General features: G+C 66.8%; 52 protein-coding genes and 1 pseudogene (1 of these 53 running past the window's edge). 30 read left to right on the top strand and 23 right to left on the bottom strand.

What is annotated here, in order from left to right; genetic code table 11:
* Positions 1 to 944 carry the 3' portion of a fatty acid desaturase family protein gene (locus QOH60_RS25665; protein ID WP_526424694.1) on the top strand. It extends 319 nt beyond the left edge of the window, so the window shows 944 of its 1,263 coding nt (coding positions 320–1,263); the start codon falls outside the window, past its left edge; its stop codon occupies positions 942 to 944.
* A gap of 3 nt (positions 945 to 947) precedes the next feature.
* On the opposite strand, the gene QOH60_RS25660 is transcribed toward QOH60_RS25665, so the two are convergent.
* The 4 genes from QOH60_RS25660 to aroA are packed head-to-tail and all read right to left on the bottom strand — an operon-like array spanning position 948 to position 5,301.
* Complete coding sequence (locus tag QOH60_RS25660) at positions 948 to 2,225, bottom strand: wax ester/triacylglycerol synthase domain-containing protein (protein ID WP_526424693.1); 1,278 nt, start codon at positions 2,223 to 2,225, stop codon at positions 948 to 950.
* Between the two features lie 41 nt (positions 2,226 to 2,266).
* Positions 2,267 to 2,983 (bottom strand): alpha/beta fold hydrolase, encoded by a 717-nt coding sequence (locus QOH60_RS25655; protein ID WP_526424692.1) that lies wholly within the window; start codon positions 2,981 to 2,983, stop codon positions 2,267 to 2,269.
* 39 nt (positions 2,984 to 3,022) lie between these two features.
* Positions 3,023 to 4,003: a ribosome small subunit-dependent GTPase A gene (gene rsgA / locus QOH60_RS25650; RefSeq protein ID WP_526424691.1), complete on the bottom strand. Its 981-nt coding sequence runs from the start codon at positions 4,001 to 4,003 to the stop codon at positions 3,023 to 3,025.
* Positions 4,000 to 5,301: a 3-phosphoshikimate 1-carboxyvinyltransferase gene (aroA, locus tag QOH60_RS25645; protein ID WP_526424721.1), complete on the bottom strand. Its 1,302-nt coding sequence runs from the start codon at positions 5,299 to 5,301 to the stop codon at positions 4,000 to 4,002. The genes rsgA and aroA overlap by 4 nt, the downstream gene beginning before the upstream one ends.
* A 49-nt stretch (positions 5,302 to 5,350) precedes the next feature.
* On the opposite strand from aroA, the gene QOH60_RS25640 reads away from it, so the two are divergent.
* The 4 genes from QOH60_RS25640 to QOH60_RS25625 all read left to right on the top strand — a co-directional run bounded on the left by QOH60_RS25640 (position 5,351) and on the right by QOH60_RS25625 (position 7,582).
* Positions 5,351 to 6,157 (top strand): SOS response-associated peptidase, encoded by an 807-nt coding sequence (locus QOH60_RS25640; protein ID WP_526424690.1) that lies wholly within the window; start codon positions 5,351 to 5,353, stop codon positions 6,155 to 6,157.
* A 99-nt stretch (positions 6,158 to 6,256) separates the two neighbouring features.
* Positions 6,257 to 6,469, top strand: coding sequence for a hypothetical protein (locus QOH60_RS25635; protein WP_526424689.1), 213 nt, complete (start codon positions 6,257 to 6,259; stop codon positions 6,467 to 6,469).
* On the top strand, positions 6,469 to 7,332 hold the full coding sequence (locus QOH60_RS25630) for an oxygenase MpaB family protein (protein ID WP_526424720.1): 864 nt from the start codon (positions 6,469 to 6,471) through the stop codon (positions 7,330 to 7,332). Before QOH60_RS25635 ends, QOH60_RS25630 begins: the two co-directional genes overlap by 1 nt.
* Positions 7,333 to 7,342: 10 nt before the next feature.
* Positions 7,343 to 7,582, top strand: coding sequence for a hypothetical protein (locus QOH60_RS25625; RefSeq protein WP_526424688.1), 240 nt, complete (start codon positions 7,343 to 7,345; stop codon positions 7,580 to 7,582).
* On the opposite strand, the gene QOH60_RS25620 is transcribed toward QOH60_RS25625, so the two are convergent.
* Positions 7,567 to 8,415, bottom strand: coding sequence for an SDR family oxidoreductase (locus tag QOH60_RS25620; RefSeq protein WP_526424687.1), 849 nt, complete (start codon positions 8,413 to 8,415; stop codon positions 7,567 to 7,569). The genes QOH60_RS25625 and QOH60_RS25620 overlap by 16 nt on opposite strands.
* A gap of 179 nt (positions 8,416 to 8,594) precedes the next feature.
* On the opposite strand from QOH60_RS25620, the gene QOH60_RS25615 reads away from it, so the two are divergent.
* Positions 8,595 to 9,263, top strand: a complete 669-nt coding sequence (locus tag QOH60_RS25615; RefSeq protein WP_526424719.1) for a sigma-70 family RNA polymerase sigma factor — start codon at positions 8,595 to 8,597, stop codon at positions 9,261 to 9,263.
* Positions 9,260 to 9,580 carry a mycothiol system anti-sigma-R factor gene (gene rsrA / locus QOH60_RS25610; protein ID WP_526424686.1) on the top strand — a complete coding sequence of 107 codons (321 nt, stop codon included), beginning with the start codon at positions 9,260 to 9,262 and terminating at the stop codon, positions 9,578 to 9,580. The genes QOH60_RS25615 and rsrA overlap by 4 nt, the downstream gene beginning before the upstream one ends.
* Positions 9,581 to 9,586: 6 nt before the next feature.
* Here rsrA and QOH60_RS25605 read toward each other — a convergent pair whose 3' ends face one another.
* The gene (locus QOH60_RS25605; protein ID WP_526424718.1) at positions 9,587 to 9,673 is read right to left on the bottom strand and encodes a 50S ribosomal protein bL37; all 87 of its coding nucleotides are present in this window, start codon (positions 9,671 to 9,673) and stop codon (positions 9,587 to 9,589) included.
* Positions 9,674 to 9,755: 82 nt separating this feature from the next.
* Here QOH60_RS25605 and QOH60_RS25600 point away from each other — a divergent pair, with 82 nt between their 5' ends.
* A complete protein-coding gene (locus QOH60_RS25600) occupies positions 9,756 to 9,971 on the top strand; it encodes a biotin/lipoyl-binding carrier protein (RefSeq protein ID WP_526424685.1) in 216 nt (71 codons plus the stop codon).
* 12 nt (positions 9,972 to 9,983) lie between these two features.
* The gene (gene pdtaS / locus QOH60_RS25595; protein ID WP_526424684.1) at positions 9,984 to 11,450 is read left to right on the top strand and encodes a two-component system sensor histidine kinase PdtaS; all 1,467 of its coding nucleotides are present in this window, start codon (positions 9,984 to 9,986) and stop codon (positions 11,448 to 11,450) included.
* Between the two features lie 52 nt (positions 11,451 to 11,502).
* On the opposite strand, the gene QOH60_RS25590 is transcribed toward pdtaS, so the two are convergent.
* Entirely contained in the window at positions 11,503 to 11,757 is a 255-nt protein-coding gene (locus QOH60_RS25590; RefSeq protein WP_526424683.1) for a WhiB family transcriptional regulator, read from the bottom strand.
* Positions 11,758 to 11,998: 241 nt separating this feature from the next.
* On the bottom strand, positions 11,999 to 12,958 hold the full coding sequence (locus QOH60_RS25585; RefSeq protein ID WP_526424682.1) for a diacylglycerol/lipid kinase family protein: 960 nt from the start codon (positions 12,956 to 12,958) through the stop codon (positions 11,999 to 12,001).
* Positions 12,959 to 12,990: 32 nt separating this feature from the next.
* On the opposite strand from QOH60_RS25585, the gene QOH60_RS25580 reads away from it, so the two are divergent.
* Complete coding sequence (locus QOH60_RS25580; protein ID WP_526424681.1) at positions 12,991 to 13,431, top strand: hypothetical protein; 441 nt, start codon at positions 12,991 to 12,993, stop codon at positions 13,429 to 13,431.
* Here the strand turns inward: QOH60_RS25580 and QOH60_RS25575 are convergent.
* From QOH60_RS25575 to QOH60_RS25565, 3 genes are read right to left on the bottom strand one after another with little or no spacing between them, the layout of a single operon-like run.
* Positions 13,383 to 13,862, bottom strand: coding sequence for a GNAT family N-acetyltransferase (locus QOH60_RS25575; protein ID WP_526424680.1), 480 nt, complete (start codon positions 13,860 to 13,862; stop codon positions 13,383 to 13,385). The two genes, QOH60_RS25580 and QOH60_RS25575, sit on opposite strands and share 49 nt — an antisense overlap.
* Positions 13,859 to 14,956, bottom strand: a complete 1,098-nt coding sequence (locus QOH60_RS25570) for an isochorismate synthase (RefSeq protein ID WP_526424679.1) — start codon at positions 14,954 to 14,956, stop codon at positions 13,859 to 13,861. Before QOH60_RS25570 ends, QOH60_RS25575 begins: the two co-directional genes overlap by 4 nt.
* Positions 14,953 to 15,555, bottom strand: coding sequence for an acid phosphatase (locus QOH60_RS25565; protein WP_526424678.1), 603 nt, complete (start codon positions 15,553 to 15,555; stop codon positions 14,953 to 14,955). Before QOH60_RS25565 ends, QOH60_RS25570 begins: the two co-directional genes overlap by 4 nt.
* A gap of 59 nt (positions 15,556 to 15,614) precedes the next feature.
* Here QOH60_RS25565 and QOH60_RS25560 point away from each other — a divergent pair, with 59 nt between their 5' ends.
* Entirely contained in the window at positions 15,615 to 16,409 is a 795-nt protein-coding gene (locus tag QOH60_RS25560; protein ID WP_526424677.1) for a ParA family protein, read from the top strand.
* On the opposite strand, the gene QOH60_RS25555 is transcribed toward QOH60_RS25560, so the two are convergent.
* Complete coding sequence (locus QOH60_RS25555; protein WP_526424676.1) at positions 16,406 to 17,623, bottom strand: Rv3212 family protein; 1,218 nt, start codon at positions 17,621 to 17,623, stop codon at positions 16,406 to 16,408. The two genes, QOH60_RS25560 and QOH60_RS25555, sit on opposite strands and share 4 nt — an antisense overlap.
* 9 nt (positions 17,624 to 17,632) lie before the next feature.
* The gene (locus QOH60_RS25550; RefSeq protein ID WP_526424675.1) at positions 17,633 to 19,120 is read right to left on the bottom strand and encodes a DEAD/DEAH box helicase; all 1,488 of its coding nucleotides are present in this window, start codon (positions 19,118 to 19,120) and stop codon (positions 17,633 to 17,635) included.
* Between the two features lie 402 nt (positions 19,121 to 19,522).
* Here QOH60_RS25550 and QOH60_RS25545 point away from each other — a divergent pair, with 402 nt between their 5' ends.
* Both QOH60_RS25545 and QOH60_RS25540 read left to right on the top strand, forming a co-directional pair.
* On the top strand, positions 19,523 to 20,167 hold the full coding sequence (locus QOH60_RS25545) for a ferritin-like fold-containing protein (RefSeq protein WP_526424717.1): 645 nt from the start codon (positions 19,523 to 19,525) through the stop codon (positions 20,165 to 20,167).
* Positions 20,168 to 20,251: 84 nt separating this feature from the next.
* Entirely contained in the window at positions 20,252 to 20,479 is a 228-nt protein-coding gene (locus tag QOH60_RS25540) for a DUF3107 family protein (RefSeq protein ID WP_526424674.1), read from the top strand.
* Between the two features lie 92 nt (positions 20,480 to 20,571).
* Here the strand turns inward: QOH60_RS25540 and fasR are convergent, their stop codons facing one another.
* Entirely contained in the window at positions 20,572 to 21,258 is a 687-nt protein-coding gene (fasR, locus tag QOH60_RS25535) for an HTH-type transcriptional activator FasR (protein WP_526424673.1), read from the bottom strand.
* A gap of 102 nt (positions 21,259 to 21,360) precedes the next feature.
* Here fasR and QOH60_RS25530 point away from each other — a divergent pair, with 102 nt between their 5' ends.
* From QOH60_RS25530 to QOH60_RS25495, 8 genes are all read left to right on the top strand, one after another.
* Entirely contained in the window at positions 21,361 to 22,407 is a 1,047-nt protein-coding gene (locus QOH60_RS25530; RefSeq protein ID WP_526424672.1) for a DUF3152 domain-containing protein, read from the top strand.
* A 188-nt stretch (positions 22,408 to 22,595) separates the two neighbouring features.
* The gene (gene moeZ, locus QOH60_RS25525) at positions 22,596 to 23,771 is read left to right on the top strand and encodes an adenylyltransferase/sulfurtransferase MoeZ (protein WP_526424671.1); all 1,176 of its coding nucleotides are present in this window, start codon (positions 22,596 to 22,598) and stop codon (positions 23,769 to 23,771) included.
* Between the two features lie 79 nt (positions 23,772 to 23,850).
* Positions 23,851 to 24,705 (top strand): TIGR02569 family protein, encoded by an 855-nt coding sequence (locus QOH60_RS25520; RefSeq protein WP_526424670.1) that lies wholly within the window; start codon positions 23,851 to 23,853, stop codon positions 24,703 to 24,705.
* Positions 24,706 to 24,799: 94 nt separating this feature from the next.
* Complete coding sequence (locus tag QOH60_RS25515) at positions 24,800 to 26,242, top strand: nitrate/nitrite transporter (RefSeq protein ID WP_526424669.1); 1,443 nt, start codon at positions 24,800 to 24,802, stop codon at positions 26,240 to 26,242.
* Positions 26,239 to 28,785 carry a nitrite reductase large subunit NirB gene (gene nirB / locus QOH60_RS25510; protein WP_526424668.1) on the top strand — a complete coding sequence of 849 codons (2,547 nt, stop codon included), beginning with the start codon at positions 26,239 to 26,241 and terminating at the stop codon, positions 28,783 to 28,785. The genes QOH60_RS25515 and nirB overlap by 4 nt, the downstream gene beginning before the upstream one ends.
* Before the next feature lie 52 nt (positions 28,786 to 28,837).
* A complete protein-coding gene (nirD, locus tag QOH60_RS25505; RefSeq protein ID WP_526424667.1) occupies positions 28,838 to 29,200 on the top strand; it encodes a nitrite reductase small subunit NirD in 363 nt (120 codons plus the stop codon).
* Positions 29,172 to 30,317 carry a uroporphyrinogen-III synthase gene (locus tag QOH60_RS25500; RefSeq protein ID WP_526424666.1) on the top strand — a complete coding sequence of 382 codons (1,146 nt, stop codon included), beginning with the start codon at positions 29,172 to 29,174 and terminating at the stop codon, positions 30,315 to 30,317. Before nirD ends, QOH60_RS25500 begins: the two co-directional genes overlap by 29 nt.
* Positions 30,311 to 31,000 carry a sirohydrochlorin chelatase gene (locus tag QOH60_RS25495; RefSeq protein WP_526424665.1) on the top strand — a complete coding sequence of 230 codons (690 nt, stop codon included), beginning with the start codon at positions 30,311 to 30,313 and terminating at the stop codon, positions 30,998 to 31,000. Before QOH60_RS25500 ends, QOH60_RS25495 begins: the two co-directional genes overlap by 7 nt.
* Here QOH60_RS25495 and QOH60_RS25490 read toward each other — a convergent pair.
* Complete coding sequence (locus tag QOH60_RS25490; protein ID WP_526424664.1) at positions 30,974 to 31,270, bottom strand: MGMT family protein; 297 nt, start codon at positions 31,268 to 31,270, stop codon at positions 30,974 to 30,976. The genes QOH60_RS25495 and QOH60_RS25490 overlap by 27 nt on opposite strands.
* Complete coding sequence (locus QOH60_RS25485) at positions 31,267 to 32,049, bottom strand: alpha/beta fold hydrolase (protein ID WP_526424663.1); 783 nt, start codon at positions 32,047 to 32,049, stop codon at positions 31,267 to 31,269. Before QOH60_RS25485 ends, QOH60_RS25490 begins: the two co-directional genes overlap by 4 nt.
* A 39-nt stretch (positions 32,050 to 32,088) precedes the next feature.
* On the opposite strand from QOH60_RS25485, the gene QOH60_RS25480 reads away from it, so the two are divergent.
* Both QOH60_RS25480 and QOH60_RS25475 read left to right on the top strand, forming a co-directional pair.
* Positions 32,089 to 35,220 carry an ATP-dependent helicase gene (locus tag QOH60_RS25480; protein ID WP_526424662.1) on the top strand — a complete coding sequence of 1,044 codons (3,132 nt, stop codon included), beginning with the start codon at positions 32,089 to 32,091 and terminating at the stop codon, positions 35,218 to 35,220.
* On the top strand, positions 35,166 to 38,546 hold the full coding sequence (locus QOH60_RS25475; RefSeq protein WP_526424716.1) for an ATP-dependent helicase: 3,381 nt from the start codon (positions 35,166 to 35,168) through the stop codon (positions 38,544 to 38,546). Before QOH60_RS25480 ends, QOH60_RS25475 begins: the two co-directional genes overlap by 55 nt.
* Here the strand turns inward: QOH60_RS25475 and QOH60_RS25470 are convergent.
* The gene (locus QOH60_RS25470; RefSeq protein ID WP_526424661.1) at positions 38,519 to 38,902 is read right to left on the bottom strand and encodes a DoxX-related protein; all 384 of its coding nucleotides are present in this window, start codon (positions 38,900 to 38,902) and stop codon (positions 38,519 to 38,521) included. The two genes, QOH60_RS25475 and QOH60_RS25470, sit on opposite strands and share 28 nt — an antisense overlap.
* Positions 38,903 to 39,031: 129 nt before the next feature.
* Between QOH60_RS25470 and QOH60_RS25465 the strand changes: the two genes are divergently transcribed.
* The gene (locus QOH60_RS25465; protein WP_526424715.1) at positions 39,032 to 40,051 is read left to right on the top strand and encodes a potassium channel family protein; all 1,020 of its coding nucleotides are present in this window, start codon (positions 39,032 to 39,034) and stop codon (positions 40,049 to 40,051) included.
* Entirely contained in the window at positions 40,051 to 40,965 is a 915-nt protein-coding gene (gene nudC, locus QOH60_RS25460) for an NAD(+) diphosphatase (RefSeq protein ID WP_526424660.1), read from the top strand. Before QOH60_RS25465 ends, nudC begins: the two co-directional genes overlap by 1 nt.
* A gap of 105 nt (positions 40,966 to 41,070) precedes the next feature.
* Here nudC and QOH60_RS25455 read toward each other — a convergent pair whose 3' ends face one another.
* The gene (locus QOH60_RS25455) at positions 41,071 to 41,322 is read right to left on the bottom strand and encodes a mycoredoxin (protein WP_526424659.1); all 252 of its coding nucleotides are present in this window, start codon (positions 41,320 to 41,322) and stop codon (positions 41,071 to 41,073) included.
* A gap of 75 nt (positions 41,323 to 41,397) precedes the next feature.
* Between QOH60_RS25455 and QOH60_RS25450 the strand changes: the two genes are divergently transcribed.
* A complete protein-coding gene (locus tag QOH60_RS25450) occupies positions 41,398 to 43,488 on the top strand; it encodes a UvrD-helicase domain-containing protein (protein WP_526424658.1) in 2,091 nt (696 codons plus the stop codon).
* A 424-nt stretch (positions 43,489 to 43,912) separates the two neighbouring features.
* On the top strand, positions 43,913 to 44,182 hold the full coding sequence (locus QOH60_RS25445; RefSeq protein WP_526424657.1) for a WhiB family transcriptional regulator: 270 nt from the start codon (positions 43,913 to 43,915) through the stop codon (positions 44,180 to 44,182).
* A gap of 70 nt (positions 44,183 to 44,252) precedes the next feature.
* Here the strand turns inward: QOH60_RS25445 and QOH60_RS25440 are convergent, their stop codons facing one another.
* The 4 genes from QOH60_RS25440 to QOH60_RS25425 all read right to left on the bottom strand — a co-directional run bounded on the left by QOH60_RS25440 (position 44,253) and on the right by QOH60_RS25425 (position 48,445).
* The gene (locus tag QOH60_RS25440) at positions 44,253 to 44,825 is read right to left on the bottom strand and encodes a maleylpyruvate isomerase family mycothiol-dependent enzyme (RefSeq protein WP_526424656.1); all 573 of its coding nucleotides are present in this window, start codon (positions 44,823 to 44,825) and stop codon (positions 44,253 to 44,255) included.
* Positions 44,822 to 46,159 carry a macrolide-binding ATPase MABP-1 gene (locus QOH60_RS25435; protein ID WP_526424714.1) on the bottom strand — a complete coding sequence of 446 codons (1,338 nt, stop codon included), beginning with the start codon at positions 46,157 to 46,159 and terminating at the stop codon, positions 44,822 to 44,824. Before QOH60_RS25435 ends, QOH60_RS25440 begins: the two co-directional genes overlap by 4 nt.
* A gap of 24 nt (positions 46,160 to 46,183) precedes the next feature.
* The gene (locus QOH60_RS25430) at positions 46,184 to 46,990 is read right to left on the bottom strand and encodes a cyclodehydratase (protein ID WP_526424713.1); all 807 of its coding nucleotides are present in this window, start codon (positions 46,988 to 46,990) and stop codon (positions 46,184 to 46,186) included.
* Positions 46,991 to 47,071: 81 nt separating this feature from the next.
* The gene (locus QOH60_RS25425) at positions 47,072 to 48,445 is read right to left on the bottom strand and encodes a zinc-dependent metalloprotease (protein ID WP_526424655.1); all 1,374 of its coding nucleotides are present in this window, start codon (positions 48,443 to 48,445) and stop codon (positions 47,072 to 47,074) included.
* Positions 48,446 to 48,539: 94 nt separating this feature from the next.
* On the opposite strand from QOH60_RS25425, the gene QOH60_RS25420 reads away from it, so the two are divergent.
* From QOH60_RS25420 to QOH60_RS25410, 3 genes are all read left to right on the top strand, one after another.
* Entirely contained in the window at positions 48,540 to 49,565 is a 1,026-nt protein-coding gene (locus QOH60_RS25420) for a YlbL family protein (RefSeq protein ID WP_526424654.1), read from the top strand.
* A gap of 79 nt (positions 49,566 to 49,644) precedes the next feature.
* Positions 49,645 to 52,638, top strand: coding sequence for a UPF0182 family membrane protein (locus QOH60_RS25415; protein WP_526424653.1), 2,994 nt, complete (start codon positions 49,645 to 49,647; stop codon positions 52,636 to 52,638).
* Between the two features lie 176 nt (positions 52,639 to 52,814).
* Positions 52,815 to 56,726 (top strand): diguanylate cyclase domain-containing protein, encoded by a 3,912-nt coding sequence (locus tag QOH60_RS25410; RefSeq protein WP_526424652.1) that lies wholly within the window; start codon positions 52,815 to 52,817, stop codon positions 56,724 to 56,726.
* Positions 56,727 to 56,741: 15 nt separating this feature from the next.
* On the opposite strand, the pseudogene QOH60_RS25405 reads toward QOH60_RS25410, so the two are convergent.
* Positions 56,742 to 57,041: pseudogene (locus tag QOH60_RS25405) on the bottom strand (hypothetical protein); the annotation flags it as partial.

The following is a 57,041-nucleotide window of genomic DNA, read 5'->3' as shown; positions in this document are numbered from 1 at the left end:
CCTCGTCATGGGAATGGGACATGGGCGGTCCGTCCAAGCACTGGCGGTTCACTCACAACTTCCAGCACCACAAGTACACAAACATCCTCGGGATGGACGACGACGTCGGCTACGGCATGCTGCGCGTCACCCGCGATCAGCGCTGGAAGAAGTTCAACTTCTTCAATCTGCTGTGGAACACGATCCTGGCGATCGGGTTCGAGTGGGGAGTTGCGCTGCAGCACTTGGAGATCGGCAAGCTGTTCAAAGGCAAGGCGAAGCGCGACGCAACCAAGATCCGGCTGCGCGAGGCCGGTGTAAAGGTCGGTAGCCAGCTGTTCAAGGACTACGCCGCCTTTCCCGCGATCACGTCGGTGTCGCCGGGCGCGACGTTCAAATCCACCGCGACCGCGAACGCGTTCGCCAATGTCATCCGCAACGTATGGGCCAACGCCGTGATCTTCTGCGGCCACTTCCCGGACGGCGCTGAAAAATTCACCAAGACCGACATGGCGGGTGAAACCAAGGGCGAGTGGTACCTGCGGCAGATGCTCGGCAGCGCCAACTTCGATTCCGGGCCTGCACTGGGGTTCATGAGTGGCAACCTGTCGTATCAGATTGAGCATCACCTATACCCCGACCTGCCGAGCAATCGGCTCGCGGAGATCTCCGTGCGGGTGCGCCAGGTGTGCGACAAGTACGACCTGCCTTACACCACAGGGCCTTTCCTGGTTCAGTACGGCAAGACGTGGCGCACCATCGCTAAGTTGTCGCTGCCGGACAAGTACCTGAGCGCGACCAAAGACGACGCGCCGGAAACCTGCAGTGAGCAGATGTTCGCGGAGCTCGAACCGGGCTTCGCGGGCACCGACCCGGCGACGGGCCGCCGGCGCGGCCTCAAGTCGGCAATCGCAGCAGTGCGCGACTGGCGGCAGAACCGCCACGAGATCCGCCGCGCCGCCTGACGCCTATCCCAGTGCGGCGGAATGCAACTCCGCATACGAGCGCTCGATGGCCGCGGCCAGTTCCGCGACGTCGGGTAGCGCCAACGGGTCGACGCATAGGCCGATGCCGACATCGGACGCGCAGGAGATCGCCGAGATACGCAAAGCGTGATGCATTGCCGGCTCTGACGACGAGAACAGATGCGTCACACCGCGTTGCGCGACGGCGATCGGCGCCGCCGGTCCCGGCACGTTGGAGATCGCCACGCTGAATTCCTGTGCGCTCGAGGCGAATCGCCGTGCGGCATCGCCGATGGCGCGCACTCGACCCAGCGCATGGAACAGGTCGTAGAGCTCCTTCGCGTCGCCACGGGACTTAGACGCCCTCGTCTGGTCGCTGATGGCGTCGAGTCGCGCGAGCGGATCATCCACGGCCAGCGGCAGATCGACGTTGATGAACGAATCCCGGTTGCCGAGGTTGCTGGCCTTCTCGTCGCGGTGATGGAGACTTACCGGGATCTGTGCGCGCAGCCGTCGGGTGCTCGCCCCACCCGTCGCCCGCCACGTCCGCAACCCGCCGGTGATCACAGCCAGCAGGACGTCGTTCACGGTGGCGTGACGCGGGCGCGAACCACCGATCGCCTTCATCTCGGCCAACGGCGCAACGGTGAACGCCAGCTCGCGCGCAGCGGTGACGGGCAGGTCGAACGGTGATCGCGCGCGGTGCCCCAGTTCCCGCGCAACAACTTCGGGCATCCGCCACATCTCGGTCAGCGTGCCGGTGCGGACCGTCGGCCCCGCGCCCGCACGCGCGGGTGCAACCGGGTGGGCATCCCACAACACCGCGTCGAGGAAACGAACCGCCGCGATCCCGTCGCACATCGCGTGGTGGATGCGGGCCGCGATCGCCTCCCTGCCGTCGGCGAACGGACCGATGACGTCGAACGTCCACAGCGGCCGGGCCCGGTCGAGATGGTTTGACATCAGGCCCCCGACGACTCGCCACATGTCTTCGCGCGTAACGCATTCCGTAGTCGGCACCCGCCTGACATGACTGCGGATGTCGAAGTTGGCTGCCTCTACCCAGCGCGGTTGTGAGGTGGACGTGTCGACGAGTTGCGTCGCGCGTGGCTGGCTCGGCAATCGTTGTGCCACTTCTGCGCGCAGCGCATCGACGTCGAGGGCCTGATCTGACGGCTCCAGGATCATCAACTTGAGGGTGTGACCGAATATCGCCGCTGATTCGACGGCGAGCAGATGGGCGTCGTCGCCGGAAAGCCGGTCAGAATCCCCCGCTGTCACGACGATCAGTCTAGGGCGGGGCACGCTCGCGGAGAGACTCGCTACAACGAGCGCAGTACCTCCGCCACCGCCTCGGGCGTCTCCCATGCAGGCGTGTGGCCAGCGTCAGCGACAGTGACGACGTCCGCTTGCGTGGAGGCGTACCCGCCGAGGGAAGCGAACTCGATCCGCTGGTCCAGCGCGCCGAACACGACCGTCGTCGGCAGGCCGAGCGACCGAACGCGATCGTAGAGAGACTTCTCACCCACAAACGCGTCGACCGCACCGGTGCCGTCGACGAACGTGCGCCACTTCAGCAGGCGCATGTCGTCGACGAAGAACTCGGGAATCTTGTACCCGGGCGCGAATGCCGAACGCAACCCATCGCGGGCGGCGCTGCGCGGCATCGTATGCCAGACGATCGACCCTAAAACCGGTGTGCGAAGGACCTTTTCGCCGCCACGGGATGCGACGCGGCGCGCCTCGACAGACGGTGGTGAGTTGACGAGAACCAGGTGAGTCACGAGGTCGGGGCGGCGCTCGGCGATCGCGGTGGCGGTGCTCCCGCCGAGCGAGTGGCCGACGAGAATCGCCGGCCGCGGTATCTCGGGGATGACGGCGGCCGCGATCTCGTCGACGGTGCGCTTGCCGGGCTGCCCGGCGCGGCTTCCGTGGCCGGGCAGGTCGATTGTGCTGACGTCGAGTCCGTCAAGCAGCGGAACGAGCCGGTCGAATGCGCGTGACGAGTTGGTCAGGCCGTGCAGCAGGACGACGCGCATGGGTCGAAATCTAGTCGCCTCGCGCCAAGAGGGGAGCCGCTACGTTTCGGTCAGCACACGCAACAGCCGGCGTGCCGCCGCGACCCGACGGGCCGCCGGCCCGTCAAGTGTGTCGAGCGCGCATTCGGGATCAGCGGGCGGCCCGAGGTGGCCGCAGCCCCGCGGGCAGGCCTGGATCACCTCGGCGAGGTCGGAGAATGACTGCAGCACATCGTCGGGCTCGATGTGCGCCAGCCCGAACGAGCGGATCCCGGGTGTGTCGATCACCCACCCCGATTCGCCGAACGGAAACGCCACCGACTGCGAGGACGTATGCCGCCCTCTGCCCATCCCCGTGACCGCGCCAGTGGTCCGATCCGCTTCCGGCACAAGCCGATTCACCAACGTCGATTTGCCTACGCCCGAATGACCCAGCAGCACGGTCACTTTGCCCTTCAGCAGCGGTGCGACTGCGTCGAGGGGATCGTCGCGGCCCGCGATCGTCACCGTCAGGTCCAGGTCGGCGAACTCCGCCGCGAACGGCTCGGGCGGTGCGAGGTCCGTCTTGGTCAGGCACAGGATCGGCGTGAGCCCGCCGGTGTAGGCAGCGATCAGTGCGCGGTCGACCAGCCCAGTCCGCGGAGGGGGGTCGGCCAGCGCGATGACCATCAGCAGCTGATCTGCGTTCGCCACCACTACGCGTTCGGTCGGGTCGGTGTCATCTGCGGTGCGCCGCAACACCGTTCGCCGCTCACCGCGCCGCACGATTCGCGCCAACGCGTCCGTGCGCCCTGAGAGGTCGCCGACGATATCGACGTCGTCTCCGACCACGATCGGGGTGCGCCCCAGCTCCCGGGCCCGCATCGCGGTGACCGGTTGTGCGGGGTCACGGTCCAAAACGCATCCCCAGCGGCCGCGGTCGACGGTCACCACCATGGCCGCGCGGGCGTCGGCGTGCTCCGGCCGAGTCTTCGTTCGCGCCCGGGAACCGCGCCCTGCGCGGACCCGGACGTCGGACTCGTCGTAATCGCCGGGCCTCAAGACCCGGGATCCTTGGTCAGCATCTCGGTCCACATCTGCGGGAAGTCCGGCAGCGTCTTGGCGGTGGTCTCGATGTCCTCGACGGCCACATCGGGCACGCGCAGCCCGACGATGGCTCCGGCCGTCGCCATCCGGTGATCGGCATACGAGTGCCATGTGCCGCCGTGCATCGCCGTGGCGGTGATCACGAGCCCGTCGTCGGTCTCGTCGCATGAGCCACCCAGCTCGTTGATCTCGGTGCTCAGCGCCGCCAACCTGTCCGTCTCGTGGCCCCGCAGATGCGCGACGCCTGTCAACCGCGACACCGATCCATGGTCGGCCAGGGCCGCCAGCGCCGCGACCGCCGGGGTCAGTTCGCCGACGTCACGCAGATCGGCGTCAATGCCCCCGTACCCGGCGGGCCCCTGCACCTCGAGATACGAATCAGAGTGCAATACAGCGCAATCCAGCTTGCGTAGCAGGTCGAGGATGTGGTCGGCAGGTTGTGTGCTGACGGCGGGCCACCCGGTTATCCGCACGGCTCCGCCCGTCACCGCGGCGGCGGCGAGGAACGGTACCGCGTTCGACAGGTCCGGCTCGATCCGCCACGTGCGCGCGGCGACGTTCCCCGGCGCGACGTGCCAGCGGTTCTGCCCGGAGTCGACGTCCACACCGGCGTCGCGCAGCATCGCCACGGTCATCGCGATGTGCGGCGCCGAAGGGAGGCTCGCACCGGTGTGGACGACGGTCAGGCCGTTGGCGAAGGCCGCACCCGCGAGCAACAGGCCCGAGACGAACTGCGACGACCCGGACGCGTCGATCTCGACCGTGCCACCGGCCACCGACCCGGCGCCGTGTACGACGAACGGCAGCGCCGAACCGTCGACATCCACGCCCAGTGTGCGCAGCGCGTCCAGCAGTGGCGCGATGGGCCGAACGCGCGCCTGCTCGTCACCGTCGAACCCGACCGCGGTGAGACCGAGCGCGGCAAGCGGCGGCACGAACCTCAGCACTGTGCCGGCAAGACCACAGTCAACGATGGCGCCGGCGCGCGGATCGATCCGCCCGCCGACCCTGACCTCGGTCGCTTCGCCGCCGACATCGAGGCCGAGCGTGCGCAGCGCGCCGATCATCAAATCGGTATCGCGGCTGCATAGCGCGCCGCTGACCGTCGAAGGCCCGTCGCCGAGCGCCGCGAGAACAAGAGCGCGGTTGGTCTGCGACTTCGAGCCCGGAACCGTGACCGTGGCACGCACGGGCGCCATGGCGGTGGGTGCCGGCCACGCTTTATCTTGCTCCTCGCGTCCGCAGGCGTACATGCTCACCGGTCAATCATCGCGTGTCGGCTGCGGATGCCACCATGGAGGCATGTGTGGGCGTTTCGCGGTGACCACCGATCCCAAGTTGCTGGCCGAGAAGATCCAGGCGATCGATGAGGCCACCTCGGCGAAAAAGGATGTGGCAGGCGCTAACTACAACGTTGCGCCTACGACGACGATCAGCGCCGTGGTGCGCCGTCACAGCGAGCCTGACGACGACCCGTCGCGGCGGGTGCGGTTGATGCGGTGGGGACTGGTGCCGCCGTGGGCCAAGGAAGGCGCCGACGGCGCGCCGGAAGGCAAGGGTCCGCTGCTGATCAATGCGCGCGCCGAGAAGGTCACCTCCTCGCCTGCCTTTCGCTCGTCGGCGAAGAGCAAGCGCTGCCTGATCCCGATGGACGGCTGGTACGAATGGCGCCCCAACGGCCAGACCGCTTCGGGGAAGAAGGCGCCCAAGACGCCGTTCTACATGTATGGCTCCGACGGCGAGCTGTTGTTCATGGCCGGGTTGTGGTCGACATGGCGGCCGCAGCTATCTTCTCTTCGCGCAAGCGGCTCATCGCCAGACGCCCCGAAAGACACTGCGCCGCTGCTGAGTTGCACGATCATCACCACGGACGCCGCCGGTCCACTTGCCGACATCCACGACAGGATGCCGCTGACAGTCAGCGCGCCCGATTGGGATCGCTGGCTGGACCCCGATGCGCCCATTGATGAGGGCCTCCTGCGCGGGCACGGCGACCTCGACAGGATCGAGATCCGCGAAGTGTCCAGACTCGTCAACAACATCCGCAACAACGGCCCCGAGCTCATCGAGCCCGCCGGACCCGAACTCGAACAAGCCACGCTGCTATAAGGAATGATCGTTCACATCGAGGCGCGGGTCGGGCTATCCGAGCATGAAACCACGCGAAATGGCCGTCCCACGCCAGAATCATCGTTAACATAACCGGGCATGCGAAAACTCATGGGACTCCAGATGACCATCGCTGAATGGGTCGGAACCGCCGTCATGTTGGCCGTTCCGTATCTCGCGGTGGGGGTGGTGTGGGCGTTGTTCCACACCGAGCACCTGAGAGCCGCCAGCGGATTCCACCAGGCTGTGCTCATCGCAGGAACGATCGCTTCGTGGCCGACACTGCTCATCTCCGGCACGCACTTCGTGTGATGACGGGCACCAACAGAATTCAGATCCGCCGGCGCACTGCGCGCTGGGACACCCCATCGCCTGTCACCGCGTCGGAGGCGCTCGACTTCTGGTCGTTCGCCGCGGGACCGGCGAACGTGGTGATGCAATTGTCGTGGCCCGAGGTGGGATACGGGGTCGCCGAGAGCAAGGTGGACTCGGGCAGCCTGCTCAAACACCCGTGGAAGCGGGCCCGAACGACGCTGCAGTATGTGGCGGTTGCGGTGCTCGGCCGCCCCGAGGACCGGGACGCGCTGCGCGAGGCGGTGAACGGCTCGCACAAGCACGTCAAGTCAGGCCCCGACAGCCCCGTGCCCTACAACGCGTTCGACCGCGAGCTTCAAATGTGGGTAGCGGCATGCCTTTTCGTCGGGCTGGAAGACACCTATCAGCAGCTGCGCGGTGAGATGACGCCAGAGCAGGCCGAGCAGTTCTACCGGTCCGCCTGGACCCTGGGCACCACCCTGCAGGTCACTGAGGACCAGTGGCCGCGCACTCGCGCCGACTTCGACGCGTACTGGGACAACGCGTGTCAGCGGGTGTCGATCGACGACGCAGTCCGCGCCTACCTGCTGAACATGCTGAACCTACGGATGATCAACCCGCTGTTCGGCCTGCCGTTTCGGCCGCTGGTGAAGTTTCTCACCACAGGCTTTCTCGCTCCGGTGTTCCGGGACGCAATGGGGTTGCGGTGGAGCAACTTTCGCCAACGCCAGTTCGAGCGGCTTTTCTTGCTCGTGGCGTTCGCGAATAGGTTCCTGCCGGTGTTCGTCCGTCAGGGCGGCAGCTATCTGCTCCTGGCCGACGTCCGCCGACGGGTGCGCACTCACCGGGCCCTGGTCTGAGGGAGGTGCCGTGCTGCGCCGGGTGCTGGGCTTTCGGGTGAGTGTCGAAGCGATGATCGAGGCCGCTGTGTGGGTCGTGGCCGTCTACGTCATCGTTGGGCTGACGTGGGCGTTCTTCCACGACGAACAAATGCGGTTGCTCCAGACTGGACTGGAGACCAGGCTGCCTGCCGGCTCGGATATCGCGGCGTTTCTGACGATCGGGGCGCTGTGGCCCTGGGAGGTGCTCGGCCTTCAGCTCGCCGTGTAGCCCGGAGGGTAGGGGCTCTCGACCCAGAAGTCCACGCCGAGCTGCGAGCCCGGCACGCAGTCGTAGACCGACAGGTCGGTGACACCCGAGTCCACCAGCACGTCCTCGCAGAGCAGGGTGTTGCCGGTGAATTCGCGGGCTGGCGTGTTCAGCACAACATAGGCGGAATCGGCGTAGACCTCCGGCTTGCGCGACCGGGCCATCGACTCGTCACCGCCGAGCAGGTTCTGCACCGCGGCGGTAGCCACCATCGTGCGCGGCCACAGCGTGTTGGACGCGACTCCCTCGCTGCGCAGCTCCTCGGCGATCCCGAGCGCGCACAGCGTCATCCCGTACTTGGCCATCATGTACGGGGTCGGCTTCAGCCACTTCTTCTCCAGCAGGACCGGCGGAGACAACGTGAGGATGTGCGGGTTGGCCCGGCCGATCATGTGAGGAATGCACGCCTGGGATACGGCGTAGGTGCCGCGCACCTGGATGCCGTTCATGAGGTCGAAGCGCTTCATCGGCACCTCGGTGATCGAACCGAGGTTGATCGCCGACGCGTTGTTCACGCACATGTCGATCCCACCGAACTGCTGCACTGCCTTGGCTACAGAGGCGACGACGAGGTCGGGGTCACGGATGTCGCCGACGATCGGCAGCGCCTGGCCACCGACCTCCTCGATCTCCTTGGCCGCGGTGTAGATCGTGCCCGGGAGCTTGGGATGGGGTTCCGCGGTCTTAGCGATCAGCGCGATATTCGCACCGTCCGCCGCCGCCCGTTTGGCGATCGCGAGGCCGATTCCGCGACTGGCACCGGAGATGAACATGGTTTTGCCGGATAAAGACATGCGTTGACACTAACCGTGGGGAACAACGGGCTGATCGTGTGGTGTTGTTGCATGCAGTCGGATACTTGTCAGTCCGCGGTTCTACGATTGCTGAAGGAGTCTGAGTGGCGACGACGTGCCTTGAACGGCCGGTGTCCATGCCGGCGGTGCACATCGACGGCGCATGGGAAAGGACCGCAATGACCGACCTCGACGGTTGGGGAGCGTCCGACGGCGCTGCGGACGGCGCTGCCGCGCCGGAGCAGGAGCCCCGCCAGGAGAGCGACGCTGAGCTGACCGCGCGCTTTGAACGCGACGCGATCCCGTTGATCGACCAGCTCTACGGCGGCGCGCTGCGGATGACCCGCAACCCCGCTGATGCCGAAGATCTGCTGCAGGAAACCATGGTCAAGGCCTACGCAGGGTTCCGGTCCTTCAAAGAGGGCACCAACCTCAAGGCGTGGCTGTACCGGATCCTGACCAACACCTATATCAACAGCTATCGCAAGCGGCAGCGCCAGCCTGCGGAGTATCCCACCGAGGAGATCACCGACTGGCAGCTGGCGGCCAACGCCGAGCATTCGTCGACCGGGCTGCGCTCCGCGGAGGTCGAGGCGCTCGAGGGGCTGCCCGACACCGAAATCAAGGCGGCTTTGCAGGCCCTGCCGGAGGAGTTCCGGATGGCCGTGTACTACGCGGACGTCGAGGGCTTTCCGTACAAAGAGATCGCCGAGATCATGGATACTCCCATCGGGACCGTGATGTCCCGGTTGCACCGCGGGCGTCGCCAATTGCGCGACTTGCTTTCGGATGTGGCCAGGGAACGCGGATTCGTGCGTGGGAAAGCCGCAGAGGAGGTGTCGTCGTGACAGGCGATGACCGTTCTCCCGCAGAGCAGCAGAACAGCGAATTTCGCCCGCCGGTAGGCCCGGTGGATCCCGAACACCCCGAGTGCGCTGCCGTGATGGCCGAGGTATGGACGCTGCTGGACGGCGAATGCACCGCCGAGACGCGCGACAAACTGCAACACCACCTCGACGAGTGCCCGGGGTGTCTGCGTTACTACGGCGTCGAAGAGAAGATCAAGGTGCTTATCGCCCGCAAGTGCGGCGGCGAGAAGGCGCCCGAAAGCCTGCGTCAGCGGCTCATGCTGGAAATCAGCCGAACGACCATCATCAAATACTGAGGAGCGCTACTTCTTGGCTCCGGCGTTGGGCCGTTTGCCGTGGTTTGCCTTCGAGTACTTGCGGTCGCGCTTCTTACGGCCACGCTTGGCCATGTCTTCCTCCTTGGGACTCGCGTCCATCCTCTCATGACGGTTTGTGGTTCGATGAAGGGCAAAGCTAACGAACGGGGTAGTGATGGCCGAGGACGTTCGCGCGGAGATCGTCGCCAGCGTGCTGGAGGTCGTTGTGAACGAGGGCGATCACGTCGGCGAGGGTGACACCCTGGTGCTGCTCGAGTCCATGAAGATGGAAATCCCCGTGCACGCCGAGAAGGCAGGCACTGTCACCCAGGTGAAGGTCGCCGTCGGCGACGTGATCAAGGCCGGCGACCTGATCGCCGTCATAGACTAACCGTCCCACGCGATGTCCACTCTCGGTGAACTCCTCGCCGAGCACACTGTCCTGCCGGGCGAGGCCGTCGACCACCTGCATGCGCTCGTCGGGGAGTGGCAGTTGCTCGCCGACCTGTCGTTCGCCGACTACCTGATGTGGGTCCGCCGTGATGACGACGTGGTCGTCTGCGTCGCGCAGTGCCGCCCCAACACATCGCCGACGGTCCTGGCCAGCGATGCGGTCGGGACCATCGCCGCGCCGCACCAGCGGCAGTTGCTCGCCGCCGCGTTCGAGTCGGGAACGATCGGCAACACCGATCTGTCCGAAGGGATCCAGGCGGTTCCGGTGCGCCACGCCGACGCGGTGGTCGCGGTGCTGACGCATCAGACCGCGGTGGCCCGCCTCAACTCGAGCCCGCTCGAGGCCGCGTACCTGGACTGTGCGGGCGACCTTCTGCAGATGCTCTCGGAGGGCACGTTTCCCAACGTCGGCGATCTTCCGGTGTCGCGCTCTAGCCCGCGGGTAGGGGACGGCTTCATCAGGCTGGACGTCAAAGGCAACGTGGTGTTCGCCAGCCCGAACGCGATCTCGGCCTACCACCGGATGGGCCTGGCGTCCGAGCTGGAGGGCCACAACCTCGTCATGGTGACGCGGCCGCTGATCTCCGACCCGTTCGAGGCGCACGAGCTGGCCGAACACGTCCGCGACTCGCTCACGGGTGGCTCGAGCATGCGGTTGGAGGTCGACGCCGGCGGGGCGGCCGTTTTGCTGCGGACGCTTCCGCTCGGGGTGCGGGGCGAGTCGGTGGGCGCGGTGGTGCTGATCCGCGACGTGACGGAAATCAAGCGCCGCGACCGCGCGCTGCTGTCCAAGGATGCGACGATCCGCGAAATCCACCACCGGGTGAAGAACAACCTGCAGACGGTAGCCGCGTTGCTGCGGCTACAGGCCCGCCGAACCGCCAATCCCGAAGGTCACCTTGCACTGATCGAATCGGTGCGACGGGTGTCCTCCATCGCGTTGGTTCACGACGCGCTGTCGATGTCGGTGGACGAAGAGGTCAACCTCGACGAGGTCGTGGACCGGATCCTGCCGATCATGAGCGACCTGGCAGGCGTGGACACCCATGTCCGCGTCACGAGGGTCGGGACGCTCGGTGTGCTCGACTCCGACCGTGCGACCGCGCTGATCATGGTGATCACCGAGCTGGTGCAGAACGCGATCGAGCATGCCTTCGGCTCGCCGGGAAGCCACGGAAGCGTGACGATCCGCGCTGAACGCTCTGCGCGATGGCTCGACGTGGTGGTGCATGACGACGGCCGCGGCCTACCACCGGAGTTCAGCCTGGAAAGCTCCGACCGACTCGGATTACAGATCGTCAGGACCCTGGTGTCGACGGAATTGGACGGCTCCCTGACCATGCTCGACGCCGACGGCGGTGGCACTGACGTGGTGTTACGCGTACCGATCGGGAGACGCGTACGGAGCGCACAGTAAGCGGGCGTGAGGAACCCGGCGCGAAATTGCCGCGCCCGCGCCTATAGAACCGTCAGACCGAGCTGCGGGCCCGTGTCCGCGCATTGCGCCGCTTGAGCGCGCGACGTTCGTCCTCGCTCATGCCGCCCCAGACACCGGCATCCTGACCGGAATCCAGAGCCCACCCCAGGCACTCGGTGGTGACGGGGCAGCGGTTGCAGACCAATTTCGCCTCCGCGATCTGGGCAAGCGCAGGCCCGCTGTTCCCCACGGGGAAGAACAGCTCCGGATCCTCGTCGCGACAGACCGCCTTGTGGCGCCAATCCATGTAACTACTCCTTGCTGCGTGCGCGCGCAGGCGCACAGGTTTCTTCGGCTGTTAATGCGTGCCGCAAAATGTTTCGGCACTGTTGCAATCGATCGTTTCATAGGCTCAACAGATGTCAAGGGTCCTCGTTAACTGGTGGGCAATCTCACTCGTCGAATCCGTTCTCAGAACCTCTACCCGTTTGTACTAAACTCGAACAACCCGCACCCAAAATTTACACACCGACGCCTGTCGCTGCTGGTCAGCGACCTTTTGGTGGGGGAGCGACCACGGCCAAGGCGTTTGGGACAGCGGTGAACGTCATTTCGCGGCGTGGTCCTGCGTAATCCCCGTCGATCTGGCAGGCGATAGGTGTGTTCGAGGTCACACGCACCCATGGGACGTCGTCCTCGCGGATCAGGTGCTTGAACTGCAACCGGGGTCGTTTGGAGAACATCTGGCGGACCAGCCGCAGGTTGGCGATCACGTTCATGCTGGTGGTCGCGAACACGCCGATACCGGTTTCGAAGGTCGTGGTCGGGTTGGTCCAGATCGGGCGCTTACCGGCGTACGTCCACGGGCTCGCGTTCGAGACGGACACCAGATGGACGCCCTCGATCGGCTCCCGTCCCGGGAGTTGCAGCGTCATCGCCGGATCTCGCCGTGCGCCTCGCACCACCACCGGTACCGCGGTGCGGATATAGCGGCCCGAGGTCACCTTGCGGCCCTTCTCGCGCTGAGCTTCGACCGCGGCCACCACCTCGCCGTCCGCGCCCATTCCCGCGGTGAACACCGCCCAGCGTTCGCTGCAATCCATCAGGCCGATTCGTCGCCAATTCCCGTGGCGCTGATGCGCCCCGAGCAGGTCGACGAGCTGGTTTGTGGCTTCGACGGGATCAGGGCTGATTCCGAGGGAGCGCGCGAACACGTTGGCCGACCCGCCGGGGACCACCCCGACGGCCGGTGCTTCCCTGCCGACGGGTAGCTCCGGTGCGCCGAGCAGTCCGTTGACCACCTCGTTCACCGTGCCGTCGCCGCCGTGCACGATCACCACCTCCACGCCGGCCATGGCAGCTGCCCGTGCGATTTCGATCGCGTGCCCGCGGTGGTTGGTGTGCTCCACCGTGAGGTGAGTGCGGCTTTCCAGCGCGTGCGCCAGGAGATCGCGCCCCGCCGGTGTGGTTGAGGTCGCGTTCGGGTTGACGATCAGCACCGCGCGCACGAGGCAAGAGCCTATCGGCGCGTGTCTACGCTGTGGCTGTGCCCGGTCCAATCCCACCCGTTGTGCGCGGCTCCGGGGTGGTGGTGCTCCTCGAAGGGGTCCTTGCGATCCTGTACGCGATCGCACTGGTGATCGCCGGCATCCGCGGCGCCGATGCCAAGGTCGCCTACGGCACGGCCGGGTTGCTGTTGCTTGTCGGCGCGGTGGTTTCGGCCGCGGGCAGGGCGCTATGGCAAGGCAAGCACTGGGGACGCGGTGTCGCGGTGTTCACTCAGCTGCTGCTGCTGCCGATCGCGTACTACATGTTCTCCGGCTCGCACCGTCCGGAGCTCGGCGTGCCACTGGGCGCGGTCGCGGTGCTGACGCTTGCACTGCTTTTCAGCCCGCCGGCGCTCAGATGGGCTTCCGGTCAACCGGATTCGGCTCAACCCGATTCAGCGAAGTCGGACAGCGCCGACCCCGATATCCGGTAACTGATCCAATCGGACAACGGCTTGCCGCCGACTGCGTCGTAGAGTCCGATCGCGTCAGCGTTCCAATCCAGGACGGCCCACGTCAGCCGGGTATAGCCGGCGGCGACACACTCTGCGGCCAGCGTCCTGAGCAGCTCCCTCGCGAGTCCGCGGCGCCGAAATGCCGGACGTACGAACAGATCCTCGAGGTAGATCCCGGGGACACCTTCCCAGGTCGAGAAGCTGAGGAACCACACGGCGCCAGCCGCGAACTGCCCGTCCACTTCGGCAACATGCGCGTATGCGGTGGGTTGAGGATCGAAAAGCGCTGTGCGCATCTGGTTTTCGGTGACAGTGCAGTGCTCTACGGCGCGCTCGAACGTCGCGAGTTCGTAGATCATTGCCGTCAACTCGACCTCGTCGCCGGGACGTGCCCGCCTGATGACCGTCATATCGGAACCCCCAACGCATGAAGGATTGTCTTGAACTTGGTTGTCGTCTCTGCGATTTCGTCGCTCACGTCGGAGTCGGCGACGATTCCGCCGCCCGAGTAGACGCGCGCGCGAAGGCGGTCGGCCGACAGCTCGGCGCAACGAATCGATACCACCCAGCGGCCGTCCCCGTTGCGGTCGCACCATCCGGTGGCGCCCGCGTAGAACCCGCGGTCGCCCTCCAGGGCCGCGATCATCGCCGCGGCGGCGTCGCCGGGAACGCCCCCCACCGCAGGGGTGGGATGCAGCGCCAACGCCAGGTCCAGTGCCGTTGTCGATGTGTCACGCAACGACCCGACGATCGGTGTGCTCAAGTGCCAGAGCGCGGCAGTGCTGTCCAACTGCGGTACGGACGCGACGTGAAGGTCGGCGCAGAACCCGTCGAGAACCGCCGACATCTCGTCGACCACGAGTGCGTGCTCGAGCCGGTTCTTGGTCGATTCGAGCAGCGCCGCGCCGTTGGCCTGATCGGTCGCCGGGTCGGCCGAGCGCGGCGCCGACCCCGCGAACGGTTGGCAAGTCACCTTGTCACCGGTGCGTGAGACCAGCAGCTCGGGCGTTGCTCCCACCAGCGCCCGTCCCGCGTACCCGCCGCCTGCCGCTGTCAGGTCGGCGAGGTAGCTGTATGCGGCCGGGTCAGCGGCCGCAAGCCGGCCTAGCACCGTGGTGGCATCGAGCGGTCCGTCGAATGCCACGTCGAGCGCCCGGGCAAGCACCACCTTGCGCAGACCGCCGCCCGGATCGCGCAGCGCGGCAAGTGCGCGCGCTATTCGTTCGCCGTGCTCGTCCGGCGTCGGGACCGTCGCTGCGATTCGGGCCGACGGCAATGCCTGGCGCGGCAGGTGGGGCAGCGCGTCACTGAACCCGTATGCCTGCGGCGTCATCAGCGCCGACGGACTCGACACGTCGAAAGGCAAGGCGCCCAATATGATTGGTTCCTCACCCGACGCGAGCGCGGCACGGGCGGCGTCGATGCCGGGGTAGGCGGCCCGCAGGCCGTGCGCAACGAGCGTTCCGCCGGGACCACTGAGTACGAACGACGGTGCGTCGCTCATGTCGCGCGCGGATGCCCTGTGATTCCCAACCCGGTGATCTGGCGGATGCCGTGCTCGAAACCGCACATCGCGATCGCCGCCGCCGGCATGGCGAACCGTATCCCTTCGTACACGGGCAGCTCGACCCAGCGCGTCAACACCGTGCGCGAGAAATGGCCGTGGCCGACGAAGATGACGTCGCGGGATTCCATGTGCTGCAACGCGATTGCGATAGCACGATCGGCACGCTGAAGTACGTCGGCAGTGGTTTCGCCACCCGGGCAGCCGTGCGTCCATACCAGCCAGTTGGGCACGGTCTTGCGGATTTCCTCGGTGGTCTTGCCCTCGTAGTCTCCGTAGTCCCATTCCGTGATCAGCGGCGAGACCTCGTCGACGGACAGCCCCGCAAGCTCGGCGGTCACCTGAGCGCGTTTGCGCGGGCTGGACATCACGTAGGGGTTGTTCAGCTTCAGGTCCGCCAGCGTCTCGCCCGCGGCCTTGGCCTGTTCGCGCCCGTTCTCGGTGAGGTCGAGCTCGGTACGGCTGGTGTGCTTCCCCGACAACGACCACTCGGTTTCGCCGTGCCGCACCAACAGCAATCGATGCTGGGTCAGACTCACCGGGATGATTCTGCCTCACAAGGCCTCGGGCGAGTACTCGCGCGTGTTTGGATAGCCACGTGACCCGAGTGCTGGTGGTGGCTAATCAGAAAGGCGGGGTCGCCAAGACGACGACGGTCGCGTCGTTGGGGGCGGCGATGGTGGAGAAGGGCAAGCGCGTCTTGCTCGTCGATCTCGACCCGCAGGGATGCCTGACGTTCTCGCTCGGCCACGATCCCGACAAGCTGCCGATGTCTGTGCATGACGTGCTGCTCGGGGACGTGGAGCCCGCCTCGGCGCTTGTGGACACCGACGAGGGCATGACGCTGATGCCCGCGAACATCGACCTGGCCGGAGCCGAGGCGATGTTGCTGATGCGCGCCGGGCGCGAATACGCGCTGCGAAGGGCGCTGGCAAAAGTTCGAGACGAGTTTGACGTCGTGATCATCGACTGCCCGCCGTCGTTGGGTGTGCTCACCTTGAACGGTCTGACCGCGGCCGACGACGTGATTGTGCCGCTGCAGTGTGAAACGCTCGCACACCGCGGCGTCGGGCAGTTCCTGCGCACAGTCAACGACGTTCAGCAGATCACCAACCCCAGCCTGACGTTGTTGGGCGCGCTGCCCACGCTCTACGACTCGCGGACCACACACAGCCGCGACGTGCTGCTCGATGTGGCCGACCGGTACGAACTGGCGGTGCTCGGGCCGCCGATACCGCGCACGGTTCGCTTCGCCGAGGCCAGCGCGTCGGGAGCATCGGTGCTCGCCGGCCGCAAGAACAAGGGCTCGGTGGCCTACCGCGACCTGGCCGCGAACCTGCTCAAGCACTGGAAGTCCGGCAAGCCGCTTGCCAGCTTCAGCCCCGAGATCTAAGGGGCGTCCCCAAGCGCGACGATGGTGCCGCCGCGCTGCTCGATGACTGTGGTGCCGATGACGTCCGGGGTGATCGGTCCTGCCGTGGTCGGGCGCTCGACCGGAATCAGGCGCTCGAAGGCGCCGGTGGCCGGCTCGTATACCCCGATGCCGCCGGTGACGGGAATCAACAGCCGCCCGGCCATCGTGTCGCCGGGGCCCAGCGGCGCTTGGGCTGCCGCGGCGATCGTGTATCGCATCGCGAGCGTGGTGCCGTCGAGAACATCGACCCGGTCACCAGTCCATACGGTGATCAGGTTGCCTGTGTGCGAAACCCGGACGTCGGGCACTGTCGGCGCGGCAACGGGTGTTTCCGAAACCTGTTGTCCTGTCTCGTCGTACACCACGACGCGCGGTTGCGGGGTCGGGAGATAGACCGCTGTGCGCAGGTCCGAGACCGCGAGCACCTTGGCACCCGATGCCGCGGTTACACCCGGCTGTTGCACATACTTGACCTCGGGTTCGACATCTTCCTTCGACACCTTGAGCAGGGTGAGCCTGGAATCGGGAAACGAGCTGCAGGTCTCAAGCACAGCCGCAGCAGACGAGCTGGCGGCCGTCGAGAGGAACTGGCACGGCGGTCGCGGGGGCACCGGCGGGTTGAGCGGGGCGTCGATGTCGCCGTAGGCCAATGTGCGCACCATGTCGGTCCGCCACATTTCGAGGCGTGTCGGGCCGGCGGCCAACACAGTGGTGCCGTCGGTCGACAGAGTGATCCGCTTGTCGGCGAACGCGGTGCGGGTGGGCCCGCGGGTGCCGGCCGCGGCGACCACCGTGCTCACCTGACCGCAGCCGCGCGGGTCCGGGTACACCGCGACGGCCAGGTCGTACACCCACGTCACCCCGCACAGATCGCGGTCACGCGCGAAACTCCAACGCTGCGCTCCCGATCTGGGATCGCGCCCGATGACCTCGCGCCCGTCCCCGGTCACCACGACGTCGGAGACGATCACCGGCTCGGCGGTGCGCGAGCTCGGCGCCGACCACAGCTGCTGCAGCTTTGTGGGCACCGCCCTCGCGGCGTTGATCTTGGGTGGAGGGCCCGCGGCGGGATGGCTCGTGGTCGCGCGTGCGTCGCTCTGCCACCAGATCAGCGCGATGAAAACCGCGACGACCGCGACGATCGCCGCAGCGGCCAGGACGTCGCCTTTGGTGCGGCGTTCGGGCTTGACCACCGGAGGATGCTAGCTGGTTGTCGATGAGCCGCTTGCGCGAAGAGCAGCAGCTGTCGTGGCCTGGCCGGGACGACGGCGCCTGCGCCGCCGCGCTGGACGGGCAGCGTCCGCCGTGGCGGGCTCCGATTCCGGCTGGCCCTGGTCGGGCTGCGCGTCGACGTGGCCAGTGGCCGCATTGCCGCCGCGGGTGCGTTGACGCGGGCGGCTGCGGCGGGCAGGTTTCGCGCCGTTGGTGTCACCGCGGTCGGGCGCACGCCTGGCGGCCTTGCGCGCGGGGCCGATCTGACCAGTAACGTCGGTCGGGATGTCGAGCTCGGCGTACAGATGCGGTGAGCTCGAGTACGTCTCGGCGGGGCTCGGGCAGTCTAGATTCAGCGCTGTGTTAATCAACGTCCAGCGAGGAAGCTCGTCCCAGTCGACCAGCGTCACGGCGATGCCCGTCTTTCCCGCCCGGCCGGTGCGACCGATGCGGTGCACGTAGGCCTGATCGTCGTCGGGGCACTGGTAGTTGATGACGTGGGTGATGTCGTCGATGTCGATCCCGCGAGCCGCCACGTCGGTGGCCACGAGGACGTCGATCTCGCCGCCGCGGAACGCCTTCAGCGCCTTCTCGCGTGCGATCTGGCCGAGGTCGCCGTGCACGGCGCCGACCTTGAAGCCCCGCTCGGCCAGGTCGTCGGCGACCTTCTGCGCGGTCCGCTTGGTGCGGGTGAAGACCATCGTCGCGCCCCGCCCCCGGGCCTGCAGCACCCGGCTGACCAGCTCGACCTTGTCGAGGGCGTGCGCGCGGTAGACGAACTGCTCGGTGGTGGCGTGCACAGCAGACGAGTGCGGCGCTTCGGCACGGATGTGGGTCGGCCGCGTCATGAATGTGCGGGCCAGCGTGATGATCGGATCCGGCATCGTCGCCGAGAAGAGCATGGCCTGACGCTTGGCGGGGATCTGGTTGAGGATGCGCTCGATGTCGGGCAGGAACCCGAGGTCCAGCATCTCGTCGGCCTCGTCGAGCACGAGCACCGACAGGCTGCCCAGTTGCAGGTGACCCTGTTGGGCCAGGTCGAGTAGACGCCCTGGGGTGCCCACGACCACGTCGGCACCGGCCTGCAGTGCCTCGATCTGCGGCTCGTAGGGGCGGCCGCCGTAAATCGGGACCACGCTCAGAGGGCGATCACCGGCCGTCAGGTACTTGGCTGCATGGGACAGGTCGCCGTAGACCTGCAGACAGAGCTCGCGGGTGGGAACGACGATCAGCGCGCGAGGGACTCCCGACAGTTCGCGGTCCTCGTCGGTGGTAATGCGGTGCAGCAACGGCGCACCGAAGGCAAGGGTCTTGCCCATGCCGGTTCTGGCTTGGCCGATCAGGTCGTCGCCGGCAAGCGCCAGCGGCAGGGTCAGTTCTTGGATGGCGAAGGGATGTTCGATGCCGTTCTCGGCTAGTGCACGGACGATTTCGTCCCGGACGCCGAGCTTGGCGAAGGTTGGATTGAGGGCTGTCATATGGCCTTTCGTGCCTTTTCTCTCTCGCGGCGTTTCTCCCGTGTGGGATCTCGCGTTGTTCTCTGCTTCGCGCGCACGAGTTCGAAAGGATCACGTCGGGCCGGCACCACAGGGATGCCGATTCGCAGGCCTTGCACTCATCGGGAGGCCGGCCAACTGCGTGCACGCACATTGCCAGGCAGGGGTTTGTCGAAGAAACGTCGCCGCCGCCTGACGACCATCATACCGGGCTAGGGTGGGGACATGAGTTCCACGCAGCCCTCGGCTGCTTCGTTTGGTCTTCGCGCAAGCGGCTCATCCGCTTCGTCTGGTCTTCGCGCAAGCGGCTCATCCACTTCGTCTGGTCTTCGCGCAAGCGGCTCATCCACCGCTGAACAGCTTGCCGAGCCCGCAGGACCGCTCATCGGTGCTGACCATCCGGGCGTCAACAAGCTCTTCGCTCTGCTGGCCTACGGCGAGGTGGCGGCGTTCTATCGGCTGACCGACGAAGCGCGGATGGCGCCCAGCCTGCGCGGACGGATCGCGATGGCGAGCATGGCGGCCGCCGAGATGGGCCACTACGAGATGCTGCGCGACGCATTGTCGATGAGGGGAATCGACGTCGAGCAGGCGATGGCCAAGTACGTCTCGGCGCTCGAGAACTATCACCGGCTCACCACGCCGAGCACCTGGCTCGAGGCCCTTGTCAAGACCTACATCGGGGACGCCCTGGCCGCCGACTTCTACCGCGAGATCGCCGACGTTTTGGCCGACGAGGTCGCCGACGTGGTGCGCGGCGTGCTCGCCGAGACGGGCCATTCGCAGTTCGTGGTCGCCGAGGTGCGCGCCGCCGTCGCGTCCAGCGGCAAGCAGCGCAACCGGCTCACGCTGTGGGCGCGGCGCCTGCTCGGTGAGGCGATCACGCAGGCCCAGTACGTGATGGCCGAGCACGACGAGCTGACGGACCTGGTGCTGTCGGGCACCGGCGGCCTGGGCAGAATTACCGACTTCTTTGATCGGCTGCAGCGCACCCACGTCGAGCGGATGGCCGAACTCGGCCTCGCCTGAAGCGGATGAGCGCTTGCGCAAAGACCAGATGGGATAGTCCACTAGCCTGCTCTCCGGAGAAGTACGACGAAAGGGTGCACCAGCGTGGAGGTCAAGATCGGCATCGCGGAGAGCTCGCGCGAGTTGGTTGTCAATAGCGCGGAGTTACCCGAAGTGGTCGAAGAGAAAGTCCGCGCGGCACTTGAGAAGGGCGCGCCGGTGCTCGAGCTGACCGACGAGCGTGGCCGCAGGTTGTTGGTGCAGACCGCCAAAATCGCGTATGTGGAGATCGGCGTGGCGGACATGCGACGGGTGGGGTTCGGCGGCGGATGAGCGCTTGCGCGAAGACCAGACAGTACGGATGAGCGCTTGCGCGAAGACCAGACAGCACGGATGAGCGCTTGCGCGAAGACCAGGCAGTACGGCTAGGACCGCGTGAGCGGCACGTGCGAAAGGCCGCCCCACGCAAACTGCACGGTGCCCTCGACGGCGTCGTCCTTGGAGATCGGCCGCTCGGCGTCCAGCCAATAGCGGGCGCAGTCCACGCTGATGCCAACGAGCCCGACTGCGATCATCCGCGCACGATGCGCCTCCAGACCGGAGTCGCGGCTGATCAGGTCGAAGACGGCGTCGGTGCACGCGTCTGTCGCGACCTTGACCTGGGCGGCGACCTGGGGCTCGGAGACGTAATCGTTCTCGAAGATCATCCGGTAGCCCTGGCTGTCGTGCTCGATGAAGTCAAAGAACGCCTGGACGGCGGCGCGCAGCCGCTGCCGGTTGTCGGTGGTTGTCCGAAGTGCCTGACGGACCCCCGAAACGAGATTGTCGACGTGGCGTGCCAGGACGGCGAGATACAGCTCAAGTTTGCTAGAGAAATGCTGATAGAGAACGGGTTTGCTGACTCCGGCGCGGTCTGCGATCTCGTCCATGCCGGCCGCGTGATAGCCGCGGTCGACGAAAACCTCACTGGCGGAGGCGAGTAGCTGGCCGCGCCGCTCGCCACGGGGGAGCCGATTGCCGCGCCGATTGCCACCTGAGGGGGCGGCAGGCTCGTCGTCGCCGTCGGCGAATCCGTTGCCGCGCCTCTCGGCGGTGTTGGCGAGATCGCTCATCCACAATCCTCAACTTGACTACGTTCGAAAGGACGACACTACTACCGGGCCCCGCGGTGCGCCGGGAAGTGAGACCTGTAACAACTGTGACATTCTGGGTCGGTGACCTACGAGCCGGGGCATCGCGGCGACGGAAGTCGTGTGCCGGTGCTGCGCAGCGAATGGCGCGAGCCGCTGCGCGCCCAGCGCGACCCGGTCGGCGGAGACTTCGGTCGTCCCCGGGCCAACCGGGAGGGGCGGCAGCGCTGGCGCAAGCGCACGCGGCTGGGCAGGTTCGTCGCGACCTACGGCTGGCGCGCGTACGCGTTGCCGGTACTCGTCGTCATCACGGCCGTCGTGTTGTACCAGGAGGTCAGTGGCTCGCGCCCGGACGTGCAGTCGGCCAGCGAGGGGAAGGTCGAGGGGCCGGCCCAGGGTGCGCCCACGACGGTGATCGGTACGGAGATCATCGGCGCCCCGCCCAAGGGGCTCACCCAGTTCGACGCGAATCTGCCGACGGGCGTGCTGCCCGAAGGCGGCCCGTTCACCGAGGCGGGGGCCAAGGCGTGGCACATCGTGCCCGGAACGGAACCGAAGGTCGGTCAGGCCAATAACGTGTTCACCTACACCGTTGAGGTGGAGGACGGCGTCGACACCGCGCCGTACGGCGGAGACGAAAGCTTCGCGCGGATGGTCAGCCAGACGCTCGACAACAAGAAGAGCTGGACGCATGACGCGCGGTTCGCCTTCCAGCGCGTCGATGCGACCTTCCAGGGCACCCCGAACTTCCGGGTGTCGCTGACGTCACCGATGACGGTTCGCGAGGGCTGCGGCTACGAGATCCCGCTGGAGGCGTCCTGCTACAACCCGGCCTTTGGGCCGCAGACGGAGCCGCGCGTGTTCATCAACGAGGCGCGCTGGGTCCGCGGCGCGGTGCCGTTTCAGGGCGACATCGGGTCGTACCGGCAGTACCTGACCAATCACGAGATCGGGCACGCCATCGGCTACCGGCAGCACGAGCCGTGTCTGGAGAACGGCGCACTGGCGCCGGTGATGATGCAGCAGACGTTCACGACCAGCAACAACGACGAGGCCAAGTTCGACCCCGACACGGTCAAACCGGACGGCCTGGTGTGCAAGCCCAATCCGTGGCCGTATCCGATCGCGTGAGCGATCGGCAAAGTCCCACGGAGTCGATCGCGTGAGCGATCGGCAAAGTCCCACGGAGTCGATCGCGTGAGCGATCGGCAAGGCCTCGGGGTCGATCGCTTGACGGGCCCCGGGAAGTCCACAGCGCGATTCGTCGTTGTTGGACTTGCATATTGTGAGGGTGTGAACCGCTGATCGAGGAGATACGGGTGTCGACATCGTTGCCGCCGCTGGTAGAGCCAGCAGCCGAACTGACCCGTGAAGAGGTCGCGCGTTATAGCCGGCATCTGATCATCCCCGACCTGGGTGTCGACGGGCAGAAGCGCCTGAAGAATGCGAAGGTGCTGGTGATCGGCGCGGGTGGGCTGGGATCGCCTGCGCTGCTGTACCTGGCCGCTGCGGGTGTGGGCACGATCGGGATCGTCGAGTTCGACGAGGTCGACGAGTCGAACCTGCAGCGTCAGATCATTCACGGTCAGTCGGATATCGGCAGGTCGAAGGCCGAGAGCGCGCGCGACTCGATTCGCGAGATCAATCCGTTCGTCAACGTGCAGCTGCACGAGCTGCGGCTCGAGCCGGAAAACGCGGTGGAGATCTTCGAGCACTACGACCTGATCCTGGACGGGACCGACAACTTCGCCACCCGCTACCTGGTCAACGACGCCGCGGTGCTGGCGGGCAAGCCGTACGTGTGGGGGTCCATCTACCGCTTCGAGGGCCAGGTGTCGGTGTTCTGGGAGGACGCGCCCGATGGGCGCGGGTTGAACTATCGCGACCTGTACCCGGAGCCTCCGCCGCCGGGGATGGTGCCGTCATGTGCGGAGGGCGGAGTGCTGGGCATCCTGTGCGCGTCGATCGCATCGGTGATGGGCACCGAGGCCCTCAAGCTGATCACCGGCATCGGCGAGCCGCTGCTGGGCCGGCTGATGGTGTACGACGCGCTCGAGATGAGCTACCGCACCATCAAGATTCGCAAGGATCCCGAAACGCCGAAGATCACGGAGCTGATCGACTACGACGATTTCTGCGGTGTCGTGTCCGAGGATGCGGCGCAAGCCACCGCGGGTTCCACGGTGACTCCGAGTGAGCTGCGCGCGTTGCTCGACGGGGACAAAGTGGCACTGATCGACGTCCGCGAGCCGGTCGAGTGGGACATCAACCGCATCACCGGCGCTCAGCTCGTGCCGAAGTCGACACTCGAGTCCGGAGAGGGGCTGTCAAAGCTGCCTCATGATCGAATCCCGGTGCTGTACTGCAAAACCGGGGTCCGTTCCGCCGAGGCATTGGCCGCCGTGAAGAAAGCCGGCTTCTCTGAGGCGAAGCACCTCCAGGGCGGCATCGTTGCATGGGCGCGTCAGCTCGAACCCGACATGGTGATGTACTGACGGCATAGGGGCCGTAACGACATCCGACACGTTGCGTCAGGGCGCCGGAGGTGCGCCTTTGCCCAGGTAACCTGGCGAGATGACCGTCGACCGTCCGCCGGAACATGTGTTGGCGGCCTTCGGATTGGCGGGAATTCGCCCGAAAGAGTTGGGTGGCGGTTGGGAAGGCGGATGGCGCTGCGGCGAGGTCGTGCTGTCGATGATCGCCGATCATGCGCGCGCGGCGTGGTCGGCGAAGGTACGCGAGACGTTGTTCGTGGACGGTGTGAGGCTCGCTCGCCCGGTTCGCTCCACCGACGGCCGATATGTCGTATCAAGCTGGCGCGCTGACACTTACGTGTCCGGTACCCCGGAGCCGCGCCACGACGAGGTGGTGTCGGCAGGCGTGCGGTTGCACGAAGCGACGGCCAAACTCGAGCGGCCGCGTTTCCTCACACAACCACCGGTCGCGCCGTGGGGTGACGTCGATGTCTTCGTTGCCGCCGATCGCGCGGCGTGGGAGGAGCGCCCGCTTCATGGCTGGCCGTCGGGGGCGAAGGTGGCGCCCGGCTCGTCTGACGCACGCAAGTCACTCGAGCTGATCCAACAGCTGGCGGGGCTGCGCCGACCAGTCAAGAGTGCCAGTCAGCTGGTGCACGGCGACCTTTACGGCACAGTGCTTTTCACGGGTACCGCCGCCCCTGGGATCACCGACATCACCCCGTACTGGCGGCCGGCTGCGTGGGCGGCCGGCGTGGTGGTCGTCGATGCATTATCGTGGGGCGATGCCGACGACGGGCTCATCGAGCGGTGGGCGTCGCTGCCCGAATGGCCGCAGATGCTGTTGCGCGCGTTGATCTTTCGTCTCGCTGTCCACGCATTGCACCCGCGGTCCACGGCCGCGGCGTTTCCTGGCCTGGCCCGCACGGCGGCGCTCGTGCGCCTGACCATCTAGCTCACCGCCGTCATGGGCTGCGGTGTGAGCAGGTTGTAGCAAGCCGGTCATCGCGTGCAGTCTTGCCGCAACAAGGCTTTCCTACCGTGGCCGCATGCCTCTGCTCACGCGCAATCACACCATCGACGACTGGGACGCCGAGGACGTCGACGCCTGGAACAACGGCGGTGCCAAAATCGCCCGGCGCAACCTGATCTGGTCGATCTTCGCCGAGCACGTCGGCTTCTCGGTCTGGTCGATTTGGTCGGTCATGGTTCTGTTCATGCCGCAGAACGTGTATCACATCGACGCGGCGGGCAAGTTCTTCCTCGTCGCGATGCCGACGCTGGTCGGGGCGGTTCTGCGGCTGCCCTACACCTTCGCGACGGCCACGTTCGGCGGCCGCAACTGGACGGTGTTCTCGGCGTTCGTGCTTGCTGTTCCGACCGTGCTGACGCTGTATTTCATGGCGCACCCCGGCACGTCGTACACCACGTTCATGATCGTGGCCGCGTTTGCCGGTTTCGGCGGCGGCAACTTCGCGTCGTCGATGACCAACATCAACGCGTTCTACCCGCAGCGACTCAAGGGGTGGGCGCTGGGACTGAACGCCGGCGGCGGGAACATCGGGGTGGCGATGATCCAGATCGTCGGCCTGCTGGTGATCGCTGTCGCCGGCAACCGGTCTCCGCACTGGGTGTGCGCGGTGTATCTGGTGCTGCTGGCGTTCGCGGGAATCGGTGCGGCGTTGTTCATGGACAACCTCACCAACCAGCGCACCAACGGCCGCTCGATGATCGACGTGATGGCCTACCGCGATTCGTGGCTGATCGCGCTGCTCTACATCGGTACCTTCGGGTCGTTCATCGGGTTCTCGTTCGCATTCGGCCAGGTGCTGCAGATCAACTTCCTGGCCGGCTTGTCGCATGGCGGTGCGGTGACCCCCGCGATGACCGCCGCGGCGTCGCTGCACGCCGCTCAGATCGCCTTCGTCGGGCCGCTTTTGGGCTCGATCTCCCGCCCGCCCGGCGGTTGGCTCTCCGACCGCATCGGAGGCGGCAAGATCACGTTGTACACGTTTGCCGCAATGATTGCCGCCGCAGGGTTGTTGGTGGTCGCCGGGCGTCTCGACGACGCGACGCCCGGCGCACCATCAGGCGCCATCATGACCTCCTACGTGATCGGCTTCATCCTGCTGTTCATCTTGTCGGGCATCGGGAACGGCTCTGTGTACAAGATGATTCCGTCGATCTTCGACGCGAAGGCTCAAAGCATGGACAACCTCGGCCGAGCCGAGAAGACTGACTGGTCGCGGCGGATGTCCGGCGCGTTGATCGGAATCGCAGGTGCCATCGGCGCTCTCGGCGGCGTGGGCATCAACGTGGTGCTGCGGGCGTCGTACTCATCGGCGGCGAAGTCGGCCACGATGGCGTTCTGGGTGTTCCTCGCCTTCTACGTGTTGTGTGCGGTGATCACGTGGTTCGCGTATGTGCGCAGGCCCACGAAGGCGCCCGCGACCGAGACGCCGGCACCGGTGGAGGCGGCCGCGCAGGCATGAGTGCGCCGAAGGCCGTCGTGACTGCGGACGCGAGGAGCAACGTAGTCGTTGTCGGCCATGGCATGGTCGGGCACAGGTTCGTCGAGGCGCTGCGCGACCGTGACCGCGACCGGCAGTGGCGAGTGACGGTGCTGTGCGAGGAGTCGGATCCGGCCTACGACCGCGTCGCGTTGTCGTCATACGTCGACGGCTGGGACCGCAGTGCCTTGGCGATGGCCGGAAATGACTACGCCGGTGACGATCTTGTGACGCTCCGGATCGGGGAACGGGCCAGCGCGATCGACCGGGATGCGCGCACGGTCACCACATCTTCCGGCGCGACCCTCGGTTACGACGCGCTCGTGCTCGCGACGGGTTCGTACCCGTTCGTGCCGCCGATCCCGGGCAAGGATCTGAAGCGCTGCTTCGTGTACCGCACACTCGACGACCTTGACGCGATCCGCGCCGCGGCGCAGGCGGCGGGACCGGGTGCGGCAGGCATCGTCGTCGGCGGTGGGCTGCTGGGCTTGGAGGCGGCGAATGCGTTGCGGCTGATGGGATTGACGCCGCACGTTGTGGAGCTGGCACCGAGGTTGATGCCGATCCAGGTCGACGACGGCGGCGGTGCCGTGCTTGCAGGCATCGTCACGCAGATGGGCCTGCACGTGCACACGGGTGTGTCGACCACAGCGATTCGGGAGCATGGCGACGGACTGCGGGCCACGCTGTCCGACGGACAGACCATCGACGCCGCGGTGCTGGTGTTCTCGGCAGGTGTACGGCCACGCGACGAGTTGGCCCGCGCCTGCGGTCTGGACATCGGGGAACGTGGCGGTGTTGTCACCGACATGGCCTGCCGCACCAGCGATCCGGCCGTCTACGCGATCGGCGAAGTGGCGGCGATCGAGGGGTGCTGCTACGGGCTCGTCGCGCCGGGCTATGCCACCTCCGAGGTGGTGGCGGACAGGTTGCTCGGCGGGACAGCCGAATTCCCCGGTGCGGACTTGTCGACCAAGCTCAAACTCCTCGGCGTCGACGTCGCCAGTTTCGGGGATGCGCACGCTGCGGCCGACGGTGCGCTCGAGGTCGTCCTCAACGACCCGACGAAAGGCACCTACGCCAAACTTGTTGTTACCGACGACGCTTCGACGCTGCTGGGCGGCATCCTCATCGGCGACGCAAGCTCCTACGGCACACTGCGCCCGCTCGTCGGGCAGCGACTGCCCGCCGATCCCGCATCGTTGATCGCGCCTGCCGCGGCGGAGATCGGCGTAGGCGCGCTGCCCGACGAAGTGCAGATCTGTTCGTGCAACGCGGTGACGAAAGGCGCGATCGTCTGCGCCATTTCAGAGGGCGCCTGCGACGTGCCGGCGATCAAAGGCGTGACGGCGGCCGGAACCTCCTGCGGCAGTTGCGTTCCGATGCTCAAGCGGATTCTGGCGGCGCAGGGCGTCGAGCAGAGCAAGGCGCTGTGCGAACACTTCTCACAGTCGCGCGTAGAACTCTTCCAGATCGTCGCGGCCACCGGAATCCGAACCTTTTCGGGCCTGATTGCCAAGCACGGCACTGGAAGCGGTTGTGACATCTGCAAGCCGGCCGTCGCGTCGATCCTCGCGTCGACCTCGTCGGAGCACATCCTCGACGGCGAATCCGCTTCGCTTCAGGACACGAACGACCATTTCTTGGCCAACATGCAACGCAACGGCACGTACTCGGTGGTGCCACGGCTGCCGGGCGGTGAGATCACCCCCGAGAAGCTGATCGCGATCGGTGAGGTGGCGCGGGATTTCGGGCTGTACACCAAGATCACGGGCGGGCAGCGCATCGACCTGTTTGGTGCACGCGTCGAAGAACTGCCGCGAATCTGGAAGCGGCTCATCGACGCCGGCATGGAGTCCGGGCACGCATACGGCAAGGCGCTGCGCACGGTGAAGAGCTGTGTCGGCTCGACGTGGTGCCGGTACGGCGTGCAGGACTCCGTGGCAATGGCAGTCGATCTCGAGTTGCGCTACCGCGGGCTGCGGTCGCCGCACAAGGTCAAGATGGGCGTGTCGGGCTGTCAGCGGGAGTGCGCGGAGGCGCGCAGCAAGGACGTCGGGGTGATCGCCACCGAGAAGGGCTGGAACCTCTACGTCGGCGGAAACGGCGGCGCCACACCCAAACACGCGCAATTGCTCGCCGGTGACCTCGACACCGAGACACTGGTTCGCTATATCGACCGCTATCTGATGTTCTACATCCGCACCGCGGACCGGCTGCAGCGCACAGCGGTGTGGCAGGAGACCATCGAGGGTGGCCTGGACCATATCCGCGCGGTCGTGTGCGACGACTCACTGGGGATCGCAGCAGTTCTCGATGCCGCGATGGACGCCCACGTTGCCGGGTACTCCGACGAATGGGCCGGCGTGCTGGCCGACGAGGCGAAGCTGTCGCGGTTCGTGTCGTTCGTCAACGCCCCTGACCAGCCCGATCCCACCGTGGTGTTCGACGACGGCGGCCCCCGGAAGGTGCCTGTGTTGCTCGGCACGCCGCGCATCGGTGACCCCGCGGAAAGGCCGGGGTAATGACTTCGAAACATGAGGTGACTGCAATGGGTCTAGAAGGAGGAACGCGAAGATGACAGTGCTTATCGAGCGCCCCCAGGCCAGTACCAAGGTGTGGACCAGGGCGTGTGCGTTGGATGCGTTGCTGCCCGGCCGCGGCGTCGCGGTGCTACTGCCCGGCGCTGAGCAGGTCGCGCTGTTCCTGCTGCCCGACCAGACGTTGGCCGCCGTCGGCAACATCGACCCGTTCAGCCGGGCGGCCGTCATCTCGCGCGGCGTCACCGGCGACCGCAAGGGTGAGCCGACGGTGGCCTCGCCGCTGGGCAAGCAGGCGTTCTCCCTTCTCGATGGTCGCTGCCTCGATGATGAGTCGCGCTCGCTGAGGACATACGAGGTGCGGGTGACTGATGGATACGTTGAAATCACCTGTCGGTGAACCACTGGCAGGTTTCACGATCGGAGTAACGGCTGCTCGACGGTCGGAGGAACTGATCACGCTCTTGGAGCGTCGAGGCGCCGCGGTGGTGCACGCACCGGCGATTCGGATCATCCCGCTCGTCGACGATGTCGAATTGCGCCGTGTCACAACGCTGCTGATCGAGCGGCCCCCCGATGTCGTCGTGGTGACCACGGGCATCGGCTTTCGCGGCTGGATCGAGGCCGCGCACGGCTGGGACGTCGCAGACGAACTGACCGCCGCGCTTGCGTCGACCCGGATCTTGGCGCGCGGACCCAAGGCGCGCGGCGCAGTCCGGCAGGCCGGGCTGTGCGAGGAGTGGAGCCCGGAGTCGGAGGCATCACCGGAAGTGCTCGAGCGGCTTCTCGCGAATGGCGCTGCGGGCCTGCGGATCGCGGTGCAGTTGCATGGTGCGGCGTCGGAGTGGGAACCACACGCCGACATCTGCGATGCGCTGACACTGGCGGGCGCGCAAGTGATCAGAGTGCCGGTCTACCGTTGGGAGCACCCGGAGGACAACCGGCCGATGGACCAGCTGATCTCGATGGTCATCGACGGACAGCTCGACGCGGTGAGCTTCACCAGCGCACCCGCGGTCGCGTCGATGTTGGAGCGGGCCAAGGCCCTTGGCTGTGTGGGTGAGCTCGTGGGCGCGCTGCGCGAACACGTGGCGCCGATTTGTGTGGGCCCTGTCACCGCCGCGCCGCTGCGGCGACTCGGCGTCCCGGCCGTGCATCCCGATCGATACCGCCTCGGCGCACTGGCCCGGTTGATCAGTGACGAGGTGCCTTTCCGGGCAAGCCAATTCACGGCCGGTGGCCACCACATCAGCGTGCGAAGCGGCAGCGTCGCGGTGGACGGCGAGGTCCGGAATGTGCCACCGGCGGCAATGGCGTTGCTGCGCCGGCTGATGGCCAATCCCGGCTGGGTGGTGTCCCGGGAGGAGCTGCTCTTGCAGCTGCCCGGCGGCGGCGGCGACACCCACGCGGTCGAGACTGCTGTGGCGCGGCTGCGTTCGGCGCTCGGAGCTCCTAGCGCGGTTCACACCGTCGTCAAGCGCGGGTACCGGTTGGCGATCGACCCCGCGACATGCTGATCCTCGTCGCGCACGGAACCCGCCATGCCGGAGGCCTGCACACGATCGGCCAACTCGCGGAAGCGGTTTCGGCGCGCATCGGTCTGGTGCGGACCGCCTTCGTCGACGTCCTCGGTCCCAACCCGGCAGAAGTGCTGTCGGCGACCGACCAGCCGGCCGTCGTCGTTCCCGCGTTCCTCGCATCGGGCTATCACGTCAATACCGACCTGCCCGCACGTGTCGTCGAGAGTGGGCACCCCGCGGTCTCCGTGACGGCCGCGCTCGGTCCTGATGCGGCGCTTGCCGTGGCGATGAGAGACCGGCTGCGTGAAGTCGGCTGGCGGCGAGGCGATGTCGTCGTGATGGCGGCAGCAGGATCGTCGGATCCGCGGGCTGCACGTGAGTTATTCTGTGCCGCGTCCCTATTGGCGGAGTACGTGGGCGAGGTCCACGTCGGCTTCGTGGCGACGGGCGCGCCTCGGGTGCCCGAGGTAGTCAGGGCGCTTCGCGGCGCCGGACGCCACCGGATCTTCATCGCGAGTTATCTGCTGGCGCCCGGACTCTTTCACGATCGGCTGCACACGTGCGGCGCGACCGCAGTCAGTGCTCCCATAGGCGTGCACCCCGCCGTCGTTGACCTTCTGGTGTCCCATTTTCTCATGCCGGCGCAACAGAAGTCAGAACTTGTGGCGGACCTCGCGTAGCGGGATTCTCCCGTTGACCGAGAGCACACCTTCGGCCCGGAGTAGTTCGAGTTGTCGTGCAGCCAGGTGCTGTGCGGGTATCCCGCTGGACCGGATCACCCGGTGCCACGGTAGATCCGCGGAGTCGGTCCGCATGATCCACCCGACGATGCGCGCACTGGAAAGCCCTGCAGCTGAAGCGATGTCACCGTACGTCGCAACCTTGCCCGACGGAATCGTCATCACCAGCGCACGCACCAGCTCTACGTCCTCGTCAGTGACCGCGGTCATAGCCGATCCCGCACCGCGGTGGCCGTCTCCTCGGGCTTCGCCAATGGAACCATGTGGTCGCACTCCAGGTCCTTCAGGATGAAGTGCGGCCCGAGCGTGGTGCGCAAGCCCTCCACCAGCCTGGTGGGCACGTACGGAGGATCGGTCCTCACGGCCCGCAGCAGCGTTGTCGGTGTTGTGTTGCGCGGCAGCACAATCGGGCGCGCCAACTCGCTCCAGTAGGAGATCATCGCCGGCAGGCTTATCCGCCAGCCCACCCCGCCGGCCGGCCGCGGGATGAGGTGCTCGTCGAGTTCGGCCTCCAGTTCGTCCTCGGGCACGTCCGCCCACGAACCCGACGCCTTCTCCGAGCGGGCCTCGCTGCGGTCGGTGTAGTCAGGCGACACCAGCATTTCGTCGGCGATCTCGCGCATTCGGTCGCCGCGAAGCCCGATCGCCGGATCGAGCAGTACCAACGCACTGACCAGATCCGGCCGTGCGGCGGCCAGATTCAACGCGACCGCACCCCCGAACGAATGCCCCAACACGACGACGGGCGCGCCGCCGCCGGCCGAGTCGACGAGCGCCACCAACGCTTCTACGTTCGCGTCGATCGTCCACGGCGCATCCCACGACGACCGGCCGTGGCCGATGAGGTCCGGCGCGGCGATCGTGATGTCGGGGAGATACCGGGTGGCCAGCGTCTGCCAGCGCTTGCCGTGTCCGGTGAGCCCGTGCACCGCGAGGACCTGAATCGGCCCGTCGGGTCCATACCGGTAAACATTCAGCTCGGCGGTCATGAATCCAATTCTGTCGGACGCTCGTGGTGTCATGCCCACATGGCCTCACCGGAACAGATCGCTGACCCCGCGACGCCCTTCTCTCTTCGCGCAAGCGGCTCATCGACGCCTTTTTCTCTTCGCGCAAGCGGCTCATCGACGCCCGGCTGGGTCCGCGTGCTCGGCGGTCCGGGCACGGGGAAGACCAGCCTGCTTGTCGGCGCCGCCGCCGTCCGGATCGCCGCAGGCGTCCACCCGGAATCCGTTCTGCTGCTGTGCCCGACGTCGCGGGCCGCCGTCCGCACACGCCGTGCGCTCGCGAAAGAGCTGACATCGCACGGCGCGAGTCCCGTCATCCGCGAGCCGCTCGTCCGTACGGTGCACTCGTACGCGTTCGCCGTGCTGAGGCTGGCCGCCCAGCGCGCCGGCGACCCGCCCCCGCGCCTGGTGACCGGCACCGAGCAGGACGGCATCATCCGCGAGCTGCTCGCCGGTGACCTCGAAGACGGCGAGCGCGCCGCGGTCAGCTGGCCGGAACCGCTGCGGCCGGCGCTGGCCACAACGGGATTCGCCACCCAGCTGCGGGACCTGTTGGCGCGCTGCGCAGAACGGGGCATCGACGGGCCGGCACTGCAGCGGATCGGCCGCCTGCACGGCCGCAGTGAATGGGTGGCGGCGGGCAAATTCGCCCAGCAGTACGAGCAGGTGATGATGCTGCGTGCCGCAGCGGGGCGGGCGGCGCCGCAGGCCACCGTTCCTGCACTCGGCGCTGCCGAACTGATCGGCGCGGCGCTCGACGCGTTCGCCGCCGATCCGGAACTTCTCGCAGCGGAGCGTGAGCGTCTGCGCGTCCTCCTGGTCGACGACGCACAACACCTCGACCTGCAGGCCGCCCAGCTCGTCACGGCGATCGCGGGAGGTGCGGCGGTGTCGGTGGTGGCCGGCGACCCCAACCAGACCGTGTTCGGCTTCCGCGGTGCGCATCCGGGCCTGTTGACCGCAGACGGCGATCACGTTGTGGCGCTGACGAAGTCGCATCGCTGCGCACCGGCCATCGCGAGGGCCGTCACCGGCGTCGCGGCCCGGTTGCCAGGCGCCAACCACGGCCGCGCAATCGAGGGCACAGGCGACGTGCCGGGTTCGTTCATGGTCCGGCTCGCGTCCTCGGAGCACGCCGAGGCGGCGCTGATCGCCGACGCACTGCGGCGCGCGCACCTGATCGACGGGGTGCCGTGGTCGCAGATGGCTGTGATCGTGCGATCGACTCCCCCTGCGGCGGCGGTGCTGCCACGGGCACTGTCGGCCGCCGGCGTCCCCGTGCGCACCGCCGCGCCCGCCGCGCCGCCCATCCGCCATCCCGCGGTGCGCACGCTGCTGACCGCGTTGGCATCCGGCTCGGGCGGCCTCACCGTCGCGCAGGCGGTGGCACTTGTCACCGGCCCGATCGGGCGAGTCGACCCCGTGTCGCTACGAGGCCTGCGCCGAAGCCTTCGACGCTGTGACGCCGGGTCGGCGGACTTCGGCTCTCTTCTCGTCGACGCGCTCACCGGAGACGCAGTCGCCCAACCCGCACTTGCCGGCCCCCACGCGGCGGCGCTGCATCGGGTGCGGGCCGTACTGGACGCCGTTGCCGGGGTCGCGGGAGACGATCCTCGTTCGGCCCTGTGGCAGGCGTGGAGTCGGTCCGGTTTGCAGCAGCGTTGGATGCGTGCCCGGGCGCGCGGCGGCGGCGCGGGCGCGCAAGCCGACCGCGACCTGGATGCGGTCACCACGCTCTTCGACATCGCCGAGGACTACGCCGCACGCACTCCGGGTGCCACCGTGCGCGGACTGGTCGACCACGTCAGCGGACTGACACTTCATCCGCCGGAACGCGAGCCGCTGGTCGAACCCGAGGTCGTGGCGATTCTCACTCCGCACGCGGCGGTCGGCCGCGAGTGGGACTTCGTCGTCGTCGCCGGCATTCAGGAAGGTGTGTGGCCCAACACTATTGCCCGTGGCGGTGTGCTTCGCGCCCAAGAGCTCGTCGACGTCCTTGACGGTGTCGATACGCCGGTGTCGCGCCTGGCGCCTGTGCTGGCCGAGGAGCGGCGCCTGCTGGTGGCGGCCCTCGGTCGGGCCAGGCGCCGCGTACTGGTGACCGCCGTGGACAGCATCGCGGACGACGCGGCCGTGCCTTCGGCATTCGTCGACGAGCTGGCGCAGTGGGCAGATCACACCGGCGACCCGGAGCCCGCCGCGCGGACTTTGACGCCAGCTGCGCTGGTCGGCCGGCTGCGAGCGGTGGTGTGCGCGCCCGACGGTGCGGTCGGCGAACATCAAAGGCAATGCGCCGCAACACAATTGGCTCGCCTAGCCGCCGCGGGTGTGCCTGGTGCCGACCCTGCCGGGTGGTACGGCATGGCGCCCGTCAGCACCGACCAGCCGCTGTCGAACGGCGCGCCAGTCACCTTGTCGCCTTCGGCGCTGCAAACGCTGGCCGACTGCCCACTGCGCTGGCTGCTCGAGCGGCACGGTGGCACCGACGGCCATCAACTGCGTTCCACGTTGGGTTCGCTGGTGCACGCCCTGATCGCTGCACCAGGCACCACCGAGGCCCAGCAGCTCGATGTGCTTGAAAAGATCTGGGCTGCTCTGCCTTTCGAGGCACAGTGGCATTCCCGCAACGAGCTTGTGCGCCATCAGGCGATGCTGTCGGCGTTCTTCGGATGGCGCGCGCAGACCCGCCACCAGCTGACCGAGGTCGCCACCGAGGCCGACGTCGACGGTGTGCTGCCCAGCCCACAGCAGGAGCTGCCTAATGTGAGGGTCAAAGGCCGCATCGACCGACTGGAACGCGACGCCGAGGGGAGGCTGGTCGTCGTCGACCTCAAGACCGGCCGGACCGCAGTCACCAAGGACGACGCGCAGCGCCACGCACAGCTCGCGATGTATCAGCTCGCGATCGCGGCGGGCCTGGCGCCCGCAAGCGGCGGTGAACCCGGTGGCGGCCGGCTGGTCTATCTGGGCAAGCCGGGCATCGCCGAACGTGAGCAGGACGCGCTGACCCCTGATTCGGCCGGCGAGTGGCAGCGCGTGGTCCACGAAGCCGCGGCCGCTACGGAGGGGCCCGAATTCCTGGCCCGCGTCAACAGCGGCTGCACCCACTGCCCGGTGCGGTCCAGCTGCCCGGCACTCGGGGCGCGCCGATGACGCCGTGCGATGGTGGCTCCGCAAGCGTCGCTCCGTGCAATGGTCGCTCCGCAAGCGTCGCTCCGTGCAATGGTCGCTCCGCAAGCGTCGCTCCGCACCACAGCCCGGCCCGACTGGCCGAGGCTCTCGGACTGCCTGTGCCCACCGACGAACAGGCCGCGGTGATCGCGGCGCCGCCTGGACCGATGGTGGTGATCGCGGGGGCCGGCGCAGGAAAGACCGAGACGATGGCGGCGAGGGTGGTGTGGCTGGTCGCCAACGGCTACGCCGAGCCGGGCCAGGTGCTCGGCCTGACGTTCACCCGCAAGGCCGCCGGGCAGCTCATGCGACGGGTGCGGTCACGGCTCGCACGGCTCGCGGGCGCAGGGGAGGGGGACGCCCCTGCAGACGCGGAGCCGGCCACCGTGAGCACCTACCACGCGTTCGCGGGGGCGCTGCTGCGCGACCACGGACTGCTCCTGCCGATGGAACCCAACACCCGGCTGCTCAGCGAAACTGAGCTGTGGCAGTTGGCCTTTCGGGTCGTCTGCGATTACCCGGGCGACCTCGACACCGACAAGAACCCTGCCACGGTGGCGTCGATGGTGCTGCGGCTGTCCTCGGCATTGGCCGAGCACCTCGTCGACACCGCGCAGCTTCGCGATACCCACGTCGAGCTCGAACGGCTGGTGACCACGCTGCCCGCGGGCCCCTACCAGCGCGAGCGCGGGCCCAGCCAGTGGCTGCGCCGACTGCTCGCGGTGCAGCACGAACGCACCCAGCTGGTGCCGCTCGTCGACGCGCTGCACGCGCGGATGCGCGAAGACAACGTGATGGATTTCGGTCAGCAGATGGCGCAGGCGGCTCGGCTGGCCGTCACCCATCCCGAGGTCGGCGAGCAGCTCAGAGCCCGCTACCGCGTCGTGCTGCTCGACGAGTACCAGGACACCGGGCACGCGCAGCGCATCGCGCTCTCGGCGCTGTTCGGCGGCGGAGTCGACGACACGCTGGCCCTGACCGCCGTCGGCGACCCGATTCAGTCCATCTACGGCTGGCGAGGCGCGTCGGCCACCAATCTGCCGCGTTTCGCCACCGATTTCTGCCTCGCCGACGGAAGTCCCGCGCCCACCCTCGAGCTGCGTACCAGCTGGCGAAATCCGCCGCAGGCTCTGCATCTGGCGAACGCGGTGTCCGCGCAGGCGCGCCGCCGGTCGGTGGCGGTGCGCACGCTGCGGGCACGGCCAGGTGCGCCGGCCGGCGCCATCCGGTGCGCTCTGGTCGGCGACGTGCGCCACGAACGGCAGTGGGTGGCCCAGCATCTCGTCGTGCGCTATCACGAAGCGAAAAGTGTTGGGGCACAGCCGCCGACCGCAGCCGTACTGGTCCGGCGCAACTCCGACGCGGCCCCGATGGCCGAAGCAATCGCCGCGCTGGGTGTGCCGGTTGAGGTCGTCGGGCTGGCCGGATTGCTCGAGGTGACCGAGGTCGCCGACGTCGTCGCCATGTTGCGGCTGGTGGCCGACCCGACCGCAGGCTCGGCCGCGATGCGTGTGCTCACCGGTCCGAGGTGGCGCTTGGGCGGCCGTGACATCGCGTCGCTGTGGCGGCGCGCATCGGAACTCGACGATAAGTCGATTGCGCCGTCGTCGCCGGAAACGATCGCGGCGCAGGCTTCACCTGACGCCGACTCGGCCTGTCTTGCCGATGCGATATGCGATCCGGGTGCGCCTGGGCGCTACTCGGCCGAGGGCTATCGGCGCATCATCCTGCTCGGCCGCGAGCTTACGGCGTTGCGCGGCAAGCTCACTCATCCGCTTCCCGACCTGGTCGCAGAGGTGCGGCGGGTGCTCGGCGTCGACGTGGAGGTCAGGGCGAGTAGGCCGGTGGCAGACGGCTGGACGGGCAGCGAGCACCTCGACGCATTCGCCGACGCCGTCGCGGCTTACACCGAGGGGCCCAGCGCGTCGGTCACCGGTCTGTTGGCCTACCTCGACGCGGCGATGACCGTCGAGAACGGTTTACCACCAGCTGATCTCAGCGTGTCGAAGGACAGGGTGCAGGTGATGACCGTGCACGCGGCCAAGGGCCTCGAGTGGCAGGTGGTCGCGGTACCGCATCTCACCTCCCGCATCTTCCCGTCCACCGCGTCCGCGCGCACCTGGCTCACCGACGCCGCCGATCTGCCTCCGCTACTGAGAGGTGACCGCAGCCAGGGCGGCCGACACGGGGTGCCGGTATTGGACACCTCGGCGGTGACAGATCGAAAGCAGTTGTCCGACACCATCAACCGGCATCGACGTCAACTCGACCAACGGCGGACCGACGAGGAGCGGCGGTTGCTGTACGTGGCGATCACGCGCGCTGAGGATACCCTGCTGCTGTCCGGGCACCACTGGGGGCCGTCCGCGGCCAAGCCCAGCGGGCCGTCGGAGTTCCTCACGGAACTGAAGGAGATCATCGACACAGACGGTGATCCGGTCACCGTGATCGAGCAGTGGGCGCCGGTACCCGCGGCCGGCGAGCGGAACCCGTTGCGCGACGAGGTGAATGAGGCGGTTTGGCCAGCCGACCCGCTGGGTTCGCGGCGCGCCGAATTGCAGTACGGGGCCGCGCTCGTGCGGGCGGCCGGAGAAGAACCGCTCGACGGCGCCGACGACCCGGAAGGTTGGGCCGCCGACGTCGACGCGCTGCTGGCGGAACGTGCGCAGAACGCAGCTGGTCTGGGAAGCGTTCTACCGCAAGAGATTTCGGTGAGCACGCTGGTGGATTTAGGCCGCGACCCGGCTGTGGCCGCAGAGCGGCTGAGCCGCCGGCTACCTGCGCGTCATGACCCCAACGCGTTGCTGGGCACCGCCTTCCACGGCTGGGTTCAGCGGTTCTACGGCAGTGAGCGACTCTTCGACCTCGACGACCTGCCCGGCGCCGCGGATGCCGCGCTCGCCGACGCTGAGCGCCTCGGACCGCTACAGCGGGCGTTCACCGCGTCGTCGTGGGCGTCGCGCACACCGTTGGATGTCGAGGTGCCGTTCGAGATGACGCTGGGGGGCACCGTCGTGCGCGGCAGGATCGACGCCGTGTTCGCCGACGCCGACGGTGGGGTGACAGTGGTGGACTGGAAGACCGGGGCGCCGCCCTCGTCAGCCGAGGTGCTGCGTGAGGCAGCGGTCCAGCTTGCTGTGTACCGGCTCGCGTGGGCCGCGCTCACCGGCTGCGAGGAAGCCAGCGTGCGCGCAGCATTCCACTACGTGCAGGCGGGCCGGACGCTGGAACCCGAAACCCTGCCTGGTGCAACAGAATTGGCCGAGCTGCTGGAATCGGCTCAGGACCGCCAGACCTTGAGCGCCTGAGTGATCATCGGGATTTGCAGCGGCAGCCGTGCAAGCGTGGCGATCCGCGCGGGCCACCCCTTGTGCCACCACAGGCGCACGTGGTTGACGTTGCCGGGGAACACACCGACGAACAGCAGCACAGCGGCCAGGCCGCCGAACCGACGCGTGGGCGGCGCCAGCAACAGCGCGGCGGTCGCAAGCTCCGCGACTCCCGACGCGTAGGTGTAGAAGCGTGGGGTCCCCGGCAATTCGGTGGGAACGATGCCGTCGAACGGCTTAGGAGCGACGAAATGGAGCGTGCCTATGCCGAGCAGCATCACGCCCATCCGGGTCGCCGTGGTCGCGGCAGAGGCGCTCGCGTTGGCCTCAGTCATTTCTCGTTCGTCTTTGTCATGAGAGCATTGTGCGCGTGCCTCCCGGCCCTGACCGCAGCCCCATCATGACGGGGCAGCGTGGCCAGACATAACGGCCGCTTCGGCGCCGCCGAAGACGCTCTCACTTCCATGCCGGACGCCGCGTTGGTGGACATCCTGCGCATCCCGGAAAAATTCATCAGCCCGGGACACCGGATCTTCCGCCGGATCGTGTACGCGGCGCTTGCCCTTCTGGCGGCTGTGTTGATCGTCTACCTCGACCGTGACGGATACCGCGACGGCGGGCAGAACGACAGGCTGGACTTCCTGGACTGCTTCTACTACGCGACGGTTTCGCTGTCGACGACCGGTTACGGCGACATCACCCCGGTCACGCCAATGGCGCGGCTGGTGAATGTCCTAGTCATCACGCCGCTGCGGATCGCGTTCCTGATCGTGCTGATCGGCACCACTGTGGAGACGCTGACCACTCAGTCCCGCCAGGCCCTGAAGATCCAGCGATGGAGGAACAGAGTGCGCAACCACACCATCGTCATCGGCTACGGCACGAAAGGCAGGACGGCGGTTGACGCAATGGTGGGCGACGGCACGCCGCCCGCCGAGATCGTCGTCGTCGACACCGACCAGTCCGTCCTGGAACAGGCAACCGCCAGCGGGCTGGTCACCGTGCACGGCAACGCATCGAAGTCCGACGTGCTGCGGCTGGCCGGTGCGCAGCATGCCGCGGCGATCGTCGTCGCCACCAACCGCGACGACTCGGCGGTGCTCGTCACGCTCACCGCCAGAGAGCTCGCGCCGAAGGCCAAGATCGTCGCCGCCGTGCGGGAGGCCGAAAACCGGCACCTGCTCAAGCAATCGGGCGCGGATTCGGTGGTGGTGTCCTCGGAGACAGCGGGCAGGCTGCTCGGCCTGGCCACCTCAACGCCAAGTGTCGTCGAGATGATGGAGGACCTCCTCACACCCGAGCAGGGATTCGCGATCGCCGAACGTGAGGTCGAGCGCCAGGAGGTCGGCGGTTCGGCGCGTCACCTTCGCGACATCGTCCTGGGCGTGGTGCGCAACGGTGAGCTGCTGCGAGTCGACTCGCCAGAAGTCGACGCCCTGGAGCCCGGCGATCGCCTGCTGCACGTCCGCAGCGCGGAGCGCTGATGGCGCTGTCGCTGCGCAACATTCCGCTGCTGGCCCGTGTCGGCGCAGACCGTGCCGACCAGCTGCGCACCGACATCGAGGCTGCGACGACGGGCTGGCCCGACGCGGCGCTGCTTCGGGTGGACACGCGCAACCAGGTGCTGATCTCCGGCGGCCAGGCTGTCCTGGGCGAGGCTCGCGACCTTGGCGACGAACCGCCGCATGACGCGGTGTTCCTCGGGAAGCTGCAGGACGGCCGGCACGTGTGGGGCGTGCGGGCAGCGCTCGTCGCGCCCGAGGACGGTGACGCAGAGGTGCTCGATCTGCGCCGGGCCGGGCAGGTCTTCGACGACACCAGCGCCCAGCTCGTTGCGACCGCGACCGCGCTGCTGAATTGGCACGACGCGGCTCGGTTCAGCCCAGTCAACGGATCACCGACGAAATCCGCCAAGGCCGGTTGGACGCGCGTCGACCCGGTGACGGGCCACGAGGAGTTCCCGCGCATCGATCCGGCGGTGATCTGCCTGGTTCACGACGGCGGGGACCGCGCGGTGCTCGCGCGCCAAACACTGTGGCCCGAGCGGTTGTTCTCGCTGCTGGCCGGCTTTGTCGAGGCGGGGGAATCGTTCGAGGCGTGCGTGCAGCGGGAGATCGCCGAGGAGGTCGGCCTTCACGTGCGCGACGTGCGATACCTCGGCAGTCAGCCCTGGCCGTTCCCGCGCTCGCTGATGGTGGGCTTCCACGCGATCGGTGACCCCGACGAGGAGTTCGCGTTTCACGACGGCGAGATTGCCGAGGCCGAATGGTTCACCCGCGCTCAGGTCCGCGAGGCGCTGGAGAAGGGTGACTGGAGCAGCATGTCGTCCTCGCGCATCCTGCTGCCGGGCTCGATCTCGATCGCGCGAGAAATCATCGAATCCTGGGCCTACGCCTGATCACATTCCTGGCGAGCTGGGGGCACCTCCCGCTTGCGGGGGAACACAAAATCGCACGAAAACCTCTGTGAGAATGCGATTCCGCGTCTGCTCGCGGCGAGCGGGCTAGCTCAGTTCGGCGAGTTTCTGCTTGATCTGCGCAGGGTTCGGATTGGTCAGCGCGGACCCGTCGGCGAACTTCACGGTCGGCACGGTCTGGTTGCCGTTGTTGACCGACCTGACGAACTCCGCAGCAGCCGGGTCGTCCTCGATGTTGATCTCCTCATAGGTGATCCCGTCGGCCTTCAACATCTTCTTGAGCCGCACGCAGTAGCCACACCAACTGGTGGTGTACATCGTCAACGAGGCAACACTCATGACTCGATCTAACCAATTGCGTTTCACGGCGATTCCCGGGCGGGTCTGTCACCCGGTCCTGCCATGATGGGCGCCATGCCGCTCGCCACTTCCGGTCTCACCGCTGACCTCGACGACGAGCAGCACGAGGCCGTGCTGGCTCCGCGCGGCCCGCTGTGCGTGCTGGCCGGGGCCGGCACAGGCAAGACCCGGACCATCACCTGCCGGATCGCCCACCTCGTCACCTCCGGTCATGTCGCGCCCGGTCAGGTGCTCGCGGTCACGTTCACCCAGCGCGCGGCCGGGGAGATGCGCAGCCGCCTGCGGGCTCTCGACGACGGCACCGGAACCGCCTCCGTGCAGGCCGTCACGTTCCACGCCGCGGCACGCCGTCAGCTGCACTACTTCTGGCCGCGGGTCGTCGGCGACACCCGATGGGAATTGCTCGACAGCAAGTTCGCGGTGGTGGCGCAGGCCGCCTCCCGGTTGGGCCTGCACGTGTCCACCGACGACGTTCGTGACCTGGCCGGCGAAATCGAATGGGCGAAGGCATCCCTGATCACTCCGGAGGGATACGCCGAGGCCGTCACCACCGCCGCACGCGACATCCCACTGGACGCAGCGAAGGTCGCGGGTGTCTACGCGGGATACGAGACCGCCAAGGCCCGCCGCGACGGCGTCGCGCTGCTGGATTTCGACGACCTACTGCTGCACACAGCGGCAGCGATCGAAAACGATCCCGCCGTCGCTCAGGAATTTCGTGACCGCTACCGCTGCTTCGTCGTCGACGAGTACCAGGACGTCACGCCCTTGCAGCAGCGGGTGCTCGCCGCATGGCTGGGGGAGCGCGACGACCTGACCGTCGTCGGTGATGCGAACCAGACCATCTACTCGTTCACCGGCGCCACTCCGCGGTTCCTGTTGGAGTTCTCCCGCCGGTTCCCCGAGGCCACAGTGGTGCGTCTCGAGCGCGATTACCGGTCCACGCCCCAGGTGGTGTCGCTGGCCAACCGGATGATCGCGGCCGCGCGCGGCCGGGTCGCGGGCAGCAAGCTGCATCTCGTCGGGCAACGTGAAGCCGGCCCGGCTCCGTCGTTCTCCGAACATCCCGACGAGGTTGCCGAGGCGGCCGCGGTGGCTGCCAAGATCGCGAAGCTGATCGAATCCGGCACTCCCGCAGCCGAAATCGCGGTGCTGTACCGCATCAACGCGCAGTCCGAGGTGTACGAGGAGGCACTCACCGAGGCGGGCATCGCTTTCCAGGTCCGCGGCGGGGAGGGCTTCTTCACTCGCCAGGAGATCCGTCAAGCGATGCTGGCGATGCAGCGCGCCGCCGAGCGCGGGGTCGAGGGAGATCTCTGTCCGCTCGTGCGTGAACTGCTGGAACCCCTCGGTCTGACGCACGAGCCGCCGACGGGTGCGCGCGCCCGCGAGCGATGGGAGGCGTTGGGCGCGTTGGCCGATCTGGTCGACGACGAAGTCGTCCGGCGCCCTGATCTCGACTTGCATGGCCTTATGGCCGAGTTGAGGATGCGGGCCGACGCGCGCCATCCGCCGGTGGTGCAGGGCGTCACGTTGGCGTCGTTGCATGCCGCGAAGGGTCTCGAGTGGGACGCGGTCTTCCTTGTCGGGCTGGCTGACGGCACGCTGCCGATCTCACACTCCCTGGCCCACGGGGCCGACAGCGAGGCCGTCGAAGAAGAGCGCCGCCTGCTCTACGTCGGAATCACCAGGGCACGAATGCATTTGGCACTCAGCTGGGCGCTGTCGCGCACGGCGGGCGGTCGTCAGAGCCGCCGGCCGTCGCGCTTCTTGAACGGCATTGCGCCGCAAGCCGACGCGGTCTCGTCACAGCGGACACGACGCGCTCGTGGTCCGGCGCCGCGGTGCCGGATCTGCAATGCCGCGTTGTCGGGTACCACGGCGATCATGTTGCGGCGCTGCGAGAAGTGTCCCGCCGACCTCGACGAGGACCTCCTCAAGCGGCTCAAGGAGTGGCGACTGGACACCGCCACCACCATGGAGGTGCCCGCCTACGTGGTGTTCACCGACAACACGCTGATCGCAATCGCCGAGCAGCTGCCCGCTGACGACGACGCCCTGATCGCGATTCCGGGCATCGGGGCCCGAAAGCTGGAGCAGTTCGGGCCCGATGTGCTCGCGCTGGTCCGCGCCCGCGCGACATAGTCGCAGGTCAAAAATGGGTTGTCGGATTTCGGTGTTACCCTTAACCTCGACTTGGCGCGTGGGACACCCCTGTGCCAAATGCCAATAACGACGGAAGCTGAGAGGAGGGCCCTGGCAATGACATTGCTCAATACGTATGCGGTAGGTATGCGCTCAGGCGGTACCGGCCGGGCTCTCCCGTGCGCGGGATGGGCCCAATTTGCCATCGATGCGGCGCATGCGAGTGCGACGGCCGCCGCCGTCGCGCAGCGCAAGCACCGCGCCGCGACTGCTTCCGTGGTTAGGGGCATTGTCTAGCCAGCTCCTTCAAACACCAAGGCCACGGACCGCAGTCACCAAGGATCCGTGGCCTTTGTCGTTTATCAGGCTCCTGGTCACGGATCCGCTGAAACCAGCAGGAATCGACCAGGAAAGGGAAATGGACATGACGCACTCGACGCGCGCAGAACGCGCCCTGCTCACCCTGCCGTGCCATGTCGGCGATCCCGACCTGTGGTTCGCTGAGGACCCTGCCGACCTGGAACGCGCCAAGGCACTGTGCGCCGGATGTCCGATCCGGCGCGAATGCCTTACGGCCGCGTTGGAACGTGAAGAGCCGTGGGGTGTTTGGGGCGGTCAGATCTTCGAGCGGGGAGAGATCGTCGCGCGCAAGCGCCCACGCGGACGTCCCCGTAAGAATGCCGTGGCCGCATGAGGCCGACCGCCGAACGTCGACTTGTGTGCGAGATTTCGACGAAATTCCAACCACAAGTCGACGTTCGGCGTCAGGCCGTCGACGCGTCCCATTCCGGATCGCGGCCGAGCCGATACAGCAGCGTCGACTGAGGATCGGATCGCGCGCCGGTGACAACCGGTGGGGCGAACATCCCCGTAGCGCTCAATGCGGAAGGGTCGGCAGAAAGTTCTTCGACAAATCGCTCACACCACTGCGGATCCAATCGATCATCGGCTCCCACGGCCCGAGCGAGATCCCAAGTATGCACCAGGACGTCGCGAGTCAGTTGCGGCACCAGCGCGCGTGCGTTCAAAGTTGTCGGCTGATTTCTGCCGATCGATGGGATGTCTATCGTTCGTTCGAACAACGTTGCCTCGTCAAAGGTCTCGACGAGCCGGTCGAATGTGATCTCCCACCGGCGCCGCGGATTATCGCGGGGTCGCTCGGGTTTGCGGCCTAACGGCCTCAGCAGCAGCACATCATGGAATCCGATGACATGCTCCACGACGTCTCTGGCGTCCCACCCTTCGCACGGCGATCGACGGTCCCACTTCCCGTCGGCCGCCGCGACGGCCTCACTGAAGCGCCGGCACGCCGCCAAGTGTAGTGGACCGGGTTTCACGCCGCGTCGGTGAACCCTGGAATATATTGCAGCGCAATCGATTTGATGGGCACATGCGCATCGAGCTGACATGAGATTGCCACGTTGGACGCGATCACGCGCATCGGAATCGCCAGCTTTGGCGGCACATCGAGCTGGCGTGCCGTCCTGATCTGGGCAACCGAGCGGTCCATCTGTATCGCGGTCATCTTCTGAAGCCACCTGCGGGTGAAGTGGAACACCTCGGTCTGCACCGGCTCGACGTATTGCCGCAACATGTCGTCGATTTCGCGCATTGACACCCTCTCGCCAGGCTGGATGAAGCCGATCTTCTCCATCGTCGCCATGAGGTTGTCGTAATTCTTGTCCAGCGCGTAGCGCAGCATATGGCCAATCTCGACCGGCAATCCGCCCGGCAGCGGCGCGACCGCGCCGAAGTCGATCACGCCCATCCGGCCGTCGGCCATCAGCATGAAATTCCCCGGATGCGCGTCGCCGTGCATCATCTCCAGTCGCGCAGGCGCGCTGTAGGTGAGCTCGGCCAGAAGCGTGCCCAGCAGGTCGCGCTGCTCGGTGGTGCCGTCGCGAATGATGTGCGACATCGGAATGCCGTCGATCCATTCGGCGATCAACACTTTCGGCGAGCTGGCGACCACTGGCGGGATGACGAACTTCGGGTCGCCCTCGTACGCCTTGGCGAATGCGCGTTGGTTCTCGGCTTCCAGCCGGTAGTCGAGCTCCATCTCTGTGCGTTCGATGAGCTCGTCGACCACCCCGTCGATATCCGCGCCAGGTGAGAACTGCTTGAGCACGCCGACCATGCGCTGCATCGTCTTCAGGTCCGCGCGCAACGCTTCGTCGGCGCCCGGGTATTGGATCTTGACCGCAACCGGCCGGCCGTCGTGCCACACGGCACGATGCACCTGCCCGATGCTCGCCGACGCGACGGGTGTGTCGTCGAACGAGGCGAACCGATCCCGCCACTTCGTGCCCAGCTGCTGGTCGAGCACCCGGTGAACCTTGGCCGCGGGCAGCGGCGGCGCATCCTTCTGCAGCTTGGTGAGCGCTTCGCGGTACGGCTTGCCGTACTGGTCGGGGATCGCGGCCTCCATTACCGACAGCGCCTGGCCGACCTTCATCGCGCCGCCTTTGAGCTCACCGAGGACCGTGAACATCTGCTGCGCTGCCTTGTCCATAAGCTCGGCGTTGACCTCATCGCGGGACTTGCCGGCCAGCCGCTTGCCCAGGCCCAGGGCTGCTCTGCCCGCCATGCCGGCCCCCAGGCCCGCAAGTTTCGCGTTGCGGGCGGCGGACCCACGTTTGATCTCTGCCACGCACCCATCATCCCTGACGATGGCTAGATTGCGGCAAGAACCCTCTCAGCACGTGCATTTCGGGTGCCGCGCCCACCGGCGCGCGACGATCGAGTTCGCGCCGACATCGAATTCCAAGGTGGTGTCCAGTGTCGGCGGGGGCCCCGGCCGGGGTGCGCCGCCGCGGATTGCCCGCAGCACCCGGTCGACCTGGCTGACGGCCACGGCCGCGGTGGCAAGCACGGTTGCCCGGTCAGCGCTGCCGACTGCCTCGCGCAGCTGCGCGGCGACCGCGGGCCAGGCCGCGTCGTGATCGCTGCGGTGAAGATCAGCGCAGCGCAGGCAGCTCGTCACGCCCGGGATCACCATCGGTCCGATTAACCCCGTGCCGTCGCGAACCCGCACCAGGAGGTGTGGTGTACGGGTGTGGTGCAACTCGGTGATGAGCGCAGGATCGACATCGAGGTAGTCGGTCAGCACCACCAGGTCCGCGTCGGTGCTGGTGGTGCCCCGCGCACTGGTGTGACGGACGCGGGCGCCCGAGCAGCGCAGCGCGCTCACCACCACCTCCGACAGCGGACCGTCGCCGTGCACGCGGATTCTCATCGAATGACGACGGTGCGTGCGCGGTTGGCGCGTAATGAGATTCGCGGCGACGAGTCGGCGTACAACGTCGACCATCTGGTCCTTGTCGGCGAGGCCGATCTCAACGGCGCGGTCGAGAAGTTCTTCCATGCTGATTCGCGACTGCATCGCGCGCATCAGTGACGCCAGCCGTTCTGTGGTCAGTCCCGACGGCGTGCGCACCAGCACCGCGCGGCGCGGATCCCACCCGATCTGCACGAACCCGTCCGGTCGCAGCAGCACCGGCATCGCGGGGTCCAGCGTGAAGTACACCCATCAACCGTGCCACGGCAATTCCGCCGACCAGGAGTTATCCACAGGCAGGCAGGCTCAAGCCTTGTCGTCGTCCTCGGAGCCCTTGTCGCCCTTGTCGCTTTCATCCCCATCTTCTGGTCTTCGCGCAAGCGGCTCATCCCCGAGTTTCGCGAGGGCCTCGTCGATGCCACTGGTGTCGCCGCCGATCACCCGGTCGATGAACCCCGCCGGTTCGTCCAGATCAGCCGCCGCAGGCAGCAGGTCGGGATGCTGCCACACGGCATCGCGGGCATCGATCCCGGCTGCCTCGGTCAGCCGCTCCCAGAGCGCGGCCGCCTCGCGCAGCTTGCGCGGGCGCAGCTCGAGTCCGACAAGCGTGCTGAACGTCTGCTCCGCGGGACCGCCCGTGGCGCGCCTGCGGCGCAGCATCTCGCTCAGCGCGGTGGTCCCCGGGATGCGGTCGCCCAAGGCGGCGCTGACGACGGTCTGCACCCAGCCCTCCACCAACGCAAGCAGGGTCTCCAGCCGCTCCAGGGCAGCGGTCTGCTCGGGGGTGGCCTTCGGTTCGAAAACGCCTTGGGACAGCAGCTGTTCCATCGCGGCCGGATCGCCGAGCGACATCGGGTTCACGCCGCGCGCGGCTTCCTCAAGACCGGACATGTCGATCTTCATGCCCCGCGCGAACGACTCGACAGCGTTCAGCAACTGCGACGACAGCCACGGGACGTGGGTGAACAGGCGATGGTGCGCGGCCTCTCTGGCCGCCAGAAACGTGAGGATCTCGCTGCGCGGTTGGTCCAGGTCTTTCGACAGCTCCTCGATCGCCTCGGGCATTAAAGCCGCGACTCCCGCAGGGCCGAGCGGCAACCCGATGTCCGTCGACGTCAGTACCTCCTTGGACAGCGTCCCGAGCGCCTGACCGAGCTGCGAGCCGAACGCCATGCCGCCCATCTGCGAGATCATCGCCATCAACGGCCCGGCCATGGTCTTGGCTTCCTCGGGCAATGCGGACGCCCACACGGTCGAAATCTGTTGGGCCACTGGATCACAGAGCCGCTTCCAGGTATCCAGCGTGTTGTCGATCCAGTCCTGCGGGGTCCAGCCGACCGCCTTGGTGGCGCCCGCGGGCAGTGCGGTGACGGCGTTGAGCCAGGTGTCGGCAAGGTGCACGGCGTCGCTGATCGCTGTGGATGTGGTCGCCGGGATCGGTTGGACGAATCCGATCGAGCTCGTCGCCAGCCTGCGCGCCAAGTCGTAGTTGACGGGCCCTGACGACGTTCCCGACGTCATCGCCGAACCAGCGCCGCTGAACATCTGCCCGAGCTGGGTGAACAACTTTCCCAGATCGGCGGCGTCGAAGCCGCCCTCGTTACCGGCGCCCGAGTCCTTTCCGCGCTTGTCGGGGTCTGGGTCGTCGTCGGCGGAGAAGCCGAAAGGCAGGTCAGCCATGCACTCAACGGTACTCACAGGGAGCCGGCCCTGTGCCGCCAGCGTCACGCTGTGGGTGAACGGTTCCGCTGAGGCGACCCGTACTCTTGCTCGGGTGAACAGGCGGATTCTGACGCTTCTGGTGGCGCTGGCGCCGATCCTCGTCTTCTCTGTGTTGCTGTATGCGGTGCCGGTGCCGTACGTGGCGCTGGGCCCAGGCCCGACGTTCAACACGCTCGGCATCGGCCCCGACGGCAAGGAGGTCGTCGACATCGAGGGCACCAAGGTGTATCCCGCGTCGGGGCACCTGAACATGACCACGGTCGCGCAGAGCGATAACCCGCGCCTCTTCGAAGCGCTGATGCTGTGGATCTCCGGGCGCGAGCAGCTGGTTCCCCGCGACGTCGTCTACCCGCCGGGCAAGTCGCGCGAAGAGGTCGACAAGAGCAACACCGAAGACTTCGAGGATTCAGAATCCAAGGCCCAGAACGCGGCGCTGGGCTACCTCAAGTACGCGCCCGCCGTGACGGTGCAGCTGCTCACCAAGGACAGCCCGTCGAAGGGAAAGCTCCAGGTCGGCGATGCGATCGACAAGCTCAACGGCACGCCGATCACGTCGTCCGATCAGTTTCAGGACTTGGTGAAGAAGACCAAACCGGGAGACCAGGTCGTCGTCGACTACCGTCGCAGACTGGGACCGCCCGGGACCGCGACGATCACGCTGGGCCCAGGTCCCGATCCCAACCGCGGCTATCTCGGGATCAGTGTGAGTTACGCGCCGTGGGCTCCGTTCAAGGTCGCATTCAACCTGGCCAATATCGGGGGGCCGTCGGCAGGGCTGATGTTCGCGCTCGCTGTCGTCGACAAGCTGACCGACGGTGATCTCGCCGGCAACAAGTTCGTCGCGGGCACCGGCACGATCGATACCGACGGCAAAGTGGGCGACATCGGCGGGATCACACACAAGATGTTCGCCGCTTCGCAGGCGGGGGCCACCGTGTTCCTCGTGCCCGCCGACAACTGCGCCGAGGCCCGCACAGGCACCGAAGAGGGCCTTGAACTTGTCAGGGTGGAGACACTGAGCCAGGCCGTGGACGCGCTGCACACCATTTCTGCCGGTGGCGAACCGCCTCGCTGCTGAAGATCCGCCCGGACGCCGATGCGTACAGTTGGCGGCACGGTAGTCACCCAGCACATATTGCCTAACGGGAGTTAACGACGTGGGAATGCGGCCCTCCGCAAGGATGCCGAAGCTGACGCGGCGCAGTCGGATCCTCATCGTTGTCGCGCTCGGGGTGGTGTTGCTGCTGCTGATCGGCCCCCGCATCGTCGACAAGTACATCGACTGGCTCTGGTTCGGCGAACTCGGCTACCGGTCGGTGTTCACGACCGTGCTCGTCACCAAGATCGTGGTGTTCTTCGTTATCGCGGTGCTCGTCGGCGCGATCGTCTTTGCGGGCCTCGCCCTGGCCTACCGCACCCGGCCCGTTTTCGTCCCGGCGAACGGGCCCAGCGACCCCGTCGCCCGATACCGCACGATCGTCATGGCCCGGCTGCGGTTGTTCGGGATCGTCATCCCCGCGGCCATCGGCGTGCTGGCCGGCGTGGTGGCGCAAAGCTACTGGGCCACCGTCCAGTTGTTCATGCACGGCGGAACGTTCGGTGTGAAGGACCCGCAGTTCGGCCTGGACCTGGGCTTCTACGCGTTCGACTTGCCGTTCTACCGCCTGGTGCTCAGCTACCTTCTGGTCGCCGTGTTCCTCGCGCTGCTGGCCAATATCGTCAGCCACTACGTCTTCGGCGGCATCCGGTTGTCGGGCCGCAGCGGTGCGTTGAGCCGCTCAGCGCGGATCCAGCTGATGTCGCTGCTCGGAACACTGGTGTTGCTCAAGGCATTCGCCTACTTCCTCGACCGATACGAGCTGCTCTCGCACACTCGCAGCGGCAAGCCGTTCACGGGTGCCGGATACACGGATATCAACGCCGTGCTACCCGCGAAGATGATTCTGGTTGCGATCGCCGTCATCTGCGCGATCGCCGTGTTCTCTGCGATTGTGTTGCGCGACTTGAGAATTCCGGCAATCGCCTTGGTGTTGCTGCTGTTGTCGTCGCTGATCGTCGGCGCTGGCTGGCCTTTGATCGTCGAGCAATTCAGCGTCAAACCCAATGCGGCGCAAAAGGAAAGCGAATACATCAAGCGCAGCATCACCGCAACCCAGGAAGCGTACGGCATCACCGACGCAACGGTGAGCTATCGCGACTATGGCAACGACCCGACCCCCGCGCCGACCGTAGCCGACCGCGCGACGATCTCGAACATCCGGCTACTTGACCCGACCATTGTCGGTCCGGCCTTCACGCAATTTCAACAGGGCAAGAACGTCTTCAACTTCCCTGACCAGCTGGCGATCGACCGGTACAAGGGCGGCGACGGCAACCTGCGCGACTACGTCGTCGCCGCACGGGAATTGAATCCCGACAAGCTCGCCGACAACCAGCGCGACTGGATCAACCGGCACACCGTGTACACGCACGGCAACGGCTTCATCGCCTCTCCGGCCAACACCGTGCGCGGGCAGGTCGCCGACGACCCGAACCAGCAGAGCGGTTACCCCGAGTTCATCGTGAACGCCGTGGGGCCCAACGGCGTAATCCACAGCCCCACGGGAGCGCCGGATCAGCCGCGGATCGATCTGGATCAGCCGCGAATCTACTACGGCCCCATCATCGCCGGCGCGGCCGGGGATTACGCGATCGTGGGCCAGAACGGGACCGACCGCGAGTACGACACCGACACCACCAACTACACCTACGCCGGCAGCGGTGGGGTGCACATTGGTGGCTGGTTCCCGCGCGCTGTGTTCGCGGCGAAGTTCGCAGAGCGAAACTTTCTGTTCTCCAACGTGATTGGCGACAACAGCAAGATTCTGTTCAACCGGGACCCGACACAGCGCGTGCAGGCGGTGGCGCCGTGGCTGACCACCGATCAGATGGTGTATCCCGCTGTCGTCAACAAGCGCTTGGTGTGGATCGTCGACGGCTACACGACGCTGGACAACTATCCGTATTCAGAATCGACGTCGCTGTCGTCGGCGACGGCCGATTCCAACGAGGTGGCCAACAACAGGCTGGCGCCGGACAAGCAGGTGTCCTACATCCGCAACTCGGTCAAGGCCACCGTCGACGCTTACGACGGCACTGTCACCTTGTATGCGCAGGATGAGAACGACCCCGTGCTCAAGGCGTGGATGGCGGTCTTCCCCGGCACCGTCAAGCCGAACAGTGCCATCAGCCCGGAACTGAAGGCGCACCTGCGCTATCCCGAGGATCTCTTCAAGGTGCAACGCAAGCTGCTGGCGAAGTATCACGTCACCGACGCGGTGAAGTTCTTCTCCACATCGGACTTCTGGGACGTCCCGCAGGATCCCAATCCGCAGGCAAGCAGCTATCAGCCGCCGTACTACATCGTCGCCAACGACCTTGCCAGAGGCGAAAGTGACAATACGGCTGCGTTCCAGCTCACCACCGCGATGACGAAGTTCAATCGTGACTTCCTGGCGGCGTACATCAGTGCCAGCTCGGACCCCGCTACATACGGCAAGATCACCGTGCTGAAGATCCCGGGTGAGGGAATCAACGGTCCGAAACAGGCGAATACCAGGATCAAGACAGATCCCAGCGTGTCGCAGCAGATCGGCATCATCGAGCGCACCAACCAGATCCGGTGGGGCAACCTGCTGACGCTGCCGATGGCCGGCGGCGGCCTGCTCTACGTCGAACCCGTGTACGCCTCGCCTGGAACCAACGATGCGTCGTCGTCCTATCCGCGCCTGATTCGCGTCGCGATGTTGTACGGCGACAAGGTGGGTTACGGCGCCACCGTCTCGGAGGCGCTCAAGACGTTGTTCGGCCCCGAGGTGGCCGATATCGCCACGAAGCCACTACCGGTTGCGGGACCGCCAGGCACGCCGCCCCCGGCAGCACCAACACCGGGTCCTCCGCCCGGGGCCGGTCCGCCACCGCCCTCGGGTCAGCAGCTTCCGAGCGCCGCGCCGCCGATGCAGTTGTCGGGTGCGAAGGCGGCGGCGCTGCAGGAGGTTCAAACCGCGTTCGACGATCTCCGCAAGGCGAAGCAAAGCGGTAACTATGCCGATCTCGGGACCGCGCTGCAGCGCCTCGACGACGCGATGAACAAGTACAACAACACCAAGTAGAGACACCTGCCGTTTTCGCCCGCGCAAATAAATTGCATACGTGAAGGTGCTCCTGAATGTTTGCTATAACGGCGGAATTCGGGGCATGATCTCACTCTGGGGTACCCGGACATCCGTCAGCTAGCGCGGAGGCCAATTGGCTACAAACTGTGAATCGCCAGCCCACGGTCGCGGAAGTGGTTAGCTGGACTGGGCAACGGCTACGCGTCCTCGGCTTGTCACAGCACGCCAGTTGGCTGATAACCGGGGTCTACGGCACAGCAATGCTGACTCTGGTGGCGTGGAGCCTGATTGCGGGCGACGAAGCGCACCCGACGCGCCCGATCGACGGCCTGGTCTGCGTGGTCGCTCTGAGCTTCGCGACGGGTTGCGCAGTTATCGCGGCTGGGCGAGCGCACGGACGCCGACGGTACGGCTGGCTGGCGATGACGGCTGCGTTGGTGTCCTGGGTGATCGGGGAGTTTCTCGCATTCCTCACGGAACTGACGGGTGTCGACCAGCCGGGCTGGCAGCCGACGCCCGCGCAGGCAGTGCTCGTGGTCTTTCCGATCGCTGCCCTGGCATCACTTCTGCTGCTCTCGGAGGGTAGGGGCGTGCGGTGGCGGTTGGTCTTGGACGGCACGGTCGTCGCGACGTCACTCTTCGTTGTGTCCTGGGTCTTTGTGCTTGACGGCGTCGCTCATGGCACCGGTGGCGACGGCGGTGCGCGGCTGGCGACGGTGGGCCAAGTCGTCGCCGATCTCGTCCTGTTGACCGCAGCCATCCTGGTCTGGTCACGGTCACCGTCTTCGGGCGCGCCTTTTCTGGCCCTGCTGGTCACGGGAATGATGGCGATCTGCGCCGCCGACATCACCACCGTGTACATCATCGGCGTCGGCGGTTATCACTCCGGCAGCCTGCTCGACCTCGTCCGCGTCGCCGGAATCGGCCTGGTAGCTGCCGCCGCACTGTCGAGCATCGACGAGAAGACAACGGGAACAGCCGAATTCGATATCAGGCCACGCGATCGGGTGTGGTTGCCCTACCTGCCGTTGGTGCTCGCCGGCGTGGTCGGGATGGGCTACGCGTTTCGCAACATGCACAACGTCACGTTGCTCGCCGCGGAGGGGGCTCTGGTCGCCGCGGTGCTCGCGCGTCAGGCTGTTGTACTCGTCCAGAATCAACGCCTGCTGACCGAAGTTGCCCGGGAGGCACTTCGCGACAGCCTGACGGGTCTGGCGAACCGGGCACATTTTCTGGCAAGCCTCGAGCGGGCTCTGGAACGTGGACGCAGGGAGGACCGATCCGTCGGTGTGCTGTGCGTCGACCTCGACGACTTCAAGGAGGTCAATGACGCATTGGGACACCCCGCCGGGGACGAACTCCTTGTTCGCGTTGCGGGCCGCCTGACTGAGTGTGTGGACGACTCGTCGACGCTCGCACGGTTGGGCGGCGACGAATTCGCGGTGCTCGTCGAGGGCTCCGCGGAAGACCTGCAGGTTACTGCGCAGCGCATCCTCGACAGGTTCGAGGACCCGATCGTGGTCGACGGTGTCCCGTTGACCGTCCGCCCGAGCCTCGGGTTGACGGTTGGCCCTCCCGGATCACCGGCCACCGTCGATGAGCTGATCCGCCACGCCGACCTGGCGATGTATGCCGCCAAACACGACGGGGGCGGATGTGCGCGCAGCTTCGTCCCCTACCGGCCCTTCCCGTATGAGCTGCCGCAGCCCGCCGAAAAGCCGAATGGCGCGGTACCGGCGGCCGCGACCGTAGCGCGGGCAGCCGCACGGCCGTCGACGTGGTCGTCGGCGCAACACCGCCGCATGGCCGACATCCCCGGGGTCGGCTGGCCCCCGCCGGTCGTCGCGTTCGCCATTGCGCTGTTGACGATCGCGGTGATCATTTTCGCGTCTTCGACGCTTTTACGTGACCTGCCCGGTCGCCATCTGCTGTTCGACGTCATCCTCTATCCGGCCGTGACTCTTGCCGCTGCCGGGCTGGTCATCGTGCGCGCATTCCGAGTTGCGGCGGAACGCCGAGCGTGGCTTTTCATCGCGGCGGCCATGGCGAGTTCGGCACTGGGTGACATCGTCTACGAGGGCTGGGTGTCCGACGGCAGGGTTCCCTCGCCTGCCGATCCTCTGTATCTGGCGTTCTATCCGCTGATGTACATGGGTTTGGTGATGCTGATCCGCACTCGGCTCAGCCACGTGCCGTCGGCGATCCGCCTCGATGCCCTGGTCTGCGTGCTGACAGTGACCGCGGTCGCGGCCGCGCTCGCGACGGGTCCCCTCGAGGAGGCCATGTCAGAGTCGGCCTGGACGGTGGTGGTCGGGCTTGCCTACCCCGCAGGCGACTTGCTCCTGCTGACGCTGGCGGTCGGAGTGTTCCCCAGTCTCGGATGGCGCAACGAGGCGCGGTGGCGCCTGTTGGTGGCGGCGTTCGCCGTGTTCGCAGCCGCCGACGTGATCTATGTGGTCGAGACGTTGACCGGTTCTTACCAAGAGGGTGCGTTTTTGGACGCCGGTTGGCTCCTGGCGGCGCTGTTTATCGCGATCGCAAGCTGGCAGCCCACCTCGCGGGTGACTCCCCGGCTGAACACTGGACTCGGCCTCTACCTGCCGCCGGTGATGTTCACTGCAGTCGCGCTGGGAGTGTGTGTGTTCGCGAATGGATCGCGCATCGCGGTAGCGCTCGCTGCAATGGGGCTGACGGCGGTGGCCGCCCGATTTGCCCTGACGTTCCGGGACCGGAGTACGGCGGCTGAGAGGCACCGGCTTGCCATGACCGACGAATTGACCGGACTTCCTAACCGGCGCTCGCTGGCGACCACGTTGGCAGCAATGGCCATCGACGAGCAGCCGACCGCATTCTGGCGCCGGTCCAGGGTCGGGCTCCTGTGGCTCGACATCGAAGAGTTGCAGGAGATCAACACCCTGGTGGGCAGTGGGGTGCGCGATGAGCTGCTGTGCCGCATCGCTGGTCGGCTGTCGAAGTGTCTTCGGCCGCAGGATCAGCTGGTGCGCGCGGGAGGCGACACTTTCGCTGTGCTTCTCACAGAAGACGCGGACATCACCACGGCGCGAGCGCAGGCAGGGGCTCTGCTGGAGGCTTTGGGACCGCCGTTCGCGCTGGATCAGATCACCGTCAAGATCGACGCCAGCATCGCGATCGCGATGTGCCCTGACCACTGCGATCAGACCCAAGGGTTGGTGGACTGCGCCGAAATCACGATCCCATTCGCCAAGACCGCGACCACGAAGATCGCTGTGTACGACTCGGCGCACCTTGACCAGTTCGACGAGTCCGTGGTGGAGGAGTTGCAAAGCGCGCTGTCGAATGACGAGCTGACGTGCTACTACCAGCCGAAGATCACCGCGCGCGACAGGCAAATCCACAGCGTCGAAGCCCTGCTGCGCTGGAACCACCCGACGCTGGGTCTGCTGCTTCCGGAAAGTTTCCTGCAGGCCGCCGAACGGGCCGGGCTGATGCGGCAGGTGGCCAACTGGGTGGTGGACAGTGCGCTCGGCCAGATCAGGTCGTGGCGCGACGAGGGGATCAATCTTACTGTCGCAGTTAATCTTTCGTCGTCGAACCTGCTCGATCTCGACCTCGTGGACACGATCGAGCAGACGTTGCACACCCACAGGTTGCCGGCTGAGGCGCTGATTGTGGAGATCACCGAGAGCACACTCACCACGGACTCGGTGCGGTCACGCAACACCGTCGCGGCGCTGCGCGAGCTCGGTGTTCGCATCTCGCTCGACGATTACGGCACCGGTTGGTCGTCGCTGGCGCGGTTGCAGGACCTCTCCGTTGACGAGCTCAAACTCGACAAGGTGTTCGTTACGCGCCTTTCGCAGGATCCGCGGTCGATCGCCATCGTGCGGTCCACCGTGGCGCTGGCCAAGAGTCTTGGTGCCGATCTGGTTGCAGAAGGCGTCGAGGACCACCTCACGCTGGGCGCCTTGGAGCGGTACGGCTGCAACATCACGCAGGGTTTCGTGCACACCCCGCCCCTGCCTGCTGATCAGCTGCGCGACTGGATGGCCGAGTACACGCCTGCGCCTGTCGGCATCGTGCACGAGGGCGTCGTCATCGAGTGATCCCGATGCCTCATGTCAAGATGCCCGCTTGGGTTTGGTCGTTGAATCATCTGAAGATGCCCGTTTCTTGGGTGGTAGTGGGTCGAGTTTTCGGCCGCTGTCGTAGACGTGGTAGCGGCGGGGACGGTTGGGGACGGCACCGCGTTGCTTGGCCAGGTGCACGAGCCGGTTTTGCAGGTCGCCGATGGTGCGGCGTAGCTGGGCGGGATTGACGGTGTCTAAGGCGGTGAGAAGGACGCCACGATCGGCATCGCAGAGCACGTCGGGGTGATCGCCCAGCAGCCGTCGAGCGGGGGTGGTGGCGGTGTCGTAGCG

The organism is Mycobacterium sp., from assembly GCF_032159765.1.
Lineage (GTDB): Bacteria > Actinomycetota > Actinomycetes > Mycobacteriales > Mycobacteriaceae > Mycobacterium.
This window is presented reverse-complemented; position numbering and strand designations above follow the sequence as displayed.

Bases quoted from the DNA above. Each gene is read 5' to 3' on its own strand.
- QOH60_RS25430 (WP_526424713.1), bottom strand. From the start codon at position 46,990: ATGCCGGTGCTGCTGCGACCGGACGGGTTCGTGCAGATCGGGTGGGAT.
- aroA (WP_526424721.1), bottom strand. From the start codon at position 5,301: ATGTACGCCTGCGGACGCGAGGAGCAAGATAAAGCGTGGCCGGCACCC.
- QOH60_RS25450 (WP_526424658.1), top strand. From the start codon at position 41,398: ATGCCGCTCGCCACTTCCGGTCTCACCGCTGACCTCGACGACGAGCAG.
- QOH60_RS25615 (WP_526424719.1), top strand. From the start codon at position 8,595: ATGACCGACCTCGACGGTTGGGGAGCGTCCGACGGCGCTGCGGACGGC.
- QOH60_RS25600 (WP_526424685.1), top strand. From the start codon at position 9,756: ATGGCCGAGGACGTTCGCGCGGAGATCGTCGCCAGCGTGCTGGAGGTC.
- QOH60_RS25495 (WP_526424665.1), top strand. From the start codon at position 30,311: ATGCTGATCCTCGTCGCGCACGGAACCCGCCATGCCGGAGGCCTGCAC.
- QOH60_RS25620 (WP_526424687.1), bottom strand. From the start codon at position 8,415: ATGTCTTTATCCGGCAAAACCATGTTCATCTCCGGTGCCAGTCGCGGA.
- QOH60_RS25605 (WP_526424718.1), bottom strand. From the start codon at position 9,673: ATGGCCAAGCGTGGCCGTAAGAAGCGCGACCGCAAGTACTCGAAGGCA.
- QOH60_RS25570 (WP_526424679.1), bottom strand. From the start codon at position 14,956: ATGAGCGACGCACCGTCGTTCGTACTCAGTGGTCCCGGCGGAACGCTC.
- QOH60_RS25465 (WP_526424715.1), top strand. From the start codon at position 39,032: ATGCCGGACGCCGCGTTGGTGGACATCCTGCGCATCCCGGAAAAATTC.
- QOH60_RS25550 (WP_526424675.1), bottom strand. From the start codon at position 19,120: ATGACAGCCCTCAATCCAACCTTCGCCAAGCTCGGCGTCCGGGACGAA.
- QOH60_RS25640 (WP_526424690.1), top strand. From the start codon at position 5,351: ATGTGTGGGCGTTTCGCGGTGACCACCGATCCCAAGTTGCTGGCCGAG.
- QOH60_RS25425 (WP_526424655.1), bottom strand. From the start codon at position 48,445: ATGGCTGACCTGCCTTTCGGCTTCTCCGCCGACGACGACCCAGACCCC.
- QOH60_RS25655 (WP_526424692.1), bottom strand. From the start codon at position 2,983: ATGCGCGTCGTCCTGCTGCACGGCCTGACCAACTCGTCACGCGCATTC.
- nirB (WP_526424668.1), top strand. From the start codon at position 26,239: ATGAGTGCGCCGAAGGCCGTCGTGACTGCGGACGCGAGGAGCAACGTA.
- QOH60_RS25455 (WP_526424659.1), bottom strand. From the start codon at position 41,322: ATGAGTGTTGCCTCGTTGACGATGTACACCACCAGTTGGTGTGGCTAC.
- QOH60_RS25445 (WP_526424657.1), top strand. From the start codon at position 43,913: ATGACGCACTCGACGCGCGCAGAACGCGCCCTGCTCACCCTGCCGTGC.
- QOH60_RS25575 (WP_526424680.1), bottom strand. From the start codon at position 13,862: ATGACGGTCATCAGGCGGGCACGTCCCGGCGACGAGGTCGAGTTGACG.
- QOH60_RS25635 (WP_526424689.1), top strand. From the start codon at position 6,257: ATGCGAAAACTCATGGGACTCCAGATGACCATCGCTGAATGGGTCGGA.
- QOH60_RS25590 (WP_526424683.1), bottom strand. From the start codon at position 11,757: ATGGATTGGCGCCACAAGGCGGTCTGTCGCGACGAGGATCCGGAGCTG.
- nudC (WP_526424660.1), top strand. From the start codon at position 40,051: ATGGCGCTGTCGCTGCGCAACATTCCGCTGCTGGCCCGTGTCGGCGCA.
- QOH60_RS25470 (WP_526424661.1), bottom strand. From the start codon at position 38,902: ATGACTGAGGCCAACGCGAGCGCCTCTGCCGCGACCACGGCGACCCGG.
- QOH60_RS25485 (WP_526424663.1), bottom strand. From the start codon at position 32,049: ATGACCGCCGAGCTGAATGTTTACCGGTATGGACCCGACGGGCCGATT.
- QOH60_RS25630 (WP_526424720.1), top strand. From the start codon at position 6,469: ATGACGGGCACCAACAGAATTCAGATCCGCCGGCGCACTGCGCGCTGG.
- fasR (WP_526424673.1), bottom strand. From the start codon at position 21,258: ATGAGCGATCTCGCCAACACCGCCGAGAGGCGCGGCAACGGATTCGCC.
- nirD (WP_526424667.1), top strand. From the start codon at position 28,838: ATGACAGTGCTTATCGAGCGCCCCCAGGCCAGTACCAAGGTGTGGACC.
- pdtaS (WP_526424684.1), top strand. From the start codon at position 9,984: ATGTCCACTCTCGGTGAACTCCTCGCCGAGCACACTGTCCTGCCGGGC.
- QOH60_RS25500 (WP_526424666.1), top strand. From the start codon at position 29,172: ATGGATACGTTGAAATCACCTGTCGGTGAACCACTGGCAGGTTTCACG.
- QOH60_RS25480 (WP_526424662.1), top strand. From the start codon at position 32,089: ATGGCCTCACCGGAACAGATCGCTGACCCCGCGACGCCCTTCTCTCTT.
- QOH60_RS25520 (WP_526424670.1), top strand. From the start codon at position 23,851: ATGACCGTCGACCGTCCGCCGGAACATGTGTTGGCGGCCTTCGGATTG.
- QOH60_RS25515 (WP_526424669.1), top strand. From the start codon at position 24,800: ATGCCTCTGCTCACGCGCAATCACACCATCGACGACTGGGACGCCGAG.
- QOH60_RS25490 (WP_526424664.1), bottom strand. From the start codon at position 31,270: ATGACCGCGGTCACTGACGAGGACGTAGAGCTGGTGCGTGCGCTGGTG.